This window comes from Streptomyces sp. NPDC005485 (assembly GCF_040606085.1).
Taxonomy (GTDB): domain Bacteria; phylum Actinomycetota; class Actinomycetes; order Streptomycetales; family Streptomycetaceae; genus Streptomyces.
The window spans coordinates 1-41,985 of record NZ_JBEXDZ010000076.1 but is presented as its reverse complement, the minus strand read 5'-3'; the positions used below and the strand labels follow the sequence as shown (position 1 = coordinate 41,985).

Annotated in this window: 35 protein-coding genes and 2 tRNA genes; 17 read left to right on the top strand and 20 right to left on the bottom strand. The window is 67.9% G+C overall.

Annotated features, from left to right (window positions below; all coding sequences use genetic code 11):
* Window positions 1-164: 164 nt before the first annotated feature.
* From ABZS97_RS24515 to ABZS97_RS24480, 8 genes are all read right to left on the bottom strand, one after another.
* Window positions 165-3,089 carry a glycosyl hydrolase 115 family protein gene (locus ABZS97_RS24515; protein WP_356140477.1) on the bottom strand — a complete coding sequence of 975 codons (2,925 nt, stop codon included), beginning with the start codon at window positions 3,087-3,089 and terminating at the stop codon, window positions 165-167.
* A 681-nt stretch (window positions 3,090-3,770) separates the two neighbouring features.
* Complete coding sequence (locus tag ABZS97_RS24510; RefSeq protein WP_356140476.1) at window positions 3,771-5,426, bottom strand: thiamine pyrophosphate-dependent enzyme; 1,656 nt, start codon at window positions 5,424-5,426, stop codon at window positions 3,771-3,773.
* A 19-nt stretch (window positions 5,427-5,445) separates the two neighbouring features.
* Window positions 5,446-6,261, bottom strand: a complete 816-nt coding sequence (locus ABZS97_RS24505; RefSeq protein ID WP_356140475.1) for an MBL fold metallo-hydrolase — start codon at window positions 6,259-6,261, stop codon at window positions 5,446-5,448.
* A gap of 29 nt (window positions 6,262-6,290) precedes the next feature.
* A complete protein-coding gene (locus ABZS97_RS24500; RefSeq protein WP_356140474.1) occupies window positions 6,291-7,286 on the bottom strand; it encodes a TIM barrel protein in 996 nt (331 codons plus the stop codon).
* A 2-nt stretch (window positions 7,287-7,288) separates the two neighbouring features.
* Window positions 7,289-8,203: a myo-inosose-2 dehydratase gene (iolE, locus tag ABZS97_RS24495; RefSeq protein WP_356140473.1), complete on the bottom strand. Its 915-nt coding sequence runs from the start codon at window positions 8,201-8,203 to the stop codon at window positions 7,289-7,291.
* Entirely contained in the window at window positions 8,200-8,730 is a 531-nt protein-coding gene (locus ABZS97_RS24490) for a hypothetical protein (protein ID WP_356140472.1), read from the bottom strand. The genes iolE and ABZS97_RS24490 overlap by 4 nt, the downstream gene beginning before the upstream one ends.
* The gene (locus ABZS97_RS24485) at window positions 8,727-9,839 is read right to left on the bottom strand and encodes a ferritin-like protein (RefSeq protein ID WP_356140471.1); all 1,113 of its coding nucleotides are present in this window, start codon (window positions 9,837-9,839) and stop codon (window positions 8,727-8,729) included. Before ABZS97_RS24485 ends, ABZS97_RS24490 begins: the two co-directional genes overlap by 4 nt.
* The gene (locus ABZS97_RS24480) at window positions 9,836-11,734 is read right to left on the bottom strand and encodes a GMC family oxidoreductase (protein ID WP_356140470.1); all 1,899 of its coding nucleotides are present in this window, start codon (window positions 11,732-11,734) and stop codon (window positions 9,836-9,838) included. Before ABZS97_RS24480 ends, ABZS97_RS24485 begins: the two co-directional genes overlap by 4 nt.
* An 841-nt stretch (window positions 11,735-12,575) precedes the next feature.
* On the opposite strand from ABZS97_RS24480, the gene ABZS97_RS24475 reads away from it, so the two are divergent.
* The 4 genes from ABZS97_RS24475 (at window position 12,576) to ABZS97_RS24460 (ending at window position 20,773) form a co-directional block, all read left to right on the top strand.
* Complete coding sequence (locus ABZS97_RS24475; protein WP_356140469.1) at window positions 12,576-16,172, top strand: ATP-binding protein; 3,597 nt, start codon at window positions 12,576-12,578, stop codon at window positions 16,170-16,172.
* A gap of 41 nt (window positions 16,173-16,213) precedes the next feature.
* Window positions 16,214-18,052 (top strand): glycoside hydrolase family 15 protein, encoded by a 1,839-nt coding sequence (locus tag ABZS97_RS24470; RefSeq protein ID WP_356140468.1) that lies wholly within the window; start codon window positions 16,214-16,216, stop codon window positions 18,050-18,052.
* 142 nt (window positions 18,053-18,194) lie between these two features.
* The gene (locus ABZS97_RS24465; protein WP_356140479.1) at window positions 18,195-19,646 is read left to right on the top strand and encodes an amidase; all 1,452 of its coding nucleotides are present in this window, start codon (window positions 18,195-18,197) and stop codon (window positions 19,644-19,646) included.
* Window positions 19,647-19,786: 140 nt separating this feature from the next.
* Window positions 19,787-20,773 carry a L,D-transpeptidase gene (locus ABZS97_RS24460; RefSeq protein ID WP_356140467.1) on the top strand — a complete coding sequence of 329 codons (987 nt, stop codon included), beginning with the start codon at window positions 19,787-19,789 and terminating at the stop codon, window positions 20,771-20,773.
* Window positions 20,774-20,885: 112 nt separating this feature from the next.
* Here ABZS97_RS24460 and ABZS97_RS24455 read toward each other — a convergent pair.
* Window positions 20,886-20,959: transfer RNA gene (locus ABZS97_RS24455), tRNA-Met, on the bottom strand.
* A gap of 93 nt (window positions 20,960-21,052) precedes the next feature.
* Entirely contained in the window at window positions 21,053-21,967 is a 915-nt protein-coding gene (locus ABZS97_RS24450; RefSeq protein WP_356140466.1) for an SDR family NAD(P)-dependent oxidoreductase, read from the bottom strand.
* A 148-nt stretch (window positions 21,968-22,115) separates the two neighbouring features.
* Between ABZS97_RS24450 and ABZS97_RS24445 the strand changes: the two genes are divergently transcribed.
* Complete coding sequence (locus tag ABZS97_RS24445) at window positions 22,116-22,982, top strand: helix-turn-helix transcriptional regulator (protein ID WP_356140465.1); 867 nt, start codon at window positions 22,116-22,118, stop codon at window positions 22,980-22,982.
* A 127-nt stretch (window positions 22,983-23,109) separates the two neighbouring features.
* On the opposite strand, the gene ABZS97_RS24440 is transcribed toward ABZS97_RS24445, so the two are convergent.
* The gene (locus ABZS97_RS24440) at window positions 23,110-24,078 is read right to left on the bottom strand and encodes a hypothetical protein (RefSeq protein ID WP_356140464.1); all 969 of its coding nucleotides are present in this window, start codon (window positions 24,076-24,078) and stop codon (window positions 23,110-23,112) included.
* Window positions 24,079-24,434: 356 nt separating this feature from the next.
* Window positions 24,435-25,085 (bottom strand): MOSC domain-containing protein, encoded by a 651-nt coding sequence (locus tag ABZS97_RS24435; RefSeq protein ID WP_356140478.1) that lies wholly within the window; start codon window positions 25,083-25,085, stop codon window positions 24,435-24,437.
* 211 nt (window positions 25,086-25,296) lie between these two features.
* Here ABZS97_RS24435 and ABZS97_RS24430 point away from each other — a divergent pair, with 211 nt between their 5' ends.
* Window positions 25,297-25,881, top strand: coding sequence for a dihydrofolate reductase family protein (locus tag ABZS97_RS24430; RefSeq protein WP_356140463.1), 585 nt, complete (start codon window positions 25,297-25,299; stop codon window positions 25,879-25,881).
* Window positions 25,878-26,291 (top strand): VOC family protein, encoded by a 414-nt coding sequence (locus tag ABZS97_RS24425; protein WP_356140462.1) that lies wholly within the window; start codon window positions 25,878-25,880, stop codon window positions 26,289-26,291. The genes ABZS97_RS24430 and ABZS97_RS24425 overlap by 4 nt, the downstream gene beginning before the upstream one ends.
* 52 nt (window positions 26,292-26,343) lie before the next feature.
* On the opposite strand, the gene ABZS97_RS24420 is transcribed toward ABZS97_RS24425, so the two are convergent.
* The 3 genes from ABZS97_RS24420 to sigJ all read right to left on the bottom strand — a co-directional run bounded on the left by ABZS97_RS24420 (window position 26,344) and on the right by sigJ (window position 28,711).
* On the bottom strand, window positions 26,344-27,081 hold the full coding sequence (locus tag ABZS97_RS24420) for a VOC family protein (protein ID WP_356140461.1): 738 nt from the start codon (window positions 27,079-27,081) through the stop codon (window positions 26,344-26,346).
* A gap of 123 nt (window positions 27,082-27,204) precedes the next feature.
* Window positions 27,205-27,657: a VOC family protein gene (locus ABZS97_RS24415; RefSeq protein ID WP_356140460.1), complete on the bottom strand. Its 453-nt coding sequence runs from the start codon at window positions 27,655-27,657 to the stop codon at window positions 27,205-27,207.
* Between the two features lie 121 nt (window positions 27,658-27,778).
* Window positions 27,779-28,711 (bottom strand): RNA polymerase sigma factor SigJ, encoded by a 933-nt coding sequence (gene sigJ / locus ABZS97_RS24410; protein WP_356140459.1) that lies wholly within the window; start codon window positions 28,709-28,711, stop codon window positions 27,779-27,781.
* Window positions 28,712-28,999: 288 nt separating this feature from the next.
* Between sigJ and ABZS97_RS24405 the strand changes: the two genes are divergently transcribed.
* Together ABZS97_RS24405 and ABZS97_RS24400 are read left to right on the top strand one after the other, a co-directional pair.
* Window positions 29,000-29,443: a hypothetical protein gene (locus ABZS97_RS24405; RefSeq protein WP_356140458.1), complete on the top strand. Its 444-nt coding sequence runs from the start codon at window positions 29,000-29,002 to the stop codon at window positions 29,441-29,443.
* Window positions 29,444-29,540: 97 nt separating this feature from the next.
* The gene (locus ABZS97_RS24400; protein WP_356140457.1) at window positions 29,541-29,906 is read left to right on the top strand and encodes a hypothetical protein; all 366 of its coding nucleotides are present in this window, start codon (window positions 29,541-29,543) and stop codon (window positions 29,904-29,906) included.
* A 155-nt stretch (window positions 29,907-30,061) separates the two neighbouring features.
* Here the strand turns inward: ABZS97_RS24400 and ABZS97_RS24395 are convergent.
* Window positions 30,062-30,135: transfer RNA gene (locus tag ABZS97_RS24395), tRNA-Met, on the bottom strand.
* A 120-nt stretch (window positions 30,136-30,255) separates the two neighbouring features.
* A complete protein-coding gene (locus ABZS97_RS24390; RefSeq protein ID WP_356140456.1) occupies window positions 30,256-30,669 on the bottom strand; it encodes a helix-turn-helix domain-containing protein in 414 nt (137 codons plus the stop codon).
* Window positions 30,670-30,796: 127 nt separating this feature from the next.
* Between ABZS97_RS24390 and ABZS97_RS24385 the strand changes: the two genes are divergently transcribed.
* Complete coding sequence (locus ABZS97_RS24385) at window positions 30,797-31,543, top strand: ANTAR domain-containing protein (protein ID WP_356140455.1); 747 nt, start codon at window positions 30,797-30,799, stop codon at window positions 31,541-31,543.
* Here the strand turns inward: ABZS97_RS24385 and ABZS97_RS24380 are convergent.
* The gene (locus ABZS97_RS24380; RefSeq protein WP_356140454.1) at window positions 31,540-32,523 is read right to left on the bottom strand and encodes an MBL fold metallo-hydrolase; all 984 of its coding nucleotides are present in this window, start codon (window positions 32,521-32,523) and stop codon (window positions 31,540-31,542) included. The genes ABZS97_RS24385 and ABZS97_RS24380 overlap by 4 nt on opposite strands.
* A 104-nt stretch (window positions 32,524-32,627) precedes the next feature.
* Between ABZS97_RS24380 and ABZS97_RS24375 the strand changes: the two genes are divergently transcribed.
* A complete protein-coding gene (locus ABZS97_RS24375) occupies window positions 32,628-33,530 on the top strand; it encodes an AraC family transcriptional regulator (protein ID WP_356140453.1) in 903 nt (300 codons plus the stop codon).
* A 56-nt stretch (window positions 33,531-33,586) separates the two neighbouring features.
* Here the strand turns inward: ABZS97_RS24375 and ABZS97_RS24370 are convergent, their stop codons facing one another.
* Both ABZS97_RS24370 and ABZS97_RS24365 read right to left on the bottom strand, forming a co-directional pair.
* Complete coding sequence (locus ABZS97_RS24370; protein WP_356140452.1) at window positions 33,587-34,012, bottom strand: DUF3592 domain-containing protein; 426 nt, start codon at window positions 34,010-34,012, stop codon at window positions 33,587-33,589.
* A 3-nt stretch (window positions 34,013-34,015) separates the two neighbouring features.
* On the bottom strand, window positions 34,016-34,984 hold the full coding sequence (locus tag ABZS97_RS24365) for a hypothetical protein (protein ID WP_356140451.1): 969 nt from the start codon (window positions 34,982-34,984) through the stop codon (window positions 34,016-34,018).
* Window positions 34,985-35,274: 290 nt separating this feature from the next.
* On the opposite strand from ABZS97_RS24365, the gene ABZS97_RS24360 reads away from it, so the two are divergent.
* From ABZS97_RS24360 to ABZS97_RS24335, 6 genes are all read left to right on the top strand, one after another.
* Window positions 35,275-35,838: a GNAT family N-acetyltransferase gene (locus ABZS97_RS24360; protein WP_356140450.1), complete on the top strand. Its 564-nt coding sequence runs from the start codon at window positions 35,275-35,277 to the stop codon at window positions 35,836-35,838.
* A 243-nt stretch (window positions 35,839-36,081) separates the two neighbouring features.
* Window positions 36,082-36,468 carry a hypothetical protein gene (locus tag ABZS97_RS24355; RefSeq protein WP_356140449.1) on the top strand — a complete coding sequence of 129 codons (387 nt, stop codon included), beginning with the start codon at window positions 36,082-36,084 and terminating at the stop codon, window positions 36,466-36,468.
* A 92-nt stretch (window positions 36,469-36,560) separates the two neighbouring features.
* On the top strand, window positions 36,561-38,087 hold the full coding sequence (locus ABZS97_RS24350) for a hypothetical protein (protein WP_356140448.1): 1,527 nt from the start codon (window positions 36,561-36,563) through the stop codon (window positions 38,085-38,087).
* 213 nt (window positions 38,088-38,300) lie between these two features.
* Window positions 38,301-38,825, top strand: coding sequence for a PadR family transcriptional regulator (locus tag ABZS97_RS24345; RefSeq protein WP_356140447.1), 525 nt, complete (start codon window positions 38,301-38,303; stop codon window positions 38,823-38,825).
* Complete coding sequence (locus ABZS97_RS24340) at window positions 38,822-39,514, top strand: ABC transporter ATP-binding protein (RefSeq protein ID WP_356140446.1); 693 nt, start codon at window positions 38,822-38,824, stop codon at window positions 39,512-39,514. Before ABZS97_RS24345 ends, ABZS97_RS24340 begins: the two co-directional genes overlap by 4 nt.
* Complete coding sequence (locus ABZS97_RS24335) at window positions 39,511-41,853, top strand: FtsX-like permease family protein (RefSeq protein WP_356140445.1); 2,343 nt, start codon at window positions 39,511-39,513, stop codon at window positions 41,851-41,853. Before ABZS97_RS24340 ends, ABZS97_RS24335 begins: the two co-directional genes overlap by 4 nt.
* Window positions 41,854-41,985 lie beyond the last annotated feature (132 nt).

The window sequence follows — 41,985 nt, the reverse complement described above, 5'->3', positions numbered from 1 at the left end:
GCGGGTTGCGATAACATTTCCGGCGCCCGCCGGCGTGGGGGCGGGGCCGGGGGCCGCGGCTGGGGGGCCCCCCGCCGGGCCGGCCCCCGCATTACGGCCCGCCGGGCCGCGGCCTTGTGCGGCTTCGCCGAGGAGACGCGACCAACCCGCAGTCAACCCTCGGATCAGTGGTCCGGTAGGTCCAGGCCCGGTTCGAGGGCGGGGTTCGGATTGAAGACTCGGTGGTAGCTCTCGGGTGGTGCGAGGTAGCCGGCGACAGGGCCACCGGTGGCGATGACGATCTGGTCCACGGCAATGGCGGGGTCGGCCATGAAGAGTCGCAGGACATGATCGCCGGAGTTGGTCACAGTGACCGTGGCGGTCAGTTTCTCGATGCCCTCTTCTACGTTGCGGGCCCAGGCGTCGCCCCGGTTCCCGGTGGCGATGGCCTGCCCCGAAAGGACAGTGGCCGGCTGGTCGTCCAGGGCCAGGGCCAACCGGCGCTTGCCCCGCTCGTCCAGGGAAGGCAGGCGGTAGACCGTCACTGGGAAGGTGCCCGTGTTCGTGAAGCGCACCTCGTAGCGGAGCTCGGGTGCCCGGGTGATGAAGTCCTCCGCGATGGGCGGCGCGGTCGACGGGGCCGCCTCGACAGCGCCGGCACGGCGACCGAGTCCGCAGACGGTTCGCCAGTGGGCGCCGCCGCGCGGCACCTGTCGCTCGTAGTGCGCGGCGTCGATCGAGATGTACCCGTGGGCTTCGACGAATCCTCGGGCCCGGCGGCGGGCCCGTTCCCCGTCGTTGACCACCTGCAGCGGTACCTCGGCGCGCTGCTCGTCAGCGGTGAAGGTCACCGTTGCCGGGGTGCTGCCTTCCGGCGCCCGCTCCCAGTCGATCTCCACCCACACCCGGGCCTGCTCGGTCGTACTGCCGCCGGTCGTGCTCAGCCGGACCCACGGATGGCTCGTCTCGGCGCCCCATTGAAGGGGCAGGAAGCCGGTGTTGAACACGTCGACGAAGCTGGGGTGGCGGGTGCAGGAGGAGAAGGACAGCGGGCGGTCCGCCCCTGTCTCATTGCCCTCCGCAGCCACTCCCAGTCCCGAAGTCTCCTGCCGGGGAACCCTGGTGACGCTCGGGCGGCCCGGCGCCTTCGGTATCTGGGAGGGATACGGGTTGACGAAACCGTTCCACTTCCCGCCCGCGGTCTCGGTGTTGTAGCGCTTCGTGATCGCCTGCTCTTCGGCGTGGGCGGCCTCGGCCAGGTCCGCGAAACGGTTCGCCCCCGCCCCGCGTCCCTGGCGGACGGCAAGCGTGTTGCGGTCCGCCCAGTAGTACTTGAGGTTCATCAAGTACGCTCCGTGGACCGGGTATTCGACCAGTTCGTAGTAGGCGTCCCGGTAGCTTTCGGGAAGCTTGACGCCGAGCGTCCGGGCCCGGTCCAACAGCTTCTGGTAGGCGGCAAGGCGGCGCGCCGCCTCGTCACCGTGGTGCACGGTCGAGAAGACGCCGCGGTCTATGAACTCCGGACGCCGCTCGGCCGCGAGACGGTAGTACTCCGTGCGGATCGCGGCGATCTCGGGGCCGTGCCGCCGCCCGAACTGGCGCCCGGCCCACTCGACCAGGAACTCCTCGACGTCGTCGGGGCCCCAGCGGTCCACGTCCCAGGCCATGTCCATGCAGAAGGACAACCCGGTCTCGATCGACTTGATGTCGCCGACGTTGAAGATCCACATCCGGTCGCCCTGATGCTCGTAGACCCGGCGCAGTTCCTGCCAGATCTTGCTCAACTGCGTGGTGTCCAGCCACAGGTAGCTTCTGGGCCGGCCCCAGTAGGAGAGGTGGTAGTAGATGCCGTTGCCGCCCGCGCGCCGCCGCTCGGCCTCGGTCGGCAACTGGCGCATGTTGCCGTGGTTGTCGTCCGGCCAGATCAGCGTGACGTCGTCGGGGACCTGGACGCCCGCGTTGTAGAGCTCCAGGACCTCCTTGTACGGGATGAAGATCTGCGGGACGGCACCGGAACCGACCTCCTCGGCCAGGATGCGGCGCTGGTCGGCGATGATGTCGTTCATCACCGCGACCTTCTCGGGAATGGTGGTGGCGTTCCTCGTCTCCAGCGCGCTGTCGTGCAGTCCGCGCATGCCCAGCGTCCAGCTGCTCTCGTACCCAGCGTTCTGCCGCGCCCGGGCCCGCCAGTAGTCGGAGATGACACCGGGGTTCACCGTGTAGTCGTACACCGGCAGGCTGCCGTCGGCGTTCGGATGCTCGTTCGCCCACGGCTCCCACTCGTGTACGCCGTTGCGCAGCATGGCCTCGGGGTGGCTGGAGCCGACCACGAGGCCGTACCGGTCGGCCAGCTCGGGGTTCTCTCGGTACTTGTTGAAGAAGTCGGAGTACGGATGCATCGCGGGCCACAGGTAGTTGGCCTTGAGACGCAGCAGCAGCTCGAAGATCCGCTCGTACGTCCTGGGGCCGATGTTCTTGTCCGGCTCCTGGGTGCGGTGAGACCAAGTGGTGAGGTTTTCCTCGTCGTTGATGAAGATGCCCCGGTAACGGACCGAGGGTTCGAGCCGCTTGAGCGGGCCCGCCGGTACGGTCACGGTGTCGCGGTGTTCGACCGGCACGTCGGCCCACCAGTACCAGGCGGAGACGCCGATGCGTTCCGAGGTGTCGTAGATGCCGTAGACGGTGCCGCGCGGGTCGCTCCCGGCGATCACCAGGGCTCGGTCCACGCCGGGCAGCGGACGGTCCACGACCTGGGTCACCGACGCCTCCCAGCGGCCCTTGACCCCGGAGGTGTCCAGGCACCCTCCCTCGACGAGCCGGTCCACGGCGGCGCCGGCGCCGATCGTGCCCACAACGACCAGGCGCTCGGCCCGCTCGGGGAGCGTGTGCAGCAGGCGTGGCCGGATGCCACTGACTCGTTCCAGGTCCGCCTGGAGATCACCGGCCGCGCGGATCACGGAGGGGTCGTCCGCCGGATCCACGAACAGATCGACTGCGCCACCGTTGTCGACCAACGGGAAGTCCGGTCGGATCGGGAGTTCCGAGGGCGCCGCATGGGCGGCCGAGGCAAGAACGCCGGGGAGCAGCGGGGTGGCTCCGACTGCCACCATTCCGCGGAGGAATGACGTGCGGGTCCAGATGGGTGAGGCTCTGCGCGGCTCGTCGTACGGCACGGGACACCGCCTTTCCGCACCGGTCCCGCGCCTACCGCGCCGGCTTCACGTCGGGCGCGACGGGGCACGGCGGCGCGACAGTCATGGACAGGACAAGAAAGCGCTTGCTGTACAGCCTAGGAGAGATCCCGTGAGGACGTCCAGAGGCAGGTGGCGACTTTGGGGCGGGCGGCTACGGGAACGACTCAACCGGGCCGGCGGCACGGTCATCTGCGATCGCTGTCCGGCGGTCGCAGTGCTCGAATGGCCATCCGCGACACGGGAGCCATGCCCCTTGGACCCTGGAGCGCTCCGTGGATGTCGGCTCTGCGTTTCACCCCGCCGCGTCGGCGCGGGCTCAGCCCTGTCGAGGGGCCTGTGATACCGAGGTGGCTCGGCTGCTGGACCTCGACCCCCATATCTGCCACTGGTTCATCGAGCCCGCCCCTACGCATTTGGGCGCCGACAAGGCACAGCGGCACTGCTCAACTATGCGCGGGCAGGCACGAACACGGAGCAAGCGGGCGCCAAGCGGCCTGGCGCTGCGCCCACTTGCCGCTGCGTCCCGCCCGGTCTCCGGCATACGCGCCCTGGTGGAGGTCGCGATCCAGCTCTCGACGAGTGGGTACGGGACAAGCTTCAGTGAGCCTTCCACTTCGCATTGTCGGGAATCGTCTTTTGAGGCACTCTCACCTGGATGATGGACGGACCGCTCGAGTTCTCCAGCGCACCCGTCACGGCATCGCCCAGCTCGCCGTACGTGCCGACTTCCCACCCCCGGCAGCCGAAGACGTCTGCCAGTCTGCTGTAGTTCCAACGGTGCAGCTCGCAGGGCTTGTAGAACGGCTCGTCGGAGTGGAATACCTCTGCATCGGCGAGCCACTGCTCCACGGCGTAGACGCCGTTGTCGATGACGAAGATGATCGGATCGAGTCCCAGCCGGGTCTGTGTGGAGAGGCATTGAGCGGTCATCTGGAAGCCGCCGTCACCCGAGAAGACGATGACCCTTTGGTCGGGACTCTTCGCCAGGCAGATGCCTGTCGCGGCCGGCGCGCTGTAACCTATCGACGAATAGGACGACTGGACGATGAATCCTCCCGAGCTGGGTACGTCGAGCAGCAGGCTCCCGAAGTAGTTCATGCTCGCGTCGGCGCCGACGATGGTGTTCCTGTCGATGTGCTGCTGGATGTAGTCGTAGAACCCCTGGTATGTGATGACGTCGGCGTCACCCATGTTCGGTGCGCTGCGGGCCGGCTTTTCCGGCATCTTCCGCTCCTTGGGCGCAATCTTTTGGGCCAGGATTCCGTCGATCAGGTGCTCCAGCGCGACCTGTCCGCCGAAATAGGTTCCGAGCTTTACCGCGTCGAACGACGCGAAGGCGGTCTTGTTGTAGTCCGGTTCCCAGCCCAACGAGTTGATGTCGGTGAGCCACACACCGAGGGCCAGTATGAAGTCGGACGTACCGGCCAGATCTGTCACGAGCGTGGATGATGCCTGGCCGTCGAGCACGCCGACGAACTGCGCGTCGTCTTCGGAGAGGACGGCCTTGCTGAGGAGTTCGGTGGCGAACGGGACGTTCAGTTGCTGGATCAGGCTCATGGCCTTGTCCTGAAGGCCGAGGCGGTCGATCTCCACGCCGAGCCAGACGAGGGGATTCTCGGCGCTTTCGAGCTTTGCGCAGATCTGTGCGACCGACTGTTCCAGGCTGGTCTCGTCCGACAGGATCCTGGCGGGCTTCAGAACGCCTCTCGGGGGCTCGCACTCCAAGTCGACCATGTCCTGGAGCAGTTCGATGTAGATCGGGCGCCGTTCGCTTATGCACCGGGTCAGTGCATAATCTATCAATGTCGGCGCGAGGTCCGGGTTGTCGATGCGTATGGCTGCAGCCGTCAGGTGCTCGAACGACTGGAGATCTGTTTCGCGTCCGCTGATGAAGTGATGTGCGCTGAAGCCGGTCTGCTCGAAGGTGAGGGTCTTCTTTATGCTCGGTGTGCCGTTGATCAGTACGAGCGGCACCTTCTCGACATAGGCGCCGGCGACGGCGTTCACGGCACACAGTGCGCCTGCGGAGTAGGTGACGCAGAGGGCGCCGATTCCCTTGAGTCGTGCGTATCCGTCCGCCGCGTAACCGGCGTTCACCTCGTTGACTTCCTCGACGATCTTCATGCCGCTCGGCGCAACGTACCGGTTCAGCCATTCTATGGAATAGTCGCCCGCGATGGCGAACAGGTGATCCAACCCCAGTTGGCGAAGCCTGTCCACCAGGTACTTTCCTACAGTGCAGCCCTCGTTCATGGTTGAAGCACCTCCGTGGTCAGTAGTCGCTCGCGCCGCCGAACAGCCGGGGCATGTAGATGTCGAAGATCCCCGGGCACTTGCGCTCCGGATACCGCTGCAGCATGAAATTCTTGAAGGCGTCGCCTGTCAGCCCGTTGCCGATTGCCTGCCGGGCTGCGGAGAGGTACTCGAAGTTGCCGGCGACTTCGTTCTTGTCCGCCGGCAGGCCGTGGCCGGGCATGAACAACTCGTAGTCCGAGACCAGCATTTCTTGCAGCACCCGGGTCCAGTGGTCCATGTGCTTCGTCAGGTACAGGTGAGTGCCGCTGTAGATCAGATCCTGAGTGAAATACACGCCTATCTCAGGGAGCCTGATGGTGAGGTGGTAGTCGATTTCGGTGTCAGTCACCCGATCGAAGACATACCTGACCCCGTCGATCGTCTCTTCACCGGGACCAGCGACCTTTCCGGGAACGACGATCCGTTCCGGAGCGAGGTCACCGAGTTTCCAGTGGTCGCTTCTCGAGTCTTCTCCATGATCGTGGATGAACGTCATGGTCTCCGACAACGCGTGAACGGGGATGTCGGTGAACGCAGTGCCCAGACCGAACCAGTGGTCGGGGTGGCGGTGGGAGATGTACAGCCTTTCGATGGGCTTGGCGAGGCTGTCCGCGTAGTCTCTGAATGCTCTCGCGTAGGGGGCGAGGAACTGCCCGTCGACGAGAACCAGTTGGTTCCTGGTTTCGATGATGTGCGTGGCGTTCGCGATGTTGTTGTACGCGAAGGACGCGACGAAGGTGTGAATACGGACGTCGCCGGTCTGCTTCACGACCATGATGACGGGGTCTGACACCTGAGGCAGCATGGGTGGCCTCTCCGGGGTTATGTGGTCTGCTCTCGCAACTCCTGCAACGCTGCCCTTGCGACGTCGTAGGCGCTGTCCCTGGCGGGCACCGGGTCGTCCTCGCCGGGGCGCCAGAAACGCCGGCGCGCCATGCGCATGGAGCTGTCGAACGGCGGGATCGCGTTGAACACTTCGATCAGGTACGGCCCGCGATACACGGGCTCGATCTCGTTGGAGATGACGTGCCAGGGGATCCAGCTGTCCTTCACCGCTCCCCGGTCGGGTGCGGATATGTGGACGTAGTAGAGGCGGTCCTGCCGTGTCGCTCGTGCGACGTTCTCCTTGAGGACCGACGGGCCCTGGCTTTCCATCACGACCTGCGCCGTGTCGATCGTGACGCCGCCCTGCGGATGTTCGAGGTCCTCGAGGAAGTCCAGTACCTCCGAGACCATGTTGGGTGGCGGCGTCTCCCAGCTCTTGACGGGTTCGACGGCGAGTTTCACCTCTTGCGCTGCGGCGTACTCCAACAGCTCTTCGAAGACGGAACGCGCGGCGTGATAGCGCGGTTTCATCCAGTCCTGCAGGGCGTCGCTCCAGATCGGCTCGTCGGTGTCCGTGAGCGGAAAGACCCCGTAGGGGTAGATGAACGGCCCGGACATGATCGAGTCGCCGCCCAGTATCCGGGTGATGTCGACGCGTGACTTGAGGTAGGACAGGGCTTGCGTGCGCTGTTCCTCGTAGGGCGATGTCGGGTCGAAGGTGCGCGTGGTCCCGACGTTGGTGGTGAACTTCACCTCCCCCAGGCCTGCCTGATCGAATGTCTTCTTGAGGCCGATATAGCTGTCGACCTCGAGTTCGTGATCGACGCCTGCGGGCGGCGCGGCGATATGTACGTCGAAGCCGTCGTAACCCATGTCGGTGAGGACATTGAGGTGATTGATCAGTGTCCGGCTGTAGTCCGCGTCCTGGGGCCGCAGATCGGCCGTGAACATGAAGAAGCTGAAGAATACGTCTCGTCCGAGTGTCGCGTTCATGGTCACCAGCCCAGGATGTCGGCGAGGTAGGCGCGGGCTTTCTTGGCGTATTCGAGCGGGACGGCCTTGTTCGGGTCCTGCTCCGCTTCCACGACCAGCCACCCCTGGTAATCCGCGGCGGCCAGCGCGTCGAGGATGGGCCGGAAGTCGATCCCGCCGTCTCCGGGCACGGTGAAGGCGCCGAGCTCGATGCCCTCCTGGAACGACAGGCCTTCTTCACGCACGCGGCTGACGACCTCGGGGCGGATGCTCTTGAGGTGGACGTGACCGATGCGGTCGGCGTAGGCCTGGGCCAGGTCCAGCGGATCGTCGCCGGCAAAGGCCGCGTGGCCGGTGTCGAGCAGCAGGTGGACCAGTTCCGGATCGGTCGAGGCCATCAGCCGGTCGATGTCGGCCCGCGTCATGACGCCGGTGCCCATGTGGTGGTGATAGCTGAGCTTCATCCCGGCCGAGCAGGCGATCTTGCCGAGCTCGTTGAGGCCCGATGTCAGGGCGTCCCACTGGGAGTCGGTGAAAACGGGGCGGTTGGCGAACACGTCCACAGGCAGCAGGTGCGAGGAAGCGCCGAACTCGGCCACGACGAGCTCGGTCCCGCTCAGGGCCTTGATATGGGCCAGCGTCTCCTCGAAAGCGGCGATCGTCTTCTGCCGCATGTTGCCGATCGTGAAGTACGTGCTCGTCCAGGGCTCGGACACACGCAGGCCACGGAGGTCGAGGGCGGCCTTGAGCTCGGCAGCGTCCGAGGGGTACTTGTGCCCGATACTGCAGCCCTGGAAGCCGGCGAGCGCCATGTCGCTCACGGCCTGGCCGAAGGAGATGCCGGCGTCGATGGTGGGGAAGTCGTCGTTCCACCACAGCGTGCAGCAGATGCCGAGTTTCACCTTGTCCGGACTGAGTCGGTGGGCTGTGGCCGTCATCTTGTCGCCCCTTTCAGGTAGCGGTCCGCGATGCGGGGTGGCTGAGCCCAGGAGCCGTATCCGGGTGCCTTGGCACCGGGAGGATTGGCGCCGATGGCCCGCCACAGCAGCCCCTCCTGGTAGGCGGCGGCGGTGACCGTGGAGGTTTCTGACGCCGTGTGGGCTCCGTAGCGGTCGATCCACTCGGCCGGCAGCGCGTACCACAACCCGGCGTACCAGAGCTTGATCACGTTGCGGGCGACCGGGCCGAGCCGGTCGTCGCTGAAAATGCGGTGGCGCAGGGCCCGGTCGAACAGATCCCGGTCGAGGGGGGTGCGGGCACGACTTTGGGGGCTTCCCCCGCCGGCCGCGTCGGTGCGGGAAGCCCGGTGGGCGTCCAGCAGAGCGGTGACGATCTCGTCGCCGCAGGCGGCCCGCACTTTCGCCAGATAGCGGTGGCCCATGCCGGTGCCGAGCAGATCGGTTTCCTCGAAAGCGGTGAGGTCGACCGACAGCAGGAGGAACTTCTCGAACGACGGGGCGGTCATCGTGTCACGCTCCCGGTTGTCTCGCCGGCATCCGAGGAGGCCTGCGGATCGGCCCCGATGGCAGCCGGAATCTCGAAGGTGGGGCCGGCGTGCAGGCCGTCGCTGCCCGGTAGGGGGTTGCACACCAGCCGGTTGAAGCCGTCGCGCAGGCGGAACATCTCGCAGACGGCCTCCTGCAGAAGGGCGGGCTGCCCGTTGAGCGCCTTGGTGAGGGAGGCGAGAAAGGCTCCGTAGTCGGCGTTGAAGTCCCGGGCCACCTGGGCGAGTTCGGATCCCTCGGGGTAGTCGGCCAGCCGGACGCTCAGCTTCACCTTGTACACATCGTCCCAGGTGATGCTCAGCGGCGGCCCCGAAGGTGCACCGGGGTGGTCGCCCACCTGGTAGTAGCGTCCGAGCTGCAGCTGCCGGAACCGGTAGTAGTGGGCCAGTTCCCCGTCCGCGTCGTATATGCCTGAATCGAGGCCCTCGCCCTGGCCGGCGATGAAGCGCAGCGCCTGCTGTGCCGAGTCCAGGTCGGAGACGACGATCATGGCTCCGCCGCCGGAGTAGAAGTACTCGGGCCCCACCTGGCGGGCCGGGTCCCCGCAGAAGAGCGCGGGATCGTTGGCCGCCACCTTTTCGAGCCCTTCGATGATCTCCTCGTAGAACTCGCCGATGCTGTAGAAGCGCATCTCCTCGGCGGTGGGGCTGGAGACCAGGAGCGGAGTCCTGCCCTCCGTTGCCTTCACCAGCCGCGAATCGTCGCTGGGGGCCCTGCCCGGCCGCTCGATCTTGCAGAATGTCTCCACCGCCTCGGGGGAGAAGGGCCGCAGGTCGACGGTGAAGTCGTCCTCCCCGTCCGGCAGGTAGGCCGGATAGGACGGCACGAAGCCGGGGCGGGTCAGGTCGGGCTCGCCGCCGATGGCGTTGAGGACGTTGGCGACGAGAGTCAGGTGGAGCATCTCCTCCACCGCGGTCACCCGGATGATGTGGGCGGCGTCGGAATTGGTGCTGGAATGTATGGAGTAGTACGCGGTCAGGTACGGCGGGATGGTCGCGTGCTCGAGCGCCATCGCCGCGTTGAGGTAGCTGAACAGGTCGTCACGGTTCTCGATGGTCGACACGGTCATGGGACCGCCTCCCCGGTAACGTTGATCGGTGCGGTCTCGGAGTCGAGCTGGGCCACCATGGCCCGGGCGCTGCGCAGGCACAGGGCGGCGAGGGTGAGCGTCACGTTCGAGGTGCCCACGGTGGGCATGCTTCCCCCGCCGACCATGTAGAGGTTCTCGTGGTCCCAGCACCGCTGGTCCGCGTTGACCACCGAGGTCGACGGTGTGCGGCCCATCACATGGGTGCCGGCGAGGTGGTTGCCCCCTCGGATCTCGTAGCCCACGCCGTCGTGGACGGCGTAGCCCCAGAAGTTCGGGTTGTAGGCGGTGTGGTCCTCGGCTCCCAGACGGGCGAAGATCCGTCTCGACAGCTGCCGGGCGTACGCCACCCCCCGCATCGTGTACTCGGGGATGTCGTAGTTCAGGACCGGCCGCATGTTGCCCAGCTTGTCGGTGAAGTCCGGGCTCACGGTGATCCGGTTGCTCGGGTCGGCGGGGACCTCGACCATGAACGCCAGCTGCAGTTGGCGGGACACCTGGTCCACCAGACCCTGGCGCAGGGACTCGCCGTAGCGGCCGGCGGAGTCCACCAGGCCGATCAGGTCGGTCATCGGCGCGCCCCGGGCCCAGCCCCAGCCGTCGTTGTGGATGTCGACGGTGAACGCCGCCTGGCGGCTGCGGAAGCGGCCCCCGCGCAGGTCGGTGATACCGCCCGTGCAGATGGTGCCACGGAAGGTGCCTGCCACCTCGGGCAACAGGCCCCACGCCAGCAGGTAGGCGTGGTCCATGAAGTTGCGCCCCATCAGGCCGCTCGAACCGCGCAGCCCGGAGGCCAGCATCAGCCGGGGGTTCTCCACCGCGTTGGCGGCCAGGACGAACAGCCGGCCGCGGGCCCTCATCGTGGTGAAGCCCGGGCTGTCGGGCCGGTCGTAGCGGCGGTACTCGATCTCGGTCACCCGGTGCGTGTGCTCGTCGACGTGCACCTTGTGGGCCACCGCCTGGGCCACCAGGTCGACCCGGCCGCTCTGGAGGGCCACAGCGAGGGTCTTGCCGGCGTTGTACTTGGCCTGCACCGGGCAGATGGGCACGCAGTTGTTGTTGCCCTGGCACCGCTCGCCGACCTCGACCTGATAGGCGCTCACTGCCCCTCGCGGCACATAGCCCTGCCCGCCGTCGTAGGCCGGGTTCGGTATCCCGTTGCGGCCCTGCGGGAAGGGCCGGACCCGCAGCTCCCGCTGCTCCCCGTCGAGCTCGACCGGCATCCCGTCGAGGTCCTTGGCGACCGTCCGGTCCAGGTAGGACAGGGGCAGTCCCTTCATGGGGAACACGTAGTCCTCGTCGAAGGTGATGCCGAGGTAGGCCTGGTCCTCCACGTCGGCGGAGACGCCGATCTCGCGTTCGGCCTCGTTGTAGTAGGGGGCAAGGTCCTCGTAGGTGAGCGGCCAGTCCGTCCCCTGGCCGTAGAGCGTGTGCATCCGGAAGTCCTCGGGCAGCATCCGCAGCGTCTTGCCCTCCCAGTGCATGGTGGTGCCGCCCAGGACCCGCGTATAGGTGGTGTCGGTGGCGAGGGGCCCGCTCTGGACGATGTAGGACGAGGCGTCGGGTGCACCCGGCGTGATGCGCCGTGCGTCGGGGCCCCGGGGCATCGGAGCATTGGCGACGGCCGGGTAGGGGGCCTGGTTGTCCTTGCTGATGGCCGAGTAGAACCGGTCGAGATAGCTCTCGTAGCCCCTCAGGGTGAGGTCTTCGGCCGGGCCCGCTTCAAGGAGCAGCACCCTCCTGCCGGCTTCGCTCAGCCGCAGGGCGACAAGGGCGCCGGAGATCCCGCCGCCGACGATGACGGCGTCGTAGACAACCTCGGCCGCTGTCTCGGGGTCGGTGCGCTTTGCCGCCCCCTGGGGAAACTTCGCGTACATGGGAAGTCACTCCTCCACTGCCAGGCACAGCCGGTACCGGCGCGGCGGCCGGGGTCGGAGTCGGGCGGCCGCGTCATACGGCGGCCCGGGCACGCATGGTGGACAACTGGAACCCGGGTAGTTGTGAACTCCGTTGCCTTTCGAGCGGATCCATCGAATCCGGCCGTCTGTCGGAGTCCTGATCACGCGAATGGAAAAGGTCAGAACCGAGTGCGTCCATGGGCTGCCGCCACGGGTATGTATGGGATTCTGCGCGAGCGAGCCGATGGACGGCGCTAGAGAGCGCAGATCGTTCATAGGCACTTCGATGGTCAAGCTGCGAATTGATGTCGCTGCTGAAGACACGGCGCGTTGGACACTGCCGCGCCACCAACGATACGCGGGAACCCTCAACATTGCCGAGTGGGCCGCGGGCGCATGCCCCAGGCCGCCCCGGAACACGACCTGCCCGGCGCCGCAGCCGGACGGCCAGCGTCCTGAATGGACATCAGAAACCTTTGCCCCTCCACGAGTTCCTGCGCGGCGCGGCGTTCACCATGGGCATCCCGCACGCCCTGTACGGCCACACTGACGACGCCGTGTTGCGCTCTTCCCCGCCAGTGCTTTCATGGAAGAGGCATGCGTGCAAGCAGCCATTCGCGAGGCAAACGACCTCGACGCGGGGCAGCGAGATCACGCTGGGGCAGTGTGGAGCGAAGAACGCACCTGTGATGTGTGGCGCCACGAGTACCACTCGCTGATTTCCCTCTCCGCCCACAATCGACGCCCACACTCGGCGCTCCTGCCACGTCCTGCCTACAACATCCCACCATTGATGTGCAGCGCGGAGGGAACGGACCTCATGCCCACCAAGGTGATCCGCCACCCGAAAGGCAAAGAACGGCCACACAGCGCCCCTTGGTACACCTTGTATCCGAGACGGGGGTGGTCCCGGATCTCAGGGGCAACGGGCCGAACCTGGCGCAGGTTCAGGACTGAAAGGGAGGCGCGCAAGGGCGTCGCCACAGCTCGCAAGTGGCGCCCCGGATGGTTTTCCCTCGGCCCTCTGCTGCGCGCATACGCTTTCCTCGGGACGGCTCTGCTCTTCATTTGGGTAGGACTGGCCATTTATGATTTCCTGAAGGACAATGAATCAGATTTCAATAACGTGCTGGAATCCCCGTGGTTCGATGCCGTCTCCCACATCGTGGGCCCAGTTCTCACGGGTTCCCTGCTATTGGCGCTCTTTCTTCTGTACTGGTACCACAAGACCAAAAAGCCGCTCATCGACAAGGCACGTACGCATCCACATGATCTGGTCCCCACGGCTGGAACCCTCGTCAACCGGATCGTCGGGCGCCACGAACTGTCCCAGGTGATGGCCCAGACACTCCGTAATCGGAAAACCCGGAAGCCTTATCTGCTCGTCGGCGGTGTGGGTGTCGGCAAAACAGCCGTTCTGGTGGAACTCACTCGGATGCTGGCACAGCAGTCCGCCGTTCCCGTGCCCATCAGCCTGCGCGACATGAAGGGCGCCGAACTCGACTTCGAGGAAATGGCACGGCGCCGTTTCGCGGAAGAAGCGGACCAAGGAGCGCTCGCCGGCAGCAGCATCGACAAGACGTGGCGGCAGCTGAGGCTCGACGGCAAGATCGTCGTCATCGCCGACGGCCTGGAAGAGGCCCTTCTCGACGAGAAGTACCAGGAGGACCGCGACAACATCATCCGACGGGCGATAGAGCGAGCGGATCGCCAGAAGCTTCCCCTGGTCATCGCCTCGCGCCCGCACACACCGCTGGAGGGCACCCGGGCCGCGATCGCCGACATGGAACCGTTGAGCGAGGAAGCGGCCCTGGAATATCTGGTACGGGAGCCCGGCGAGCTGGACGAGCGCCGTCTCGACTGGGTGGTGGAGACCGCCGAGGTCGTGGATTCGCCGATCTATCTACGGATCGCCCGGCTGCTGCAGCGGTGCGGGCTGTTGGAGCATCTGACCCTCCGTGACGAAAACGATCGCCTGGACACACGCAGCAACGACTGCTCCACTCTCAGGCTCGGGTTTCTCAACACCTACCGACAGGCCATTGAAGACGGCCGCATATTCGACGATCTGGTGATGGACCGCGGGGAACGCCGGGAAACCATGTGGGTCGTGTCGGCACTGGCCTGCTTGGGACTGCTGCAGGACAGTCTCGAGGTGACGTTCGACGACTTCGTCAGCGCACACGTGGACGACCTGCTTCATCGCACGAAGTCTCAGGGCAATCACCACGAACCTCCGGGCGGTGCCCAACAACATGGGACCCGCCTGGTCGTCACCCCGGCGCAACGCGACGCCATCTGGGGCGTGCTGGGCCGAAAGATCGGCGTGTCGGCGCCCTGGCTCAACACCCTGGACTACCCCAACGAGTGCCGTACAGAGTTGGCGAGATACACCGCCAACGGACAGCTTCTCGGGCTGGTGTACGGCAGCGAGAACAAGGTTCGTTTCCCGCACAGCATCCTCCAGGCCTATCTGGGTTATCGCCTGCTCAGGGAGATACCGGACGACAAGATCGGCGCGGTCATCGAACCGGCGCTGCACAGCCCGGGCCCGTCCCGAGAACTGCTCATCGCTCTTGTGCTGCTCTCACGCCATCGGGCAGATCTCGTCACCACTCAGTCGGCCACCCACCCCCCAGCCACTCCACATGCACAGGGCAGTCATGGAACGCCGCCGAGGCTGGCCGAGCTGCTCAGCAATGCCGCCGCGTACCGGCACGACGCAAAGTACTTCGACCTGTACGCCGCAGCCCTGGAAATAGACTGTGTCGATCCGGCGCCAATACAGGACAAACTGGCCCAAGAACTCGATGAACAATGGGCGCGCCTCGATATCAGAGGGGACCAGCGGACCATCGAGGACGCGAAGCTGAGGTTGGTTCGGAACTTCGGATCCGCTCTGCGTGAACGGGACCGGCGCAGCAAAGGGAGCCATCCCTCTTCAGAACGCTCAGGGCAGGAGTGCGTGCGACCGCCTCTTCCCTACAAGCGCCTCTTCCAGATCGGCACACATGAGCCCTCCTACGCTGTCCGGATCGCGATCTCGCATCAAATCGCTGCCGGCGGCGATTCGGCCTTCCAGGACCTGCGCACGGAATTCCCCCTCGGATCCGATCCCATATCGCAGTACCTGGAAAAGATCCGTGACGCCAAGAAGAAGTTCGACCACGACTACACTGCTTGGCTCGGTGAAGAGGATTCGGACCCGACTGACGACCCGGAGGCGGCGGAAAAGAGACAGCGGGAGCACGACGGGATCGTGGAGGAATACGAGCGGAGCCGCACCACGTGGTGGCGCCACTTCACCCTCAGGGCCTGGCTCGTTCCCATGATCGTCGGTTCCGTCTCCGAAAAATACCGTGACGAGGCCAAGGAGCGGCTGAGCCTCTGGCTTCGCAACCTGATCACCGCAACCGGACAGCAGAAGCCGCTCATACCGCTCTCCTTGGAGAACGCCTTGGCCCAGGGCTTCAAGAACGCGGCGAACCGCAGGAGACGGCATCCGGGCGCCTACGAAGAGACCCGGGCCTACCTGGTGAAGCAGGCGGAGAAGATGCTCACCTGCAGTCGCTACTGGTACGCGCAGTTGAGTCTGCTTCATGCACTGTGCCTGTGGGAGCTCCCCGACAGCATTGGACGCGCGACGGACGGCGACGTGGCATCCAACGCCCCCTTGGATCCCATCAGCTCGGTCACCCGATGGCTCGCGCTGGCCGGCAGCGCACACGAGACCCCGGCCCAAGTCGGCGCCACCTACGAACGCCACGCTGAAAAGGTCCTCCACCCCTTCATCGCCGAAGTCGGCGATCTAGTGACCCTGGCCCTGGAGACAGGCCACCCCGAGCGGTTCATCTGGATCGACGAGAACGGAGTCAGCGACACTGTCGGTTCCACCCCGGCCGATCCGGAGCGCTACCGCAAACACAACCTGTGGATCGCCCCGTCCGTCGGCTGGAGCAGCCTGCACCCCCGAGCCCAACGCCTTCTCGCCGACGTACTGGTCATGCTCAACCTCACCGAGGGCAACGGGAGCCCCGACGACATCGAGGAACGTCTGGAACTCGCGAACAAGGACGACCTCCCGCACTGCCTCACCCACGACCGCAACCTGCTCCACCCCGAACGCAGTGTCGGACGGGCCGACCGGGACGGATCTCGCACCACCTGCCGCTCCCCCTGCGAGTTCCGGCTGTGCCCCTATCCCCCCAAGACCGGAAACGCAAAGGCGGAGATGGCCGAGCTGTTCTGCCGACAGCAACAGGCGCTCCTGCACAGCCGCTTCCGCTGGCGCCTGCCCGCCGTCAGCCGGCACACCGCACCCTGGGTGAGCATCCCCGTCAGCCAACTGCACGCCTTCTGGGAAGAAATGGCCAACCGGAACCGCAAAACCACCGACGATGACCACCACCCTCTTTGAGGTACGTCCAGGTGAATCTCACACCCGAAAGGGGCGCCCCGATGGACGGCTACCCACTGATCGAGAACCACGGACTCATCGGCGATCTGCAGACCGCGGCGCTGGTGACCACCGAGGGCGCGGTCGACTGGTTCTGCTCCCCACGGTTCGACTCGCCGAGTGTCTTCGGAGCACTGCTGGACAAGGACAAGGGCGGTCACTGCACCGTCCGGCCGGCGCACTCGACCCATACGACCAAACAGTTGTACCTGCCCGGCACGGCGGTCCTGGTGACCCGCTTCATGACCGAGGCGGGCGCCGGTGAGGTGGTCGACTTCATGCCCGTGACCGGTACGACGGTCACCTCCCGCCACCGGCTGGTACGTATGGTCCGCTGTGTGCGCGGCAGCATGACCTTCCAGGTGGAGATCGCCCCGCGGTTCGACTACGGACGCAGCAAGCACGAGTTGCACATCACCTCGCACGGAGCGGTCTTCGCCGCGCAGGACGGCACCGAACTCACCGTGCACCCCATCCGCGAACCGCACGACAAGCGACTCCTCGACGCTCTCACGGTCCAGGACGGCGATCTGCACGTGTCGCTGCCCCTGCAGGCCGGCGAACAGCGCGGGCTGGTCCTGGAGATGGGCGCCGACGGGCCACCCGCCGAGGTCCGCCTGGACGCATACCAACAGCTCTTCGACCAGACCGTGGGTTTCTGGCGCTCCTGGCTGGCGCAGTCGCGCTACACCGGGCGCTGGCGCGAGATGGTGGAGCGTTCCGCGATCACACTGAAGCTCATGACCTTCGCACCCAGCGGCGCGGTGGTGGCCGCCCCCACGACGGCCCTCCCGGAGCAACTGGGCGGCGAACGCAACTGGGACTACCGCTTCACCTGGGTCCGCGACGCCTCCTTCTCCGTGTACGCCCTGCTCGGGCTGGGCTTCACGGAGGAGGCCCGGGCGTTCATTGCCTGGCTGAGCGACCGGGTCAAGGAACGGGCGGGCAACAGCGGGGAGACCGGCCCGCTCAACGTCATGTACAAGGTCGACGGATCGGCCGACCTGGAGGAGCAGACCCTCGACCACTGGGAGGGCTATGCGGGCTCCTTCCCGGTACGCATCGGCAACGGCGCAGCAACGCAGCTCCAACTGGACATCTACGGCGAGGCACTGGACAGCATGTACTTCGCCCACCAACACGGACTCCAGGTCGGACACGGCGGATGGACCTCCATGCGGGAAAACCTCGACTGGCTGGCCGACCACTGGGACCAGACGGAGGAAGGAATCTGGGAAACCCGCAGCGGACGCCAGGACTTCACCTACGGCCGCGTCATGTCATGGGTGGCGTTCGACCGCGCTCTGCGCCTCGCCGACTCGAAAGGCTGGCCCTCGGCGTCCGGACGCTGGCAGGCCGAGCGGGACGCCGCCTACGAACAGGTCATGGCCAAGGGATGGAACGAGGAACGCCAGGCCTTCGTCCAGCACTACGGCAGCGACGTACTGGACTCCTCGCTGCTGCGCATGGCCACGGTCGGGTTCGTCAGCCCCGAGGACCCGATGTGGGCCTCGACCCTTGACGCCATCGACGGGGAACTCGTCAGCGACAGCCTCGTCTACCGCTACAACCCGACGGCGTCACCCGACGGCCTGCGTGGCTCAGAGGGCACCTTCTCCCTGTGCACGTTCATGTACGTCGACGCCCTCGTCCGGGCGGGACGCACGGACCAGGCACGGCTGGTGTTCGAGAAGATGATGGGGTACGCCAACCACCTGGGCCTGTACTCGGAGGAAACCGACCCGACGGGCCGCCAACTCGGCAACTTCCCCCAGGCGTTCACCCACCTCGCCCTCATCGACGCGGCCCTCACCCTCGACAAGGCACTCGACAGGCGGTAGCCCCGGCCCGGTCCACGCCAACGCCGGTGACCGCGGGTGAACTGGCTTTGCCGGGGCGGGAGATGGCGAGTATTCGGGCGTCCATCCTGTTGTGCGAAATGTCTTTTCATGGCCCGTTCGGGTGGCCGGTACGGTCGGAATCATGGAATGGAGTTTTCAGACCGCCGAAGAACTGATGGCCGCCCTGCGTGCCGGTGAGGTGACCTCGGCGGAATTGACCGACGAGGCGATTGCCCGTATCGAGCGGGACGACAAGGCGATCAACGCGATCTGTGTGCCGGACTTCGACGGCGCGCGGGCGGCCGCGCGCGATGCCGACCGGGAGCGTGCCCGCGGTGAGGAGCGGCCGCTGCTCGGCATTCCGGTGACGGTCAAGGAGTGCTACAACATCGCCGGACTGCCCACGAACTGGGGTATGCCGTTGCACCGGGACTACATGCCGGCTGAGGACGCGGTGCAGGTGTCGCGGCTCAAGGACGCGGGCGCGGTGGTGCTCGGCAAGACCAATGTGCCGGTGGGGCTGCAGGATGTGCAGAGCTTCAACGAGATCTACGGGACCACCAACAACCCGTGGGATCACCGTCGCACACCGGGCGGGTCCTCCGGCGGATCAGCGGCGGCCCTGGCATCGGGATTCGGCGCGCTGTCCATCGGATCCGACCTCGCCGGTTCGCTGCGTACCCCGGCGCATTTCTGCGGCGTCTACGCGCACAAGCCGACGCTCGGGCTGGTAGCGAGCCGCGGTATGGTCCCGCCGCGTGTGCCGGCGTTGCCGGCCGACGCCGACCTCGCCGTGGTCGGTCCGATGGCGCGTACGGCCCGCGATCTCACGCTGCTGCTCGATGTCATGGCGGGACCCGATCCGCTGACGTTCGGTGTGGCGCACAACGTGAAGCTGCCGCCCCCGCGTCACGAGCGCCTGGGTGATTTCCGGGTCCTGGTCTTGGAGGAGCATCCGTTCATTCCGACCGGGTCGGCTGTGCGGGCGGGCGTGAACCGGGTGGCCGGCGCGCTGGCCGCAGGCGGCGCCCGCGTCGAGCGGCACAGTCCACTGCTGCCCGATCCGAGCGAAGCCGCCACGCTCTACACGCAGTTGCTGTTCTCGAGCACCGTTGCACGTTTTCCCGTCGAAGCGTACGAGCAGCTGCAGATCCACGCCGCCGGACTGAGCACGGAGGACCGGAGTCTGGATGCGGCGCGGCTGCGCGGCATGGTGTTCAGCCACCGTGACTGGATCGAGGCGAACAGCCGTCGAGAGCTCCACCGCCACGGCTGGCGGCAGCTGTTCGCCGAGTTCGACGCCGTGGTGTGTCCCATCACGCCCACACCCGCGTTCCCTCACGACCACAACCCCGATCCCCTGGGACGCCGGCTCGACATCGACGGCGTCGGGTACCCCTACTTCGACCAGCTCGTCTGGGCCGGCGTGGCCACCATGCCGGGCCTGCCCGCGACCGCCGTACCAACGGGTCCGTCCCCCGAGGGTCTGCCGGTGGGAGTGCAGCTCATCGGTCCGATGTTCGAGGACCGCACCCCGCTGCGGCTGGCCGAACTGCTCGAGCAGGAGATCGGCGGCTTCCAGATGCCGAAGTAGCCCCGGCTCTCCCCGCTCCGACGGTGCGCAGCGAGACTTGAGACATGTTTTACGCAACATGTGCAACTGCGGTCCACACCGGCACTGTCTGACAGTGAGCGGGCCCGTCAGGGCCGAACAGCGAGAGAGCGGGGCAGGTCGTGGGACGGCGCAAGGGCAGCATAGGGATCGCACTCGTCACGGGTGTGCTGCTGGTGGGCGCGAGTGCCTGCGGCGGGGGCAGCGGCGACAAGGCGAGCGGCAACGACGCGAAGGGGTCGGGAAAGGCGAGCGCGAAGTCCTCGCCCACACCGTCGAAGCCCGCGGGCCCGCCGATGCTGCTGGAGACGATCACCCCGCAGACAGGAACGACGGTCGGCGTGGCCATGCCGATCTCGGTGGTCTTCACCAACCCGGTGGCGGCCAAGGCGCGGGCCACGGTCGAGAAGCACATGAAGGTGAGCGCCTCGCAGCCGGTGGCGGGCGCCTGGCACTGGTTCGGCGACAAGCGTGCCGACTGGCGCCCGAAGACGTACTGGCCCTCCGGTACGACGGTGAAGGTCGACGCCGACATGAAGGGCATCAGCAACGGCAACGGGCGCTATGGCGTGCGCACCTACACGCACACCTTCAAGGTCGGTGACGATGTGCGCGCGGATGTCTCGGTGACCGGCCACACCATGAAGGTGACCCGCAACGGCACGCCGGTGCGCACCCTGTCGATCAACGCGGGCAGCGCCGAGTATCCGACGTGGAACGGCACCATGGCCGTCATCGACAAGCAGGAGAAGGTCCACATGACCTCCTGCAGCGTCGGTATCAGCTGTGACAAGGGCAGCGCCAACTACTACGACCTGACGTTGCCCTGGGACGTCCACCTGACCCAGTCCGGCACATACGTGCACTACTCGACCGGCGACCCGAATCCGGGCAGCGGCAGCGCCCGCGGCTCGCACGGCTGCGTCCACCTGTCCATTTCGGACGCCAAATGGTTCTACGGCCAGGTCAAGCAGGGTGATCCCGTCACCATCACCGGCTCGTCCCGGGCCAAGGCGCCGGCCGACAACGGTTACGCCGCTTTCAACCTGGGATGGGAGCAGTGGCTCGCGGGCAGCGCCTCCGGACAGGGGACGACCGCGACGCTGTGACGTGCCGCGGTGGCGGCGCCCATCAGCACTCGATGATGTTGGCGGCGAGATCACAGTCGCAGACATGATGCAGGGCCCGGATCCGTGTGGATCCGGGCCCTGCGTCGTGCAGTAGCGGGGACAGGATTTGAACCTGCGACCTCTGGGTTATGAGCCCAGCGAGCTACCGAGCTGCTCCACCCCGCGTCGGTGATCCCTACCGTACGCCATCACAGCGGGCCGGGAGACCACCTCCTGCCGAGCCGCCGAAGGACAGAGCGTCTCCGTCGTCCTGGCCGCTCACGCCGCGGTGAGACGTTCGACGGCATCCCAGAGTTCGCCTTCACGCCGCTCGTCGTAGGACTCCTCCGACGAACGGTCCACGCGGTCGCGGTCGACGTAGGAGCCGGTCGGCGCCCGGAGCGTGCCGAGGACGAGGTCAGCGAGATGGCGGCCCGCGGCGTTGCGGCTGGTGGCGAACGGGGTGAGGGCCATCACCGGCAGGATGCGCCGCATCGCGAACCGGGAGACGGGGTCGGCGTTGCGGGCGAGGCCGGTGCCGGGGACGAAGCCCGGGTTGTAGGCGACGGCGTCGATCCCGGCCGGAAGGCGGCGCGCGTACTCGTGCACGAGGTGGATGGCGGCCAGCTTGCTCGTCGAGTACGCGGTGCGCCCGGCGACCGCGGTGTGCGGGTTGGGGAAGGCGCCGGTGCGGGCGAGGACGTCCGGGGGCTTCCAGGCTGGGCCGGGCACCATGCCCATGTTGTGCTTGAAGTCGCCGAAGTGGGTGTCACTGGCGGTGATGACGATCCGGGCGGGAGCGGCGAAGCGGTCCTGGAGCAGGCGGACGAACAGGTGGTTGGCGAGCACGTTGATCGTGAAGGTGGACTCGAACCCGTCGGATGTCTCGGTGAGCGCGTTCGTGTACTGCATGCCCGCGTTGCCCACGAAGCCGCGCAGCGGCGGCAGGTCGCCGCGATCGAGCTGGTCACGGATCTCGGTGGCGGCCGAGCGGACGCTGTCCAGCGAGCCGAGGTCCGCCGAGACGTACGAGATCGCGTGCCCGCCAGTAGCGAGTTCCGCGGCGAACCGTGTGCCGGAGAATGCTCGGGCGACTACGAGGAGGTGCGCGTCCGGCGACTGGCGCAGGATGTGCCTGGCGGCGACGCGGCCGATCCCGCGGCTCGCGCCCGTCATCACGATGGTGTGCTTCATCGAAGGCTCCTTCACTGGCCGGGCGATGGCGTCCGGCCCGGGCACGTGTCCACGTTCGCCGCTCGCGCCACCGCCAACCAGTGCCGTCCCCGTCACTAGGACTGGCAGTACCCAGGCTCATCCTGGGCCGCGCGGCCAGAATGACCCCATGGCTTCCTCCCGCTCCGCTTTCGGCACTCTCGTACGCGCCTGGCGAGACCGCCTGGCTCCGACCGACGCCGGCTTCGCCGTGACGGACGGCCGGCGTGCCCCGGGACTGCGCCGCGAGGAGCTCGCACAACTGGCCGGGCTCTCCGTCGACTACATCCTGCGCTTGGAGCAGGGACGCGCGAGGAACCCCTCGGCCCAGGTCGTCGGCGCCCTCGCACGTGCCCTTCAGCTCTCCCCCGGCGAACGCGACCAGCTGTACCGAAGCGCCGGGCTCCTGCCGCCGCAGGACGGGACGGTCAGCAGCCATGTGCCCGCGGGCATCCAACGGCTCGCCGCGCGTCTGGGCGACGTCCCGGTCGGCGTATTCAGCGCTGACTGGACCTTGGTGTGGTGGAACACCATGTGGAGCGCCGTCTTCGGCGATGCCGCCGTCGTCCCGCCCGCCGAACGGAACCTCGCTCGTGCGCTCTTCGGCAACGGCCTCGCACACGCCTCAATGCTGCCCGTCCGATCCGAGCACGGACCAGACGTCTTCGAGGCGTCGATCGTCGCCGACCTCAAGGACGCGGTGTCCCGCTATCCCGGGGACGCCCAGCTGGATCGCCTCGTGCAGGAACTGCGAAACGTGTCCGATGCCTTCACTCATCACTGGGCCACGCAGACGACCGCCGCCCAACACACCACCGACCGCAAGACGATCCGGCATCCTCAGATCGGCGACATCCGGCTCGACTGCGACGTCCTCATCGTCCCCGGCGCCGACCTGCGCATGGTCACCTACACGGCAGCGACCGGAAGCACCGACGCGGGGAAACTGGACCTTCTTCGCGTCACCAGTGGCCATAGCGCCATCGCGCTCCCCTGACCGGCGGCTGCTGGGCGGTTCCACCAAGCGCCTGGGGCGAACCTCACCGCTGTGTCCGGGTTCGCAGAGCGAGTAGGACGGGCCCGGGAAGCGGGCCCGTCCCTTTGGGTCACGCCTGGCCAGACCCCTATCGACGGTTCAGGCGGGCCAGGAGCAGGTTCGGGTCCGGCTCGGTGGCGAAGTACGCGGCACTGGGGACGTAGACCCTCCGGTCGTGTACGGCCACGGAGGTCGGGTTCGAGATCCCGTCCTGCTGGGTGAGAACGACGGAGTGGGTACCGCCGGGGCGCACCACGACGACCTGGTTGGTGCCGTTCACCGCGGCGAGGACGGTGTCTGCGTGGCGTGAGGTGAACGCGAAGTCGTCGATACCCTCGAGCCCTGTCGCCTGGGTCTCGAGCCTGCCCGCGGAGCCGTTTCGGCGTACGGGGATGCGCAGCAGCGTCCCGCGGTCGGTGTTGGACACCCAGACGGCGTGGTCGTGGACCTTGATGCCGTTGGCCCCGAAGCCGGTCTTGGACGGGACCGGGCCGAGGGCATTTGCCGTGGCCCACGCGGTGCGCTCGCCTCCTGTCACCGGCACGCGCCAGACGATTCCCCGCACCGAGTCTGCCGCGTAGAGCACGCCCCGGTGCTCGTCGAGGGCGAGGCCGTTGGGCAGCCCGTTCGTGGGCAGTTGGGCGATCTGCTTGGGCTTGCTGCCGTCGGGCGCGATGCGCCAGATGCCGGTCTTGCTGGTGCCGGTGGCGTAGTTGACGTAGAGGGTGCCGTCGTGAGCGCGGGCGATGCCGAGAACGATGGCGTTGTGGATGATGGGGGTGTTCGGGTGCGCGACGGCGGGCAGGGTGACGCGTCCGCGGATGTTCCCGTGCCGGGTCACGTTGGCGACCTGGCGGGCGAAAGCGAAGGTCAGGTCGGCGGAGCCGTCGGGTTCGAGCGCGATGTTCTCGGGTGTCTCCCCTGCGGCGAAGTCGAAGTGAGCGACCACGCGCGGCTGCGACACGATCGGCTCGTCACCGGATGCGGGAGCGGATGCGAGCACGCCGAGGGCGACGGCGGTCGCGGCGATACCGGCCAGGTACGGGAGTCGGGGCATGAACCTCTCCTTGGGCTGCGGCACGGGCCACCGGTGTGGCGCCAGAGGAAGACTGCGGTACGCCGGCCGGTGACCGTCGCAGTCGCGGCCGGGAGACTGCCCTCATGGCCTAAAGAACGGCCGTTCAACCCGCCGTACGCAGGAACGTTGTCCACGAGTTGCTTATGGTCCCGGACGCCAGGATGCAGCGGGCGCAGGCCAGGGCTCGTCGCAGGCGAAGACCAGGATCAAGGGTCGCCTCCCGCCTCCGCTACCGGGTGGCGCGCTGGCCGGCTCGTCCGTCGAGCCCTGGATAGTCGATTCCAAGGAGTTCCGCGGTCATGGCGTCTCACGCAGGCGCGGCCAGACGTCGGTGCCTACGCAGTGGTACGCCGGCGGGCCAGCTCCTTGCCCTCCTCAATCAGGGCGTCGGCGACCAGCAGCCGCGGAAGCAGCTCCGGTTGCAGAGTCATGGCCCGGAAGGCGAGCTCGACGGTCACATCATGATCAGGCCGGTGCACGATCTCGACCGGGTCAGCGGCGCGGATATCGCCCCGCTCGATCACACGCAGATACGCGCCCGGCCGCGCGGCCTGCATGAACCGCTTGATCCAACCGTCACGCTCCAGCCAGCCCTGGAACGTCGCGCACGGGATCCGCGAGCACGACACCTCCAGGACGACATCCGGCCCGATCCGCCAGCGCTCACCGATCAGAGCGCCGTTGACGTCCAGCCCCAGGGTCGTGAGGTTCTCTCCGAAAACCCCGTTCGCGAGCGACCTGCCCAACTCGGCCTCCCACCCGTCGAGATCCTCGCGGGCATAGGCGTAGACGGCCTGGTCGGAGCCGCCATGGTGCTTCACGTCGTAGACCCGGTCACCGGCCAGACCCACCGCGCCGGTGCCCTTGGGGCCGGGGGCGGTAACGGCGACCGGACCGTCAACGGGCCGCTTGTCAATACCCGTCGAGCTCAGACCCTTCCACGGGTTGGGATGGGGCCGGCCGATATTGACGGAGAGCAGCTTCACAACGGCGACGATACGATCCGCTGCGCGCTCGGGCGACACCTTTTCCCAGTCGACTTTCGCCACTCTTCAAGCTCGTCGAGTCCGCCCGGCAGCAGGCGGCGCGTCGGGCCGATGAGTTTGCCGGTTGCCTGAAGTCTTCCCTGTGACAACCCCGCCCCGCCGGAGGATCAGACCCGGATCCCGGTGTCATGGAGGAGAGATGAAGGCCAGGATGAACAATCCCATTCGGCTGTACATGTCGATGTCGCTCGACGGCTATATCGCCGGCCCGGACGATCGGCCAGGTCAGGAGCTCGGACGCGACGGTGGCCGGCTCTTCAACTGGCTCGACGACCGGGAGTCCGACGGTCCGAGCGGCGACGTCTACCGCGAAGCGCTGGCGACCGGCGCGCTGATCTCCGGCCGTCGGACCTTCGAACTCGCCGGGCGCTGGCAGGGCGACCACCACGACGGCGTGCCGATCTTCGTACTCACCCACCAGGTGGATGACGGGGACGTGCCACCCGGCCACGCGCGTTTCATCACCGATGTCGAGGACTGCGCCCGTCAGGCTCGCGCAGCCGCAGGGGACCGGCCGGTCATGGTCCATGGGGCGGGGGCGGCCCAAGCACTTCTCCGAGCCGGGCAGATGGACGAGTTGGAGATCCACCTGGTTCCGGTCCTCCTCGGGGACGGCCGACGGCTGTTCGACCACCTGGGCAGCGATCACATCGAACTCGACCTCGTCCGACGGCTCGAGGATCGAGACGTCACGCATCTCCGCTACCGGGTAAATCGCCCCGAGGAGGCCGCGTGAAGACGCTCTTCGTCTCCTACCGCGTCACCGACCTGGACCGCTCGCTCGGTTTCTACACCGCCTTGGGCTACGCCGAACTGGGCAGGGTCGAGGTCGGCGACGGCGCTCACCTCGTGATCCTCAAGTTCCCCGACGAACCGGCGGCCTCGCTCGAACTGGTCCACCGCCCCGGCGACGGACCGGTCGACGTGGGCAGCGGCTTCGACCACCTCGCGATCCAGGTGGAGAAGCTCGCCACCACCATGGAGACGCTGACCGAAGCCGGCCTGAGGCCCGAACCCCTCCAGTACCCGGGCGGCCCGCACGGCCCGAAGACGTCGTGGCTCACGGACCCGGATGGCTATCGCATCGAGTTGGTGGAGTGGCCGTCCGGACATCCCGACGGCATCACCGCAGCAGACTTCGCCTGAGCCTTCCTGGCGTCCGATGACACGCGCTGGATCACCGCGCAGTTGCTCGAGGTCAGCGGGGGGTGAGGAGGCAGAACTCGTTGCCCTCCGGGTCGGCCAGAATCGTCCAGGAGATCGCGGACTGGTCGATTCCGGGGTCGGTGGCGCCCAGGGCACGCAGTCGGGCTTCCTCTGCTGCCAGGTCGTCACCGGGGTAGGGGCAGACATCGAGGTGGACGCGGTTCCACACGCTCTTGGTGTCGGGGGTGCGGATGAACTCAAGGTAGGGGCCGACGTTTTGGGCGGAGCGCATGGTCGCGTGGTCGTCGGCGACTTCGTGCAGCGTCCAGTCCATCGCCTCGTCCCAGAAGCGGGCCATCTCTCGTGGGTCGGTGCAGTCGACCACCACCGCGGCGATCGGCCCGGTGTCCCGGTAGACCGGACGGGGCTCCAGGACGCAGAGCTCGTTGCCCTCCGGGTCGGCCATGACCGTCCAGGGGACGTCGCCCTGGCCCACGTCGGCGAGCGTCGCGCCGAGATCCGTCAGTCGCGCGACCAACTCCGCCTGATGAGCGGCCGAGGTGGTGGCCAGATCGAGGTGGACCCGGTTCTTCACCGTTTTGGGTTCCGGGCGGGCGATGATGTCGATGCAGACGGCCACGGGGTCAGGGTAGGCGAAGCCCACGGGTTCGAGGTTGGTCACGCCGGGTGCCTCGCTGTCGATACCCCAACCGAGTGCTTCCGCCCAGAACCGGCCGAGCGCGGAGTCGTCCAGCGCCTTCATATTGATCTGCACGAGTCGTGTTGCCATGCCGTAGATCTTAGAATCCGCCGGCGGTCAGGGACGCCGACGGTCAGACAGGTGCTCGACCTAGTGCTGACCATGGTCGCGCTCAGAGAGTCCCTACCGAACGTGCCGCCGACGCCCCGGCGTTCAGCCTGCGGTGAGGCCGGAGAATGCTTCGGTCGTGAGTTCCTGGAGCTCGGCGAGCGGGACGTCGCCGAGATGCTGCGTGAGCCCCCACCGATGACCGAAGGGGTCGAGCAGCTGGCCTTCTCGCTCGCCCCAGAAGGTGTCGCTCAATGGGCGGATCACGGTGGCTCCGGCATCCACGGCCCGCTGCCAGGTGTCGTCGACATCGTCGACATGCAGATAGATGGCGCCGTAGGTGCCGCCGAAGTGCTGCGGCCCGAAGGACTCCATCTCGGGGAACTCGTCGGCCAGCATCAGGGTGAGCGTCCCGATGCGGATCTGGACGTGGATCAGCCGGCCGCCGGGCACCACCAGCCTGGTGAGCTCTGCGGCTCCGAAGGCCTTTTGGTACCAGGCGGATGCCTCGTCCGTGCCGCGAACGGTCAGGTGCAGGGTGTGCGAGTTGAACGACATCGGTGCTTCCTTTCGGAGATCTGGGTCCGGCCGGTTCGAGCACGGCATCAAAGCGCGCCGACGGCCCGACCGATCGACGGCCCTGCAGCGGGAGTTGTCAGGTTCGAGGCCGACGCGCACCTCAACTGCCCCAGGACCGGAGTTTGTCCGGGTTGCGAATCGCCCAGATACGTCGGATGTGGGACTCGTCAGTGTCGAACGCGTACACGGTCAGCACCTGACTGCCGTTGACCGCAACAAGGCCCGGTTGGCCATTGACGGTCCGCTCAAGGAGGTCGAGTCGGCCTGCGAGCGTCGCCAGGTGTACCAGGAACTCCGCAACCCGGAGGTGGCCTTGGACCGGCACCGGCGAGGCCATCGCGCGACCGCCCCCGTCGGCGATGGCCACGACCGACGGGTCGAGGAGTCGTACCAGGGCATCCACGTCCTTGGCCTGCCACGCCTGGCGGAACTCACCGACGATGGCAGAACGCCGCCGGGCCTGTGCACCGTGGGCGCGGGCAGCAGCCACTCGTCGACGACCCGACGAGGCGAGCTCGCGGCAGGCACCCGGCGTGCGGCCGACGATCTCCGCGACCTCCTTGAACGGCACCCGGAAGACATCGTGCAGCATGAAGGCGACGCGCTCGGCCGGCGTCATCGAGTCGAGCACGACCAGGAACGCCATCTCGACGGACTCGTCCAGCGTGATGTGGTCGGCCGGATCTCTTGTCGTCGAGCCGTGGGAGAGCGCGCTCCACTCGGCCCGCGCCGGCAGTGGCTCCGGAATCCACTCACCGACGTATCGCTCCCGGCGCATACGCGCCGAACGGAGCTGGTCCATGCAGATCCGGCTCACGACGGTGGTCAGCCAGGCCCCGGGATTCGCGACAGCGGCCCGGCGTTCGACAGGTTGCGCGAACCAGCGGGCGTACGCCTCCTGGACGGCGTCCTCCGCCTCGGTCAGCGAGCCGAGCAGCCGGTAGGCGAGATTGGCGAGGCTGCGCCGCTGCGACATGAGCGGCTCGTCCTCGGGCCGCGCCGGAGCATCTTCGTTTCCGCCTGTGATGTCCATTCGGTCAGCGCCTTTCGCTCGCCACGTACGGATCCCCCTGCGAGATACGACGGATCAGGACCCGCCGATGTCAGCGGGCGACAACGGCGGCCCGTCTCCTGACGATCGAGGCCACTGCCGCGTCGATGTGGGTGGCGGCCACAGCGCCCGGCCGCAACGGCGACCGCGCGTCCGCGGTTCGCCGCAGCACGTGTCCGGGACGGCTCGGCGCGCAGGTTGCCGGGTGGGTCCACGAAGTCTCGGCGCAGAGGTCCGACGCCGAGTTCCGATCACGGGAGACAGCCGACCATGCCTCATCTCACCGTCCACGCTCTCGAGCCTCAGGTCACCGGGCGCGAGAACGACCTCATCGCCCGACTCACGGACGCGGTCACCTCCGTGTACGGAGAGTGGGCACGCGACCTCGTCGTCGTACAGCTCGCTGGGCTCCCGGCAGGCCGCTGGGCCGTCGGCGGGGTTGCCCGCCGAGATGCGGCGCCGACCGTGACGTTCGCCATCCGGGAGAAGGCGCTCACCCGGGCCGACGGCCCGCAGATCGCGGCCCGGCTCGTCGCAGCAGTGACAGACGCCGTTGCAACGGCACTCGGCGAGCACCATCGCGGTGGGATCGTCGTCGACCTGGTCGCCACACGTGACGATCGCACCGCCGTCGGCGGCCGTCTCGTGTCGGACTCGGCGCCACTCTCTGGGGGCCCTGGTGGATCCGTCGCGGATCACGAATCACGTCGGTGAGTTACTCGACTGGGCCAACGCCGGGCACGCGGTGGGTGGCTGCGCGTGACAAGGACCCGGAGCGTTCGTTGATCAAGGTATGACTGCCTTTCGGAAGATGGTTACGGGTATTTCGGCGACGGCTGCAGCGGTCGGTCTGGTCTTCGCCGCTGGGCCGCCTGCGCTGGCTGCCGGCAAGTGGTGCAACAACGCCGTCTGTATCGAGACCTACGACACGGGGACGTATCTCGGAAGGGTGGAGGTGTCGGTCATCAACACCAACCAGCCCCACAGGATCTCCGCGCGCGTGTGGACCACCGACGGGTGGAGCGCCAACACGAAGGTCGAGGACGTCGACGCGTTCCGGACCTACCGCGACCAGGCCTATCCCCAGCGGCACTTCGCGCCGGGCACCCGGCTGTGCGCGGAAGGCTTCCGCGGCGGCGAGAGCGTCGGTCTTCCCTGCGTGACGATCACCGATTGACCTGCACACATTGCCGGCGACGTTCTTGGGCCCCTGCATCACCACGATCACCGCAGTGCGCCACTGTCGCCCCGACCGCGGCCGTGACACCGCCTGCCGCGCCGGCAACGACGTAGAGCCCGGATCCGTGTGGATCCGGGCCCTGCGTCGTGCAGTAGCGGGGACAGGATTTGAACCTGCGACCTCTGGGTTATGAGCCCAGCGAGCTACCGAGCTGCTCCACCCCGCGTCGGTGATCCCTACCGTACGCCATCACAGCGGGCCGGGAGACCACTTCTTGCCGAGGGCCGCTTGTGCGACCGGCAGGAGCCCCCGTGCAGGCCAGTGGGCGAAGAAGACCCGGCCTTGATCAGCCGCCGCCCGACGGCTGATCGCTGTCAACGGTTCGCCTGTGAATCTCATGGCTGTAGCCGTCGAGTCCGTGGGCTTCATGCGCCTCGGGGGTGGACGCCATGGAGCGCGTCGAGTCGTGGCGGATCAGGATGGCCAGCAGGTCTGCGACGGCGGCCGGGGCATCCGAGGGATGGCGCAGCATCGTGCCGGGAGCGACGCGGTAGACGTTCGAGCGGCCCTCCCGGACGTGGGTGAGGTAGCCGCCCTCTTCCAGGTCGACGATGATCTTCTGCACAGCACGCTCGGTGAGCTGGCAACGGACGGCGACATCGCGGATGCGGACGGTGTGGTCTTCGGCGATGGCGGCCAGCACCCGGGAGTGGTTGGTCAGGAAGGTCCAGCCTGCGTGCGGTTGCGGCGCTCGATCCATGGCCCCACGATACGATACTCAGTTCACGCATTGCAAAGGGCGTATTTCATTTCGTGTATTGGTTGACATGAAATGAGGGCCGGGTGATGCTGGAGTAGTCCAGAAGCCGGTACGTGCGGGAGTCCTCATGTCCCACCACGCCACTCTCCCCCGCAACGAGGGGCCCTGCCCCGAGTGCGGCACCAAGCTCAAGCAGTCACCGACGCCGGCGCCCGTGACCTTCAGCATCGACACGGCCGGTGACCGGTTCTTCGTGACCGTGTCCGGTGAACTCGACCTGGACAGCGACCAGGCACTGCAGCAGACCCTCAGCGATGCGATGAACCACGACAGCGAGGGCCTGGAACTGGATCTCGCAGGGGTCGATTTCCGTGACTGCTCCGCCCTCACCGCCCTGCTGCACGTGCGCCGTCGTGCCCACGAGACCGCCGAAAGCCTCACCCCGCGCGTCGGCAGGCCGGCCGCGGACTCGCCGCTCGGCCTTGCCCACACCCTCCCCCACTTCACCGTGGACGCTGCGGGGCCCCCTGCGCACCCGGCTACCACCGCAAGACCGACGCCCGCGCAGCCCGCGCAGCCGGCACCCACCTCGGACTCGCCCGGCGAGGACCTCGCAGCCGAAAACGCGCAGCTGCGCCGGGCGCTTCAGACTCGCGCCACGATCGACCTGGCCCGCGGCATGCTCATGGCCTCCTTCCACCTGACCACCCAGCAGTCCTGGCAGGCCCTCGTGACCGCATCCCAGCACAGCAACACCAAACTGCACCTGATCGCCGCCGCCCTCCTGCAGACCGCTGACGGCCAGGCACTGCCTGAGTCCCTTGCCGGCCATCTGGCCACGGCAGTGGAGACACACCGCACCCCGGCAGACTAGTTCGACGAGGTGCGGGGCGGGGGCGCAGCGGCCGTCCTAGACGGGCCGCCGTCGGGATCCGCGACCGCCGCGGCAGGCCTGGCCCAGGCGCCGAGGGTGAACCCTCCGTGCTCCTTGCGCACTTCGACGGCACCGGCACCGCCGAAGTGCGCCGGTACCACCAATTCCTTTTCGGACGCTGCCCGTTCAAGGATCCGCATACGGCTGGCCGCCGCGCGTACCGGATCGTGGCAGAGGCAGCTGCTGCAGTCGGGCCGCAGGAGCTGGAGCGGGTTGTGTACGAGGTCGCCGACGAAGACCGCCCGGTCGCTCCCGGACGTGAGCCTCAGGACGGACGACCCGGGCGTGTGGCCGGGGGCGGACTCCAGGGTGAGGTTCTTGTCGATCCGGTGGGCGCCGTCCCACCGCACGGCCTGCCCGGACCGGTGGATGGGCGCCACGCTGTCCTCGTAGATGAGCCGGTCGACCTCGCGCAGACCGTTCGCGTACCCGTTCTCCGGGCCGAAGTGGGCATCGTCGGCGGCCGGGACGAGGTACTGGGCGTTGGGAAACGTCGGTGCCCAACCGCCTTCGGCCGCAGTGGTGTTCCACCCCACGTGGTCGGCGTGCAGATGCGTGTTGACCACGACGTCCACGTCCTCTCGGCGCACCCCGGCCCGTTCCAGTCCGCCGAGGAAATCACCCTGCCAGTGGTGGAATCGCGGTGCCCCGGGCCGTTCGCGCCCGTTGCCGACGCCGGGGTCGATCACAACGGTCCGTCCGCCGCTGCGCAACACCCAGCTCTGCAACGCGACCACAGCCCGGTCCGTCTCCGGATCCCAGTGGTCGGGCGCCAGCCAGGCCTCGTTGGCCTTCCACAGCTCGCTGGTGCTGCCCGGGAGCAGGTCGAGCGAGGGGATGTAGGGCCCCTGCCAGTCGACCACCCGGATGACCTCGACGTCTCCCAGTACAAGGCGCCACACGTTTTTTTCGTTGATCATGACGTCGACCCTATGAAGCGATACGTGAGCCTCTCAATGCTTGTTCGGATCACCCGAATACGCATTCCTCTCACGAGGGCGGCGGTCGGCGATACCCTGAGCCGATGGATGTGGTGAGCGACGCGATTGCAGCCGTACGCATCGGGCGGCCGTCCTCCAACCGCGTGCGCGCGAGCGGGAACTGGTGCGCGCGGCTCGACCCGTACGACGGCGCGGGCTTCCATGTCGTCCTGGAGGGCAGCTGCTGGCTCCTGCCCGATGGAGGCGACCCGGTCTCGCTCGGTGTGGGCGACGCGGTGTTGCTGCCGCACGGCACCGGGCATGTGATCGCGGACGCCCCGGCCGACGCGGCAGGCGTGAAACGTGCGGTGCGGTTCGAGCAGTGGACCGACAGGCCGGCGCATGAGGCCCGAGCCGGTCGCGGCGAGGTGCGGATGCTGTGCGGCAAGTACCGCCTGGACCGCAGCCGTGCCCACCCGCTCATGGCGGAGCTGCCCGACGTCGTCCATCTGCCCAACCGCCCCGACAGCCACCGTGAACTGCGCACCGCCATCGATCTGCTGGGCCACGAACTTGATGCGCAGCAGCCTGGCGCATGCATCGCCGTCCCGAGCCTGCTCGACCTTCTCCTCGTCTACATGGTCCGCGCCTGGATGACCGAGGGCGGCACCGGGCTCTGGCCGGCGGTACTGAGCGACCCGGTGACAACCGCCGCGTTGCGCGCCCTCCACTCGGACCCGGCAGCGCCATGGACCAACGAACGCCTCGCCGCCGAGGCGAAGGTCTCCCGTCCCACGCTGGCACGCCGCTTCGCCACGCTGGTCGGACGGCCTCCGATGGCCTACCTCACCTGGTGGCGGCTCACCCTCGCAGCGGCACAGCTCCGCGACACCGCACAACCACTGGCGGTGATCGCCCGCGACGTCGGCTACGGCACCCCGTACGCCTTCTCGCACGCCTTCAAACGGGAGCACGGGACCACGCCCGGGCAGTACCGGGCGGGTTGAGTCTCAAGTGCTCAGGGCGCGCGTCCGCCTGCCGCCCGGCTGTCAGCGAGCCACGGTCACAGCGTGAGCAGCCGGACGAGCAGCACCGTCACCGTGCCCGCCGTGAGCACCGACCCCAGCACGGTGAACAGCAGGTCGACCGCCTTCATGTCCCAGCCCTCAACCGCGAACACGTGGGGGGCTCGCGGATCGTATGTCACCGTGACCTGCGCCCCCACGCCGAAGCCGCTTGTGACCACTGCGCGGCCGAACCTGGACGAGTACTCGCACCTGCGCCCGTCCCGGTCCGTCCAGGCCACGACGGGGTGGTGAAAGGTGGACCCTTCGTCGTCCCGCCTGACCTCATGGCGCAGGATCCAGGCCTTGGCCGTGACACCGGTACGGCGGAGCGCGCCGGCGCGGCGCAGGCCGTGCACACCAAAACTGAGGAAGACCGTGCCGATCGCCAGGGGGATGAGAGAGAAGAGCCATACGCGTTCCATGTGTCAGGAGGCGCGCAGGGTGACGCCGAAACGGGTCTTCATCCGCCGCAGTTCCCACAGCGAGACGGCGGTCACCGACAGCGGCCCGCCCAGCGTGGAGCAGAACTGGACGACGGGCGGGCCCCCCGGCAAGCCGTCACCTATCAGGCTGAAGGCCGCGAACACCCACACCAGCGTCAGGGTGAGGACGGGCGGCAGCATCGGGTGGACCTGGGCACTGTTGAAGGCACTGCGGGCCGAGTACAGCGACGCCATGAAGAAGAAGGGAAAACCCCACACGACCACGATCAGCGAGGCGACGGCCAATGCGTACTCCCACCAGCTCTTCCCGTCGTCGGCGTCAACGGTCAGCGCCGTCAGAGCGAGGACTCCGCCGATGACGACCAACGTCAGCACGTACCAGCCGACCGCCTTGAGGGGAGCGCGCAGCCGGGAGCGCAGGTGCGGCCGCAGGTGCGGAGGCGCGTAGTAGATGAATCCGACGATGACCAGGGGTGCGGCGATGATCAGCACGAACGGGGCGATGATGAGTTGGGCGGCACCGGCCTTCCCCGCCTCCTCCCAGCGGTTCGGGTCCACGTTGTAGGCGAGGATCAGGGCGACGGTGGCGGCGGCACCGAGCACCGTGCGGGCCAGCTGGACGCGGTCCACGGTGCGGTCCTCGATCCGGCCGTCGCCCTCATGCGCGAAGAGCCTGGTGGCGACGCGGTGCGCGGAGCGCAGGATCGCGCCGACGAGCCCGAAGGGAGCGCCGAACGACAGGCAGCCGCGGCGGCGCCGGGCAGCGGGCCTCGCGGGCTGGGGGCCGTAGGGGTGGTAAGGAGGCTGGTACGGGCCCGGATGCGGTGGCGGCGGACCGTACGGGCCGCCCTGTGGTGGTCCGTAGGGAGCGCCCCAGCCGCCCTGGCCTCCCGGTCCGTTGCCGCCAGGCTGACCCGGGCCGTTTCCCGGCCCCCATCCCCCCGTAGCCATGCCGCTCCCGTTCGCTTTCGGCCAGTTGTTGTGTGTCCTGTGGTGCCACGGCGCAGTGTAGTGGCACATCAGTTGGCAGAGGCCGCGCTCGTTGCCGGTCAGGGCGCCGACCGGATCGAGCTCTGGGGTACCGCGGGACCACCAGTCGTCGTGGCCCGGTTCCGATTCGTGCGCGTACCACAACCCGTCCCGGCCCAGCTGGAGTTGGACATGGCCGCGGGGGTGGGTGACGTGGTCGCGCCGAGGGTGGGAAGGCTCTGTTGCCGGCGTTTTTGCGTAGTGTCCGCTGCGTGACGATCAACGTACGCAGGTCCCGTCCCGAAGATCACGCAGCGATCCTGTCCCTGATGGACAAGGCCCGCGGAGTGGGGCTCAGCGATGAGGAACGGGCGCGCCGAGGGTTTGTGCAGGGCAGCCTGACGGGCGAACTCCTCGACCGTTTCCAGGATGGCCCGGGCATCTTCGTCGCCGACGCCGCGGGGGAACTCGCCGGGTTTGCGATCACCAGTGAACCGGACTGGCTCCCGCCACAACACCCGGCCACAGCAGCCGTCCAAGCGGTCACCAAGGCGGCCGACGGGCGCGACCTGGGCAGGCTCTTCCTTTACGGCCCCGTCGCGGTCGACGACCGTTTCCAAGGGCGTGGGGTGCTGACGAAGCTGCTCAGGGAGCTCAGCCGCGCACTGAAGGAGGACTTCGACCTCGCCGTTGCTTTCGTCGAGACGGCCAACGAGCGCTCCTTGGCGGTGCACCGGCATTACGGGATGGCCGAGGACGCCCACTTCGAGGTGGGCGAACGCACCTACGTGGCCTTCACGTTCTCGCCGGCGGCTTTCGCGCAGCGACAGTCCTGACAAGTGAGCGGACGAGGCCGCTGGTTCAGACGGGAGGCATGAGCTGGAGGCCGGGTCGAGCCCGTGGTGCCGGACCGAACGCCGAAACGGGGTGGGCGGGAGTGTGATCACCGGCAGGTGATCGACGCGATCGCGTTCCGGCATTGACGGGTTATCAGGGCACGGGGGCTCGAATCCGTCCTGTGGAAGGCGGCACTCGTTGTCAGAATGAATGGCCCATCGGCATATCCACGGGAGCTGACCATGCGTAGACCCGCTGTTCTGCTGGCCGTTGCCGCCGCTCTCAGCGTCCCGTTGACGGCACCGGCCCCCACCGCCTCGGCCGATTCCCGGACAACCGAGGTCATCTGCCAGGACTGGTCCGTGTTTCCGCAGTACATCCGCCACATCTTCCTCAGTCCGGACAACCCCACGGCCGTCAGGGACTTCGACGAGCACCCGGTGAACCTCAGCTGCTACGAGTGGTCGGGGTCGGCTCCGGCTACGGTTTCGTACTCCATCAGCTACGTCATGAACGACCTGGATCACCCCGACGGCAAGACAGACATCCTCACCATGGGGCACGGCTTCGTGTGGAGCCCCATCATGCCGGGCTACGTCTACCGGGCGAGTTTCACACTCATTCCCTGACGCACCGAGAGAGTGCTCGGGAGTGCCGGTGGTGCTCGGCGGCGTCGAAATCCACCGGCACTTCGGCCATGGTGCGGGCAGGATGTCCTCCTGTGAATCACGTGCTGTGCGGACTCGCCGCCAATGCGGCTCTGCCCTTCGAGCTGGTCGAGCGACTGATCTCGGTTGCGGACGCGGACATCGCCGAGGATCTGGCCACTCGGGCGGACCTCAGCCACGGGCAGGCGGTTGCGCTGGCTGCGCGGGTCGGGGAAAGCGCGGTGCGGCTTGCGTACGAGGGCCGGCTGACCGCTGCCGACATCGATCCCGTCGCGCAGCCGCAGGCGGCGCTCGCCCTGCTCGACGAGGGGGCCGGTGCCCCGGCGTGGGCGCGGCTGTTCGCGGCGGATCCCGAGGTGGAGCGCCGGGAGAAGCTGGCCGCCTGCCCCGGCCTCCCGCTCGCCGTGCGGGAGATGCTGGCTGCCGACCGGGACGTACGGGTTGTCGCGGAGCTGGCGTTGTGGACGTCGGCGGACACGGCCGTGCGGCTCGCGCGGCATCCGCATGCCGAGGTCCGCCGCGCGCTGGCGGCCAACGAGGCGACGCCGCCGGACGTACTGGCGAGGCTGATCACCGGCGAGGGGCTGCCTCCGGCGCAGCGGTGCCTGGTCTGCGACGTTGAACAGACGCCGTTCGTGCACGATTCGGAATGCCCGCGGCTCGACTGCGATCTGCGGTCCGGTGCCTCGTGCGCGGGACTGCACGAGTCGACCGTCCTTGAGACGGCGGGGCTGGCGCTGCAAAACCCTGCCACGCCTGTCGAAGCCGTCGTCCGCTTCGCCGACCATCCCTCGGTGCTGCTGCGGCTGCACCTCGCCGCCCGCACCGACCTGCCGCCGCAGGTGGGGGCGCGGCTCGCCGGTGACCCTGTGCCCGGCGTGCGCGCCGACCTCGCCGGAAACCCGGCGATCGACGACGCCCTGATCCGTACGTTGGCTGCCGACCGGGACCCTGACGTGCGGCGCAGTCTGGCGCACAACCCGCGCGTGCCGCTGGACGTACTCTCCCGCCTGGCCGGCACGGTCAAACTCGGACCGACCCTGCTGCCGAGGATTGCAACCGCTTCCCCCGCCGAGGTCGAGGAGCTGGCCAGGTCGTCGAATCCGGCGGTACGGATGCTGCTGGCCGAACGGCGCGATCTGCCGGACGAGATCCGCGACGCGTTGGCCGCCGACCGGGACGCCAGGGTGGTCAAGTCCATCGCGCCCCATCCGGGCCTCTGCGAGCGACAGTTGCGCGGCATGGTCGAACGGCACGGGGTTCAGGTCGTTGCCAAGGTGGCGGCCAACCTGGGCGCACCGCCGGCACTGTTGGAGGACCTGGCCCAGCTCCTGCCGCCGGTGCGGAAGGCGTTGCGGGAAATCGCCCGGCACAGCAACGCCACGGGCCCCGCCCTGCTCGCCTGCTTGGCGGACCAGCGGGCACGGCCCATAGCCGCCGGGCACCCGGCCCTCCCGCCGCCGGTCATCGTCGACCTGCTCGCCGACGACGACTGGCAGGTCGTGGAAGCGGCTGCCGCCAACCCATCGCTGCCGCCTGCCGTGATGGCGCGGCTGGTGCCGGAGCCGAGCGGCGCATAGACCCGACGCAGCGCGTCTCCCGGCCATGCGGGCGGCCGTCCCCTGGAACACCAGCGCGCGATCCGGGCGCTGATCCGCCTGTTTCCCAACCGTGACGATCCGCGCTCCCGGCTCCCTGACCTGCACTGTCGTACACCGCGCCACGACCTGCGCACACCCTGTATACACGGCGCGTATACATGCGACGTATACACGGTGTGTAGAGTGCGGGTCATGTCCATCGGTCACACCCTTTTAGGGCTACTGGAAACCGGCCCGCGCCACGGCTACGACCTCAAGCGGGCCTTCGACGAGAAGTTCGGTCACGACCGGCCGCTGCACTACGGCCAGGTCTACTCGACCATGTCCCGGCTCCTGAAGAACGGTCTCGTCGAGGTCGACGGGATCGAGACGGGCGGCGGTCCCGAGCGCAAGCGTTACGCGATCACCGACGCCGGCGTCACCGACGTACAGCGGTGGTTGGCCACCCCGGAGAAGCCTGAGGATTACCTCCAGTCGACCCTCTACACCAAGGTCGTCCTCGCCCTGCTCACCCGGCGCGACGCCGCCGGGATCCTCGACACCCAGCGCTCCGAGCATCTGCGCAGCATGCGGATCCTCACCGACCGCAAGCGCAGGGGTGATCTGGCGGACCAATTGATCTGCGACCACGCCCTGTTCCACCTGGAAGCCGACCTGCGCTGGCTGGAGCTGACCGCCGCCCGAGTCGACAAACTCCGTGAGGCTGTGACCCTGTGACGACTTCTCCCCCCGGTGCCCTGCTCATCGCGCACGACCTGCGCAAGACGTACGGCCCGACCCACGCCCTGGACGGCGCCGGATTCTCGATACACCCCGGCGAGGTCGTCGCCATCATGGGCCCCTCCGGGTCCGGCAAGTCCACGCTGCTGCACTGCCTCGCCGGGATCGTGCCGCCCGACTCCGGGTCGATCGTCTACTACGGGCATGAACTGGCGAAGATGAGCGATGCCCAGCGCAGCGCGCTGCGCCGCTCCGAGTTCGGGTTCGTGTTCCAGTTCGGTCAGCTGGTGCCCGAGCTGACCTGTGTGGAGAACGTCGCCCTGCCGCTGCGGCTGAACGGCTCCTCCCGCAAGGACGCCGAGCGGACCGCGCTCGGCTGGATGGAGCGCCTGGAGGTCGACGACCTCAAGGCGAAGCGTCCCGGTGAGGTCTCCGGCGGCCAGGGCCAGCGCGTCGCCGTGGCCCGCTCGCTGGTCACCGGCCCGCGCCTGCTGTTCGCGGACGAACCCACCGGCGCGCTCGACTCCTCCAACGGCGAGCGCGTGATGGAACTGCTGACGGAAGCGGCCCGCTCGACCAACGCGGCCGTCGTCCTCGTCACCCACGAGACACGCGTGGCCGCCTACGCCGACCGCGAGGTCGTCGTCCGCGACGGCAAGTCCCGTGACATGGAGCGCGCCGTATGAGTCCTCGCCAGTGGGCCAGAGACCTGACCATGGGAGTCCACTTCGCCGTCACCGGCGGACGCGAGGGCTGGGTCCGGATGACGCTCACCGCCGTCGGCGTCGGCCTCGGCGTGGCACTGCTCCTGCTGTGCACCGCCCTGCCCAACGTGTTCGCCGCCCGCGACAGGGTGGAGAACGCCCGCTACGACTACAGGTACTCCGACAAGTCCCCTCAGAAGGCCGACAACACCTTCCTGACCGCCGACACCGACACCACCTGGCACGACGACGACGTCCGCGGCCGGCTCCTGGAGCCCGAGGGCAAACGGGCGCCGCTGCCCCCGGGGGTCGACAGCTTCCCGGGCAAGGGCGACATGGTGGTCTCCCCCGCGCTCAAGGACCTGCTCGCCTCGGACGGCGCCAAGCTGCTGCGGGAGCGGCTGCCCTACAGGATCACCGGCACGATCGGTGAGAGCGGACTCATCGGCTCCCACGAACTGGCCTACTACGCCGGTGCTTCGGGGCTGACGGCCTCCTCCGCGGTGCACCGGCTGACCGAGTACGGCCCCCCGGACGCGCCGGCCGAGAAGACCGACCCGGTGCTGCTGCTCATGGTCCTGGTCGTGTTCGTGATGCTGCTGACTCCGGTCGCCGTGTTCATCGCCGCCGCCGTCCGCTTCGGCGGCGAGCGCCGCGACCGACGCCTGGCCGCGCTGCGCCTGGTGGGCTCGGACAGCCACATGACCCGGCGGATCGCGGCGGGCGAAGCACTTGCCGGAGCCCTGCTCGGCCTGGTCGTAGGCTCCGGCTTCTTCCTCCTCTGCCGTCAGACGCTGGGCTCCACCGAGGTGCTGGGCGTGAGCGTCTGGCCCAGCTACCTCGATCCCTCCCCCGTGCTCGCCGCGCTGGTCGCGCTGGCGATCCCGGTCGCCGCCGTACTCGTCACGCTGCTCGCGCTGCGCGGCGTGGTGGTGGAACCGCTGGGCGTCGTGCGCGCGGCCAAGCAGCGCAGCCGCCGGCTGTGGTGGCGACTGCTGCCGCCGCTGGCCGGCCTCGCGATGCTCTACCCGATGATCGGCAAGGGCCGTAAGAACGGCGAGTTCAACCAGTACCTCGTCATCGGCGGCGTACTGCTGCTGCTGATCGGCATCACCGCGCTGCTGCCCTGGGTCGTGGAGGCGGTCGTCGTCCGCCTCGGCAAGGGCACACTGTCCTGGCAGCTTGCGGTACGGCGGCTGCAGCTCAGCAGCGGCACCGCCGCACGCATGGTCAACGGCATCGCCGTCGCCGTCGCCGGAGCCATCGCCCTGCAGATGCTGTTCACGGGAACGCAGAGCCAGTACACCAAGGCCACCGGCCAGGACACCGGCCGGGTCCAGATGCAGGTCGTCTTCAGCAACCCCAAGACGCTGTCCGGTGTCGAGCGCGAGTTCAGCGGCACCAAGGGGGTACGGGCCGCAGTGGCCCCGGCCATCTCGTCGTACGGGGACACGCGTCGCGACCCGGAGAACAGCAACGGCCTGACCGTGGGCAACTGCACCGCCCTGCGCGAACTCGCCACGCTGCCCTCCTGCAAGGACGGCGACGTGTTCATCACCCGAACGAGAAGCCACTACGAGACCCCGAGCAACGCCGCCGAGATCGCCGTCGTCAAGCCCGGCCGGCGGCTGTACATCGACCCGTCGTACGGCGACTCCACCGAACGCGGCCGCGAGGTGCCCTGGACCGTTCCGGCGAACCTGCGGCTGGTGGACGCGCGCAAGGACTCACTGCAGGACGCCAACGGTCTGCTGGTGACACCCGCCGCCCTGCCCGCCAAGGCAGCGCCCGCGTTGATCTCGGACGGGGTCTACCTGCGTCTGGACCCGTCGGTGCCGGACGCACGGGAGTACGTACGCAACACCGTCGCCCGGATCGACCCCTTGGCACTCGCCTTCGGCTGGTCGGCGACGCAGGAGAACGCCAAGTACACCTCCATCCGCACCGGTCTGTTCGTCGGCTCCGCCTTCGTGCTGGCGCTGATCGGCGCGAGTCTGCTGGTCTCCCAGCTGGAACAGCTGCGCGAGCGCAGGAAGCTGCTCTCCGCGCTGGTCGCCTTCGGCACGCGGCGCCGCACGCTGAGCCTGTCGTTGCTGTGGCAGACGGCCCTCCCGGTCGGTCTCGGCCTCCTGCTGGCCACAACGGTGGGTGTCACCCTCGGCTCGGTGCTGCTGAAGATGACCCGTACACCGGTGGCCATGGACTGGTCGAGCGTCCTGACCATGACCGGCGTGGGCGCGGCCGTGGTCGCCGTGGTCACGCTGCTCAGCGTGCCGCCGCTGCTGCGGATGATGCGCCCGGATGGCCTGCGTACGGAATAGCCCGTCACCCATCCCCCGAAGTGGGGGGCACCAGCCACGCGGGGGCCCCAAGCCCCAAACACACCCCGCATACCCGGGTGACACGAAGGTGAAAAACCGGCGGGGGACCGTGGCGCGGGCCGGCGAGGAGCA

Excerpts from the sequence above, each read along its gene's own strand:
- ABZS97_RS24515 (WP_356140477.1), bottom strand. The coding sequence starts at position 3,089 with ATGGTGGCAGTCGGAGCCACCCCGCTGCTCCCCGGCGTTCTTGCCTCG.
- ABZS97_RS24510 (WP_356140476.1), bottom strand. The coding sequence starts at position 5,426 with ATGAACGAGGGCTGCACTGTAGGAAAGTACCTGGTGGACAGGCTTCGC.
- ABZS97_RS24500 (WP_356140474.1), bottom strand. The coding sequence starts at position 7,286 with ATGAACGCGACACTCGGACGAGACGTATTCTTCAGCTTCTTCATGTTC.
- iolE (WP_356140473.1), bottom strand. The coding sequence starts at position 8,203 with ATGACGGCCACAGCCCACCGACTCAGTCCGGACAAGGTGAAACTCGGC.
- ABZS97_RS24490 (WP_356140472.1), bottom strand. The coding sequence starts at position 8,730 with ATGACCGCCCCGTCGTTCGAGAAGTTCCTCCTGCTGTCGGTCGACCTC.
- ABZS97_RS24485 (WP_356140471.1), bottom strand. The coding sequence starts at position 9,839 with ATGACCGTGTCGACCATCGAGAACCGTGACGACCTGTTCAGCTACCTC.
- ABZS97_RS24480 (WP_356140470.1), bottom strand. The coding sequence starts at position 11,734 with ATGTACGCGAAGTTTCCCCAGGGGGCGGCAAAGCGCACCGACCCCGAG.
- ABZS97_RS24475 (WP_356140469.1), top strand. The coding sequence starts at position 12,576 with ATGCCCACCAAGGTGATCCGCCACCCGAAAGGCAAAGAACGGCCACAC.
- ABZS97_RS24470 (WP_356140468.1), top strand. The coding sequence starts at position 16,214 with ATGGACGGCTACCCACTGATCGAGAACCACGGACTCATCGGCGATCTG.
- ABZS97_RS24465 (WP_356140479.1), top strand. The coding sequence starts at position 18,195 with ATGGAATGGAGTTTTCAGACCGCCGAAGAACTGATGGCCGCCCTGCGT.
- ABZS97_RS24450 (WP_356140466.1), bottom strand. The coding sequence starts at position 21,967 with ATGAAGCACACCATCGTGATGACGGGCGCGAGCCGCGGGATCGGCCGC.
- ABZS97_RS24445 (WP_356140465.1), top strand. The coding sequence starts at position 22,116 with ATGGCTTCCTCCCGCTCCGCTTTCGGCACTCTCGTACGCGCCTGGCGA.
- ABZS97_RS24440 (WP_356140464.1), bottom strand. The coding sequence starts at position 24,078 with ATGCCCCGACTCCCGTACCTGGCCGGTATCGCCGCGACCGCCGTCGCC.
- ABZS97_RS24430 (WP_356140463.1), top strand. The coding sequence starts at position 25,297 with ATGAACAATCCCATTCGGCTGTACATGTCGATGTCGCTCGACGGCTAT.
- ABZS97_RS24420 (WP_356140461.1), bottom strand. The coding sequence starts at position 27,081 with ATGGCAACACGACTCGTGCAGATCAATATGAAGGCGCTGGACGACTCC.
- ABZS97_RS24415 (WP_356140460.1), bottom strand. The coding sequence starts at position 27,657 with ATGTCGTTCAACTCGCACACCCTGCACCTGACCGTTCGCGGCACGGAC.
- sigJ (WP_356140459.1), bottom strand. The coding sequence starts at position 28,711 with ATGGACATCACAGGCGGAAACGAAGATGCTCCGGCGCGGCCCGAGGAC.
- ABZS97_RS24405 (WP_356140458.1), top strand. The coding sequence starts at position 29,000 with ATGCCTCATCTCACCGTCCACGCTCTCGAGCCTCAGGTCACCGGGCGC.
- ABZS97_RS24400 (WP_356140457.1), top strand. The coding sequence starts at position 29,541 with ATGGTTACGGGTATTTCGGCGACGGCTGCAGCGGTCGGTCTGGTCTTC.
- ABZS97_RS24390 (WP_356140456.1), bottom strand. The coding sequence starts at position 30,669 with ATGGATCGAGCGCCGCAACCGCACGCAGGCTGGACCTTCCTGACCAAC.
- ABZS97_RS24385 (WP_356140455.1), top strand. The coding sequence starts at position 30,797 with ATGTCCCACCACGCCACTCTCCCCCGCAACGAGGGGCCCTGCCCCGAG.
- ABZS97_RS24380 (WP_356140454.1), bottom strand. The coding sequence starts at position 32,523 with ATGATCAACGAAAAAAACGTGTGGCGCCTTGTACTGGGAGACGTCGAG.
- ABZS97_RS24375 (WP_356140453.1), top strand. The coding sequence starts at position 32,628 with ATGGATGTGGTGAGCGACGCGATTGCAGCCGTACGCATCGGGCGGCCG.
- ABZS97_RS24370 (WP_356140452.1), bottom strand. The coding sequence starts at position 34,012 with ATGGAACGCGTATGGCTCTTCTCTCTCATCCCCCTGGCGATCGGCACG.
- ABZS97_RS24365 (WP_356140451.1), bottom strand. The coding sequence starts at position 34,984 with ATGGCTACGGGGGGATGGGGGCCGGGAAACGGCCCGGGTCAGCCTGGC.
- ABZS97_RS24355 (WP_356140449.1), top strand. The coding sequence starts at position 36,082 with ATGCGTAGACCCGCTGTTCTGCTGGCCGTTGCCGCCGCTCTCAGCGTC.
- ABZS97_RS24345 (WP_356140447.1), top strand. The coding sequence starts at position 38,301 with ATGTCCATCGGTCACACCCTTTTAGGGCTACTGGAAACCGGCCCGCGC.
- ABZS97_RS24335 (WP_356140445.1), top strand. The coding sequence starts at position 39,511 with ATGAGTCCTCGCCAGTGGGCCAGAGACCTGACCATGGGAGTCCACTTC.